Raw genomic sequence first — 57,671 nt, forward strand, 5'->3', positions numbered from 1 at the left:
AGCAGGTTATCGGTTCAAGTCCGATCATCAGCTCCATAAGTGGTGGAATTCCCGAGTGGCCAAAGGGGGCAGACTGTAAATCTGTTGTCGGACGACTTCGAAGGTTCGAATCCTTCTTCCACCACCATTTATAAAAATAAAATATTAAACACTGTGCTGGTGTGGCTCAATTGGCAGAGCAGCTGACTTGTAATCAGCAGGTTATCGGTTCAAGTCCGATCACCAGCTCCATATGTGGTGGAATTCCCGAGTGGCCAAAGGGGGCAGACTGTAAATCTGTTGTCGGACGACTTCGAAGGTTCGAATCCTTCTTCCACCACCAGCAAGAGACACTTGTTTAAAGTGTCTCTTTGTTTAAAATAATATTAAAGTTAAAACAGAATATTTAGTATTTATATACTCTTATCCAGAGAGGTGGAGGGAATAAGGCCCAATGAAACCCGGCAACCAGTGAGAAATCACTACGGTGCCAATTCCGGTAAAGAAAAAAATCTTTACAAGATGAGAGAAGATAAATTTAGTGTATAACTAGAATCTCTTCTTAATTCTAAAAGGATTTAAGAAGAGATTTTTTATTTAGTATAAAATATATTTTGAAAGCGCGCATTAAAATATATGAAATATTAAACATAAGGTTTAGATATTATTTTAAATATTGAATATAGTAATTTAAGAAAATATTTAGGGTTTTTCAACAAATAAAAAAATAATTTGAAAGGGGTGAATTAGCTATCCTAATTAATTTATAGGGTAGTTATATAAACATGAGAAGATTATTTACATCAGAGTCAGTTACAGAAGGACATCCAGATAAAATATGCGACCAAATCTCAGATGCAGTTTTAGATGCTATCTTTGAGAAAGATCCAAATGCAAGAGTTGCTTGTGAAACAGCCGTTACTACTGGATTAGTAATGGTTATGGGAGAAATAACAACAAATTGTTATGTTGATATCCCTAAAATAGCAAGAGAGACTATTAAAAATATAGGATATGATAGAGCTAAATATGGTTTCGACTGTGAAACTTGTTCAGTTATGACTACAATTGATGAACAATCATCAGACATAGCTATGGGAGTTGATGAGGCTTTAGAGTCAAGAGCAGGAGAAAAAATTGATATAGATGCTGTTGGAGCAGGAGATCAAGGGATGATGTTTGGTTTCGCTACTAACGAAACAGAAGAATTTATGCCAGCACCAATAGCTATGGCTCATAGATTATCAAGAAGATTAACAGAAGTAAGAAAGAACGGAACTTTACCTTACTTAAGACCAGATGGAAAAACTCAGGTTACTGTTGAGTATGAAGATAATAAACCTGTTAGAATTGATGCTATAGTAATATCAACTCAACATGGTCCAGACGTTTCCCAAGAACAAATTCAAAAAGATTTAATGGAGCATGTAATAAAGGCTGTTATTCCAGCTGAGTTATTAGATGAAAATACTAAATACTACATCAATCCAACAGGAAGATTCGTTATTGGAGGACCTCAAGGTGATGCTGGATTAACAGGAAGAAAAATAATAGTTGATACTTATGGTGGATATGGAAGACACGGTGGTGGTGCTTTCTCAGGAAAAGACCCAACTAAGGTTGACAGATCAGCAGCTTATGCAGCTAGATGGGTTGCTAAGAACTTAGTTGCTGCAGGTGTTGCAGATAAATTAGAGGTTCAAGTTGCATATGCAATCGGTGTTGCTAAGCCAGTATCAATAATAGTTGATACTTTTGGAACAGGAAAAATATCAGATAGTAAAATTGTTGATATAATAAATAAAGTATTTGATTTAAGACCAGGTGCTATAATAAGAGACTTAGATTTAAGAAGACCTATTTACAAGCAAACAGCTGCTTATGGACATTTTGGAAGAACAGATGTTGAACTTCCATGGGAAAACTTAAATAAAGTTGAAGAAATAAAGAAATATCTTTAATAAAAACAAAAACCAATTGAGATAAACTCAATTGGTTTTTGTTTTTTTTATTAAATTTAAACTAAAATAATTTAAATTTTTTTATATTGATATTATGCTTTATGAACAAGCTTTCCATTTACTATTACATATTTTATATTTATATCTTCATCGAAAAGAATTAAATCAGCATCATAACCTTCTTTAATTAATCCTTTTCTATCATCAACTTTACAGTGTCTAGCTCCATTGAAAGTAGCCATTTTTATAACTTCATAAAGTGGGTAGTTTGTGTTTTTAAATATATTTTTAACAGCTATATCTAAAGTTAATATAGAACCTGCTAATGAACCAGATAATAATCTAGCAGCTCCATTTTTAACTTCAACATCTTGACCACCTAAAGAATACATTCCATCAGGCATACAACAAGCCATCATAGCATCTGTTATTAATAATACTTTATCAGTACTTTTTTGTTTATAGGCAACTCTTAAACTAGGATATGATATATGAATTCCATCTGAAATTGTCTCAGTAGTTATATCTGTATCAAAAACAGCCCCTACAACCCCTGGTTCTCTGTGAGTAAATGGTGTCATAGCATTGAATAAGTGAGTAGCATGTGAGCATCCACACTTTATGCCTTCTATAGCTTCTTCATAAGTAGCTTTAGTATGTCCCATTGAAACTACTATTCCTTTTTCACTTAAGAATTTAATAAGTTCTTTAGCACCATCTATTTCTGGAGCAAGAGTTATTGAAACAACATCATTTTCATTTTCACCAACTAATTTATAGAAGTTTTCCTTTGTTGGAGCTATTAAGAAATCTGGATTTTGAGCTCCGATAGCCTTAGGACTTATAAATGGTCCTTCAAGATGAGCACCTAAAACGTTAGCTCCATCTGTGCCTTCATTTTTAGCTTTGTGTATAGCCTCCATTGACTTACATATATCGTCTGAAGCCACTGTCATTGTTGTTGGTAAGAATGAAGTAGTACCATGTTTAACTATAACCTTTGCAATTTCATTTATAGCTTCATAGGTACCATCCATAGTGTCATGTCCACCAGCACCATGTATATGAACATCTATAAATCCAGGAGCTAGATAAAGACCTTTTCCATCTATAATTTCACAATTAACTTCATTTTCAGGATTTATAGATTTAATCTTTCCATTTTCAACTAGTACATTTCCAGACTCAATTTTGTCTAAATATACTATGTTACAATTTTTTATTAACATACGAATCACCTTCCTCATTATTAATCTTAAGATTTTCATTTCACTAAGTCAATGGAATAAAGTTTATGATTTAAAATTAACAATTGTGATATAATTAATAGTAATAAACAAGTTAAGAGAAACCTTTTAGGAGGTAATATGGAAGAGTTAAATGGAATAGTTGAAAGTATAGTGTTTAAGAGTGTTGATACAGGCTATACTGTAATAAAATTTAGGGAAAATAACAATATTTATACGGCAGTTGGGGTGCTTCCTCAAGTTAGAGAAGGACAAAATTTAAAGATAAAAGGAAATTGGATTAATCACTCTCAATTTGGAAAACAATTTAAGGTTGAAGAGTGTGAGGAAATATTACCTACATCGGAGGCTGGAATAGAAAAATATTTAGCTTCAGGAATAATACACGGAATTGGTCCTGTTACAGCTAAGAAAATAGTAAAGAAGTTTGGAAAAGATACTTTAGATATATTAGATAATAATATTGAAAGATTAAAAGAGATAGAGGGAATTGGTAAGAAAAGGTTAGAAACCATAATTGAGTCCTATAGAGAGCAAAGTGAATTGAAAAATATAAGTATATTCTTACAAACTCATGGATTGAGTATAAATCAATGTTTGAAAATATATAAAAAATATGGGGCAAGTTCTGTAGAAACTGTAAAAAATAATCCTTATATATTATGCGATGAAATTTCAGGTATTGGATTTAAAACATCAGATAAAATAGCTAGAAGTTTAGGAATAGAGGTGGATTCACCTTTTAGAATACAAAGTGGTATAAGATATGTGATTAATGATTTTTGTGCTAATGGACATACTTTTATGCCTAAAGAAGAACTTTTAAATGAGGCTAGCAATGTTTTAACTGTTGATAAAAGTGTAATAGAGGAAAATATAAATAATGCGGCGTTAGATAGAAAGATAAAAGTAGAAAAGGTTCATGATAAGGAAGGAGTTTTTACAATTCCTAATTATTACTGTGAACTTGGAATTACAAATAGAATTTTAACTTTAGCAATTAGTAATTTTCAAGATATAAATGTAGATGTGGATCACTTAATAAGCCAGTTTGAGAGGAAAAATAAAATAACTTTTGCAACTTCACAGAAGGATGCAATAACTAGTGCTTTCCAAAATGGAATAGAAATAATAACAGGAGGGCCAGGAACAGGTAAGACTACTATAATTAAGTGTATAATTGAAATTTTTGAAACTTGTGGATTAAAGGTTTTACTAGGTGCACCTACAGGAAGGGCAGCTAAAAGAATGAGTGAATCCACTGGAAAAGAGGCTACTACAATTCATAGAATGCTTGATATGGGTGTTTTTGAAAAGGATGAGAGCCTATTTATGACTAATACAGAAGAAAATTCTTTAGAGGCTGATGTTATTATAATAGATGAGGCTTCTATGATAGATATAACTCTTATGAATGCTTTGTTAAAATCAATTAAAGTTGGAACTAGACTTATAATTGTTGGAGATGTGGATCAGCTTCCATCAGTTGGGTCAGGAAATGTGTTAAATGACTTTATTGAAAGTGGATTTACAAAGGTAGTTCGTTTAAAAGAGATTTTTAGACAGGGAAAAGAGAGCATGATTGTAATTAACGCTCACAAAATAAATAAGGGTGAAATGCCTAAATTAAATGAAAAAGGAACAGATTTCTTTTTTATTAAAAATGATATTCAAGAAGGAATTTTAAATACAGTAATAGATTTGATAAATACAAGGCTTCCTAAATTTAATTCAAAATGGGATAAATTAAGAAGTATTCAAGTATTAGTGCCTATGAAAAAAGGGGTTTTAGGTGTTACAAACTTAAATGAAAAAATTCAGAGTGTTTTAAATCCAAAGGCTAATTATAAGAAAGAAAAAGAATTTAGAAGCGTCATCTTTAGAGAAGGAGATAAGGTTATGCAGATTAAGAATAACTATTCTCTAAAATGGACTAGAATAGCTGGAAAAGGAGAACATGAAGGCTCTGGAGTATTTAATGGAGATATGGGATTTATTGAAAGTATAGACTTAGAGGGAAAGAAGATGTCTATAATTTTTGATGAGGAAAGAAAAGTAGTTTATGACTTTATGTATTTAGATGAATTAGATTTAGCTTATGCTATAACAATACACAAAAGCCAAGGAAGTGAATTCCCAGTTGTTATTATGCCAGCATATATGGGAGCACCACTTCTTATGAATAGGAATTTACTATATACAGGTATAACTAGGGCTAAGGAAATGGTTGTAGTCGTTGGAATACCTAAAGCATTAAAATATATGGTTGATAATACAAGAAGTATGAAGCGTTATTCTTCTTTAAATTGGAGAATAAAAGAAATAATATCTAATGATATTTTTGAGGAAGAGTAGTTTGGGAGGATTTTAATGTGAGTTTATATGGTAATAATTCTAAGATAATAAGTAGATATAGCAACATGTTAAGAAAATGGTATATAAAAAAAGAAAATAAGTTCATAAATTTAATTTGTGAACCATATCAAAACTTAGAGTTTGTTTATGATTTAGTAAAAGATTGCTTAAAAAATGGGGAAAAAGTTTTATATGTTGGAAAAAGTAAAAAAGTTTGTAGAGCTGATGTTGTAAATTCTATTAATTTTTATTTTTCTTCTTTTGAAAATATATTTAGAATTAGAGAAAAATTTGATTTAATAATATTTGATGATGTTAGTTTATATTCTAATAAGAATATTATGGAGTGCAATGAGGATTTAATATACTTAAAAAATTTGTGTGGAAAAATTATTATATGTTCAGTTGATAAGATATTTAATAATATTGATCACAAAGAAGTTTTAAATGAAAATAGAAAAACTCATTTTTTAGAACCAAGACTAATAACGACTAGGGTGAATCTTGAGAAAGCAATGCCTTATATTCTTTATGAGTATATAGAATGGTTTATTAGAGAGAAAAGGGTATTAGTTATATATGTTCCTAAGGAAATAAAGAAAGAATATGTTTATGATTATTATACTAAGGATTTAAAATTAGAAGATAAGGTAAGAATATTAAAAAGTAATAAAAATACATCTATTTTAAAAGTTATGGAAGAAAGTAATTATAGAAAAGAGGGGATTATTTATATTACTGATTCTTTACAGGATTACTTTGATTATGATCCTAAGTGTGATTTAATAATTTATTTTTTTAATAAAGAAATTGTAGATTATAAAAAAATAATTTTTGCTTGTGGATTATTAGGAAAAAATAAATACAAAAATAGAGAAGTAATATTACTAAGTAATGATGAAAATGAACAGATAGAAATAGCTAGGAGGTTAGCAAGAAGCTTTAATGAAACTTTATGGAGAGATATAGAGGGAGAATAGAAAATATTTTTCAATGCTTTTTAGAAGTAATTTATCCAAGAGAAGAAAAATGTTATGTGTGTAATAAAGAGGGTGGAAAAATAATATGTGACAAGTGTAATAGAAAGATTGATAGAGCTAATGATATTTTAGAGGTTGAAGGATGTAATCTTTATATATGTTCATATTATTCCTTTATTATAAAAGACCTTATATTAAGATTAAAATATAAAGGGGATTTTCATGCTGGGGAAATACTAGTTTTACTATTAGAAGAAAAAATTAAGAAAGAAAACTTAAACATAGATTATATAGCATATGTTCCTATAGCTAAGGATGCCATGAAGAAAAAAGAATTTAATCAGTGCGAATATTTAGCTAAAGAACTTGGGAAAAGATTAGATAAAAAAGTAGCTCAAGTTTTAAAAAAGAAAAATAAAGTTAAAGAACAGAAAACTTTAACTAAAGAAGAAAGAGATAAAAATGTAAGTGAAGCCTTTGAAATTATTGATTTAAAACTTTTAGAGGGAAAGAATATTTTGCTTTTAGATGATGTTATTACAACAGGTTCAACTTTGAAATATTGTACTCTAGAATTAAAAAAAATTAAAGATATTGAGATTTTTTTATTGACTATTGCAAAAAGTAATATATAATATTAATGTAGCTAGGTTTGTGGTTGAAAGTCGATGCCAGTCGCAGGCGAAACGATCCACGTAAGCTAAACAAAGTTTTAGTGAGCATGGTGCGGCTTAGAAGTAAGACCTACCAGTCAATAAAGACTGAGAGGGTTAGTAGTGAGAGGTTGAATCCGGGTAGCAAAAGCTCCAGTAGGCGAGTGTGGGGGCAAAAACCAGGTCAACTAGCTATAAAAAAAGACTATGATTCTCATAGTCTTTTTTTGTTTTTGTCAAATCTTATGTAATATAAATAACTTAAGAAAAAATAAGCTTAAATAAATAAGGAGTATATAATATATTAAAATTTTCAGTAAATTGTGATAATTTAAACTTGTATTTATAAGAGCAAAATAGTATAATTTAAACATAAATTAAAACCTTTACATTAGTTAGGTTATTTGTTTTTTTGAAAGGGGCTGAAAATATATGAAAGTAACAGTTCATGCTAAAAATATAGAATTAACAAATGCTTTAAAGGATTCAGTTGAAAAGAAAATATCCAAGTTAAGCAAGTATTTTGAACCAGGAGTTGAAGCAAAAGCCACTTTAAGCGTAGAAAAAAGTAAACAGATTATAGAGGTTATGATTCCTTTTAATGGCGTATTATTAAGAGGTGAAGAAGCTACTGACGATATGTATAAGTCAATAGACTTGGTTGAAGAAAAAATCGAAAGACAAATAAGAAAGCAAAAAACTAAATTAGCAAAGAAAAATAGATATGATTCATTAAGATTTTCTCATATAGAGTCATTAAATGATATAGATGAAGAAAAAGAATCAACAATAGTTAAAACTAAGAGATTTGATGTTAAACCTATGGGAGCAGAGGAAGCAGTTCTACAAATGGAATTAATCGGGCATGATTTCTTTGTATTCCAAGATGCAGAAACAAATCAGTTAAATGTGGTTTATAAAAGAAAAGACGGAAATTATGGTTTGATTGAACCTGGTTTAGATTAAGAATAAAATAGAATGATTTATAATAAAAAAGATGTGAATTTTATTCACATCTTTTATTTTATATAAAAGTTTTATCTAAATTATTACATTTATTGAAAACTTAATATTATAAATGTTATAATTGAGTAGTTATTATATAATAAAGTGAATTTTATTGTATAATTGAAGATAATACTATAAATTATATTAGTAAATGATTATAGAATAAGGTTAAATATAGAATTGAGGGATAAAATAATGGGATTATTAGAAAAAATATTTGGAAGTTATAGTGATAGAGAAGTTAAAAGAATAAGACCTGTTGTAGAAAAAATAAATTCTCTTGGTCCTGATATGAAGAAGTTGTCTGATGAAGAATTAAAGCAAAAGACTTTTGAATTTAAGGAAAGATATGCTAAGGGTGAAAGTTTAGATGATATGCTTCCAGAGGCTTTTGCTGTTTGTAGAGAGGCCTCAACTAGAGTTTTAGGAATGACACATTTTGATGAGCAATTAATTGGAGGAGTAGTTTTACACCAAGGTAGAATTGCAGAGATGAAAACTGGGGAAGGTAAAACATTGGTTGCTACATTACCAGTTTATTTAAATGCTATTGTTGGAAAGGGTGTTCATGTAATCACAGTGAATGACTACCTTGCAACAAGAGATAAAGAGGAAATGGGAAAATTATATAGTTTCTTAGGATTAAGCACAGGTGTTATAGTTCATGGTTTAACAAATGACCAAAGAAGAGAGGCTTATAATTCTGATATAACATATGGAACAAACAATGAATTTGGATTTGATTATTTAAGAGATAACATGGTTATCTATAAAGAAGAGAGAGTTCAAAGACCTCTAAATTACTGTATAGTGGATGAGGTTGACTCAATACTTATAGATGAAGCTAGAACACCTCTTATAATTTCAGGTGCAGGAAACAAGTCAACAGATCTTTACAAAATAGCTGACTTCTTTGTTAAGAAATTAAGAGAAGAGGAAGATTATACAATAGATGAGAAGGCACATGCTGCTATGCTTACTGATAAAGGGGTAGAAGAGGCAGAAAAAGCTTTCGGAATTGAAAACTATGCTGATGCTAATAATATGGAACTACAACATCACATTACTCAGGCATTAAAGGCTAACTATGTAATGAAAAGAGATAAGGACTACATGGTTAAAGGTGATGAAATCGCAATAGTTGATGAGTTTACAGGAAGACTTATGGAAGGTAGAAGATATTCAGATGGTCTTCACCAAGCTATTGAGGCTAAAGAGGGAGTTAAGGTTCAAAGAGAATCTAAAACTTTAGCAACAATAACATTCCAAAATTACTTTAGAATGTACACTAAATTAGCAGGTATGACAGGTACAGCCCTTACTGAGGAAAATGAGTTTAGAGAAATCTATGGATTAGACGTTGTCGTTGTTCCAACTCATAAACCAATACAAAGAGAAGACCATTCAGACTTAGTATTTAAAACTGCTAAAGGAAAATATAATGCCATATTAGATGAGATAATAGAAACACATAAAACTGGTCAGCCAGTTCTTGTTGGTACAACAAGTATAGAAAAATCAGAATATCTTTCATCTTTACTTAAGAGAAAAGGTGTTCCACACAAAGTATTAAATGCTAGATACCATGAACAAGAGGCTGAGATTGTATCTAAATCTGGTGAATTAGGAAACATAACAATTGCAACTAATATGGCAGGTAGAGGTACTGATATTAAACTTGGAGAAGGTGTTTTAGAAGTTGGTGGTTTAAAAATCATAGGTACTGAAAGACATGAGTCAAGAAGAATAGATAACCAGTTAAGAGGACGTTCTGGTCGTCAAGGAGATAAGGGTAATTCAAGATTCTATATCTCTTTAGAAGATGATTTAATGAGAATATTTGGTTCAGAAAAACTTCAATCAGTAGTTGATAGACTAGGCTTAGAAGAAACAGAAGCTATTGAAAGTAAAATGGTTAGTAAGTCAATAGAGAATGCTCAAAAGAAAGTTGAAGGAAATAACTTTGATATAAGAAAAACATTGTTAGGATATGATGATGTTATGAACAAACAAAGAGAAGTTATTTATAAACAAAGATCACAAGTTTTAGAAGGTGAAAACTTAGAAGATAGCGTTCAATCTATGATTGAGGATGTTATAGGTGGAGCTGTTCAAAATCACTTAAGTAATATTGATGAAGATGATTTTGAAAAAGAACTTGGAGATTTAATAAAATATTTAGAGGATATAGTTTTACCTCACGGAAAATTCACAGTTGAAGATTTAAAAACTTCATCAGATGAAGAAATAACTAGAAAATTCATTGAGTGTGCTAGAGATGTTTACAAAGAGAAAGAAGAGACTGTTGGCTCAGAACAAATGAGAGAAATAGAAAGAGTTATTATATTAAGAGTTGTTGATACTAAGTGGATGGATCATATAGATGATATGGATCATTTAAAACAAGGTATTGGATTAAGAGCTTACAAACAACAAGATCCAACTCAAGCATATCAAATGGAAGGTAGTGCAATGTTTGATGAAATGATACAAAACATTAAATTAGACACTGTAAAATACTTATTCCATGTTCAAGTTGAGGTTGATAAGCCTCAAAGAGAAAGAGTAGTTCAAGAAACTGGAGCTAGCCATGGTGGAGATTCACAAGAGGTTAAGAAAAAGCCAGTTAAAAAAGAACCTAAAGTAGGAAGAAATGACTTATGTCCATGTGGAAGTGGTAAGAAATATAAATCTTGTTGTGGAAGAGAAGTTGTTTAATTTTAATAAACTTTAATCTAAATTAAAATATTAATTAGTTTTTATATAAGGGGTGGTTTTAAAACCACCTTTTATTTTAAAATGCTCAGTGTTTACACTTTATTAAGTTAAGTAAGTTTTATATATTATTTAAAAGCATACTATTTTAAATAAATTTATTGACTTATTCTATTTAAAGATAAAAGAAGATGATATACTCTATAGTATAAATATATAATTAATGATAGGGGTGAAGTTTTTATGATTATGGAACTTGAAAATCAATTAAGCAAGTTACATGAGCTAAAAAATAATTTAAAGGAAATGGGGGCTTCACTTTGACTTACCATCTTTAGAGAAAAAAAGTGCAGAATTTGAATTAAAGATGCAAGAGACTGGATTTTGGGATGATGTTAAAAAAGCACAGGAAGTAACCCAGGAAGCTAAGTTATTAAAAGACAAAATAGATAATTTTAAAAATTTAAATTCTAGAATAGAAGATTTAGAAGTTTTAAAAGAACTTATGGAAGATGATGACATGGAAACAGCAAAGGAAATCATAAGTGAGGTTAAAGCTTTAAGTAAAGAAGTGGAGATTTTAAAGATAGAGACAATTCTTTCAGGTGAGTATGATAGAAATGATGCTATTTTAACATTGCATACAGGTGTTGGTGGAAGTGATGCTAATGACTGGACGGAAATGCTTTTAAGAATGTACACAAGATGGTGTGAGAAAAAAGGATATTCCTTAGAAACACTAGATTATTTACCAGGTGATGAGGCTGGAGTAAAGAGTGTTACTTTGAAAGTTAAAGGTGAATTTGCATATGGATATTTAAAAGCTGAGAAAGGAATTCATAGATTAGTTAGAATTTCTCCTTTCAATGCAAATGGAAAAAGACAGACTTCCTTTGCCTCTGTTGAAGTTTTGCCAGAGCTTACTAAGGAACAGGATATTGATATCAATCCTGTTGATTTAAGAATAGATACCTATAGGGCAGGTGGTGCTGGTGGCCAGCATGTAAATAAAACAGAGTCTGCAGTTAGAATAACTCATATTCCTACAGGAATTGTTGTTCAGTGTCAAAATGAGAGAAGCCAATTTTCTAATAGAGATACTGCTATGGGGATGTTAAAATCTAAGCTTATTGAATTAAAAGAAAGAGCTCATAAGGAAAAAATAGAGGATTTAACTGGAGAATTAAAAGATATGGGATGGGGAAGTCAGATAAGAAGTTATGTATTTCATCCATATTCAATGGTTAAAGATCATAGAACAAATGTTGAAACTTCAAATGTAAGTGGAGTTATGGATGGAGATATAGATAGCTTCATAATAGCCTACTTAAATTCATAAAAATAAGCTATATAAAAACTAAAATAGACTTTTAAAATATACTTTAAGAATTACTAGATTTTCATAAGAATTTATAGTTATTACTTTGAATGGATTATTAAAGCTTTGAAACTATTTTCGTGTTAAACAGTTTAAGCTTTTTAAGGTAATCCATTCTACCTAATAATTTAAACTCTAAAGCTCATCTAGATATTTTCTTAATATTATTTAAATGGCTTATTAAGTTTTTTATATAGCTTATATTTTTTATAGTTTAATTTTTAATACTAGAGTGATTGAAAGTAATATTATAAGCAGTACTAGTACTTTGGTATCTAAAAGGAATAAACCTGATGAGAGGTATGAACTTTGAAAAATTTCACTCCATACAACTGAAAAGCTTCTATCTATTGCTGTTTTGCTAATAAAATCTACGGTATCTTCTGGTGTGTGAATTCTACTTATATCACCATCATTTATTGTTATGGAGTCAAATCCTTCTTTTATAAAACTAGCATGATCTGAGGAATCTTTTTTTTCAATTATATTAGTTATTTTTTTCTTATCACATATTTCACATAATCTATCTAATAATTTACTATGAATACACTGATTTTCACCACTCATAAAGGTAAGAGGAACGTTTTTATCACTACCAATCATATCAAAGTTTATGACAGTTCCATTCTTTAAATCATCTTTATATTTAGATGCAAAATCCTTTGAACCAAGTAATCCAAATTCCTCTGCATTTAGAGAAACTATTAATATATCTCTAGATGGAGGAGGAAGAGAGGCTAAAAATGAGGATAGTTCTAATAAAAATGCAGAGCCAGAAGCATTATCTAAGGCACCTCTATATATTTCTCCTGAAATACCTTTTCCCATATGATCAAAGTGAGCTGTCAATATTAATGGAGGAAGAAAAGGATTTTTACCTTTTATTACGCCAGCTACATTATTAACTTTTTTTTCTTGCACTTCATATGGAAGAAAACAATCTATTTTATAACCTTTATTTAAATATGTTTCAATTTCTTCTATTAAACTAGGAGCTACCAATACATATAAATCGCAGGGAGTATCTGCTGTAAAGGAACTTCTAAAATTAAAGGAATCCATGGGTGTTGAAAGAAAAACTATGTTTTCATTAGATGAAGAGGTTCCTTTTATTATGGAGTCCATTTTTTTAAAGCCAGTTTCTTTAGAAAAACTTATGTTATTAACTCTAAAATTTATGAATGCTTCTTTAAAATCAACTCCATACTTATAAGAATGTACTATGTTATTATTTTCATCAAATACATTTAAAAAAGGTGTTCCGTCTATTGGTATTGGAGCTTTTATATTGAATGAGTGAAGATATTTAGAGTTGAATTTATTTATATGACTCTCCTTAAAAGACTTTTCTATATAATCTTGAGCTAGATAATTTCCAGTATTACCAGAAAGCCTTCCTTCAAGTTCATCTGATGTTAAATATTTTATGTTTTCTAAAACCTGTTCTCTTTCAAAAGGGTCAAATTTACTTCTGAAAATAAGGGAAAAATGTACCATTAAAATCAAGGAGCAAAGCATAACATTTATAATTGCTATGTATATCTTTTTCATAAAAATCCTCCACATATATTACTTTATAATTAAAGGTATGAAATAAAAAATATGTTTATTCAAAAAAATACCAATATTCTTGAATTAAAAATTGGAAGTAATATAATAATAAATATGTAGAGTATAGGAGGAAGTTATGAATAATATAAACGAGATTTTATCAAAAGAACTTGGTATTTCATTAAAGCAAGTAAATAGTGTTATAGAAATGTTAGATGAGGGGAATACAGTTCCTTTTATAGCAAGATATAGAAAAGAGATAACTGGTGGATTAACAGATGAGGTTTTAAGAAAGTTTTTTGAAAGATTAACTTACTTAAGAAACTTACAAACTAGAAAAGAAGACGTTTTAAGAATTATTGAAGAACAGGAAAAATTAACACCAGAATTAAAAGTAAAAATAGAAAAAGCAACTACGCTTACAGAGGTTGAAGATATATATAGACCATTTAAGGCTAAGAAGAGAACAAGGGCTACAATGGCTGTGGAAAGAGGATTAAAACCATTGGCTGAAATCATATTATCAGGAAAATTTTCTGGAGATATTGAAGAGGAAGCTAGTAAATACATAAACGAAGAAAAGGGAGTTAAAATTTCTGAGGAAGCTTTACAAGGTGCTATGGATATAATTAGTGAGATTATATCAGATAATGCTGATTATAGAAAATGGATAAGAGGCTTAGTTCAAAGAGAGGGAATTTTAGTTGTGAAAGGTGGAAGTGATGAACAAACACCTTATGAAATGTACTATGATTACCAAGAGCCAGTTAGAACTATGCCATCACATAGAATTCTAGCAGTAAATAGAGGAGAAAAGGAAAAAGTTCTTTCAGTTAAGATAACATGCAATGAGGATAAAATAATAGATTTCTTAAATAATAGAGTTTTAAAAGGTAATAAAATTACTGATAAATACTTAGAGGAAAGTGTTAGAGATTCATTAAAGAGACTTGTTTATCCTTCTATAGAAAGAGAAATAAGAAGTGAATTAACAAACAAAGGAGAAGAAGGGGCAATTGATATATTCAAAGCTAATTTAAAAGCTTTATTAATGCAATCTCCAATAAAAGGTAAGGTTGTAATGGGATATGACCCTGGATTTAAAACTGGATGCAAGGTTGCAATCTTAGATGAAACAGGAAAATTTGTTTGTAATACAACAGTTTATCCAACAGCTCCTCAAAATAAAATTGATGAAACAATAGAAATATTAAAATCTCTTATTAAAAAATATGGAGTAGAAGTTATTTCTTTAGGAAATGGAACGGCCTCTAGAGAATCAGAAGAAGTGATTGCAAGAATGCTTAAAGAAATAAAGGATGAAACAGGAAAAGAATTATTCTATGTTGTGGTTTCAGAGGCTGGTGCATCAGTTTACTCAGCATCAGAACTTGCAAATAAGGAATATCCTAATTTAGATGTTACAGTAAGAGGGGCTATTTCTATAGGAAGAAGACTTCAAGACCCACTAGCTGAGCTTGTTAAAATTGATCCTAAGGCAATTGGAGTAGGACAATATCAACATGATGTAACTCAAAAGAAATTAGATGAGTCTTTAAAAGGGGTAGTTGAAGATTGTGTTAATAATGTTGGAGTAGATTTAAATATAGCAACACCAGCCTTATTAAATTATATTTCAGGAATAAATGCTTCAATTGCTAAAAATATTGTTGAATATAGAGAGGAAAATGGTAAGTTTAAAAGAAGAAAAGAACTTTTAAAAGTTAAAAGATTAGGACAAAAAGTATATGAACAATGTGCAGGATTTTTAAGAGTAATGGAAAGTGATGAAGCTTTAGATAATACCTCTGTTCACCCAGAATCATATGGTGTTGCTAAAAATCTTATAAAAATATTAGGTTACTCAGAAGAGGATTTGAAAAATGGAAGATTAGAGGATATTGATGAAAGAGTAAAATCTAAAGGAATAAGTAACTTATCAAAAGAATTAGAAGTTGGAGAGCCAACGTTAAATGATATAGTTAAAGAAATTAAGAAGCCAGGAAGAGATCCAAGAGAAGAGTTACCTAAACCAATATTTAAGTCTGGTGTAATTGAAATGAAGGATTTAAAACCTGGAATGATATTAATGGGAACAGTTAGAAATGTATCTGATTTTGGGGCTTTTGTTGATATAGGAGTACACCAAGATGGATTAGTTCATAAGAGCCAAATGGCAGATAGATTTGTAAAACATCCACTGGATGTGGTTAAGGTTGGAGATATTGTTGAAGTTAGAATTTTAGATGTGGATTTAAAAAGAAAAAGAATATCTCTATCAATGAAAAAAGAAGGTTAGTGGGTTTGTTTTAAATGTAAAAAAAAAGAAAGCTTTTATTTAAAGTGTTGAAATTGTTTAAAAAATAAGTTAAAATTATAACAAGCAAGTAAAAAAATAAATAAAGTCTTCAGGGCGGGGTGTAAGTCCCCACCGGCGGTAAAGCCCGCGAGCTAATTTTAGCATGATTCGGTGAAATTCCGAGGCCGACAGTATAGTCTGGATGAAAGAAGAGAAGTTTTTAATGATTTAAATTCTGAATTTATATGCCTTGATATGTTTAAGTTCGTATCAGGGCTTTTATATTTTGAAATAAGTCATTAAAGACTTAAAGCCCCAGAGAAATTAACTTTTGGGAGGGGACAAAATGAAAACCAAAACTTTAAACACAAACAAATTTATCAAACTATCACTTTTATCTGCAATTGCAGTAGTACTTATGTATGTTGATTTTCCAGTGATACCTATTTTTCCTTGGCTTAAAATTGACTTAAGTGATATGCCAGCTTTAATGGGAGCCTTTGCTTTTGGACCTTTATCAGGAATAATAATAGAATTTATGAAAAACTTATTAATATTATTAGTAAAAGGAACTGGTACTGGATTTGTTGGAGAACTTGCAAATTTCTTAGTTGGAATAGCTTTAGTATGGCCAGCAGCAATGATTTATAAGAAAAATAAAACCAAGAAAACTGCAATATTAGGAATGATAGTTGGAACAATTTCTATGGAAGTATTAGGAATATTAGCTAATGTATATATTCTTCTTCCGGCTTTTGGTATGAATATGTCAAAAGCAGAATTAATGAAGTATGTAACAGTTGGATTACTTCCTTTCAATGGAATAAAAGGAATTTTAGTATGTTTAACAACTTACCTTTTATATAAAAAGGTCTCTGTTTCAGTGTTTAAAGTTGAACCTATGTTAGACAGACCAATGAAAGAAAAATTAGGATAATAAACAAAAAATAGGCTAGAAATTCTAGCCTATTTTTTTAACAATTAAATATTATGTCTCCACATTATTATTGCATTTTCTTTTGGATTATCATAAAAGTTTTTTCTTAATCCTTCTTCTTTAAATTCATGTTTTTTATAAAGATTTTGAGCTTTAATATTTGATTCTCTTACTTCTAGAGTAAGGGAATTTATCTTATTTTCTTTGCATAAAGAAATAAGATTATTCATTAGTAAATTCCCAATTCCTTGTTTTCTATAATTAGGATGAACAGCAATATTTGTTATATCACCCTCATCAAAGACAATCCACATTCCAACAAAACCAACAACATTATCTCCATCTAAAGCAACAAGGTATTTTGCTAGCTTATTTGAAAGTTCTTTTTCTATAGATTCCTTATTCCAAGTTTCTTTAAGACTTAATTTACTTACTTCAAAAACACCTTCTACGTAAGAAGAATTCATAAGCTCTATTTTATATGAACTCATTATTTTAATCTCATTCTTTCTTCATATTCTCTTTCTGCCTGAGATTTTCTAAGATAAACAGGAGCATATGTATTTAAATCGTGAGTAACTCCTTTTTCCAATAATCTTAATCCTAATTCTCCAACTGAAGCTGCTCTTGGGAAGGCTGAGTGGCTAGGTGCAAAGAAACATTTTGGAAGTGCTTCTTTTAAAGCTTCACTGTGTTTTGATATTCCATCACCAACAAAGATTACAGGTTCATTTTTTTCTTTAATTTTTTCTATTAATTCAGTCAATGAAATACATTCTTTTTCATTTAAAGAAATAAGTTCTTTTCCTTCTTTTTTATAAAGAGAAGTATAGACATTTCCTCTAAGGGCATCTATTATTGGACAAATTATTCCATTAAAACCTGATATATTATAAGCTAAGGCATCTAAAGATGAAACACATACTGATGGTTTCTGACTTCCAAAGCTTAGTCCTTTTATTGTGGCCATTCCAATTCTAAGGCCAGTGAATGAACCAGGACCTTCACTAACAACAAAGCCATCTAAATCCTTAATTTTTAAGTTGTTATATTTAAGTAAATCATCTATTATATCCATTAATAAAACTGAATGTTGTTTTTTATCATTTAAACATATTTCTCCTAAAAGTCCTTTATCACTTACTAAGGCACAAGTTGCAGTGCTTGAAGAAGAATCAACACTTAATACTAACATAATTTTATCTCCTTTATGTAGTTATATCTATCACCAAATCCATTTATAGTAATTTTTCTAAAGTTTTCACCCATTTTAGGTAATTTTTCTATTTTAATATGTATATATTCTTCTGGGATAAGCTCTTCTATGTAGTTTGCCCACTCAATTAAGCTAACTCCTTCTCCAAATATATACTCATCAAATCCTATGGCTTCTATTTCATCAGGGTCATTTACTCTATACACATCAAAATGATAAAGAGTAAGCCTTCCGCTGTGATATTCATTTACTATATTAAAAGTTGGACTAGTTATATGATCAGTAATATCTAATCCTTCTGCTATTCCTTTACTTATGTGAGTTTTTCCAGTTCCTAGGTCTCCAGTTAAACAAAGAATATCTCCTTTATTTACAAGTGAACCAATTTGTCTTCCTATATTCATAGTTTTTTCTACGCTATCTACTATAAATTCCATATTTATCTCCTTTCTAAATAACACTCTTTAACCATTCTATCCAAATTTAAAGAAAAAGAAAAGGTATTAGGGAATTAAGCTTATATTTAAAATTTTATTTTATGAAATTTAATAAAAAGAGTTGGGATAAAATTAATATAATATCAAGATTTAGAGTTTAAAACATATTCTATTTAATAGGTTGGTAAATTTTAAAAGCTATATAATTAAGAAGAAATAAGAGAATATAATAGTTAGTATGAAGTTTATAAATTGGGAGATTGGGTGATTTTATATGTTAGTTAAGTCAGTTATGACAAAGAGAGAAAATTTAAATTTAGTAAATTCTAAAACTTTACTTAAAGATGCATTAAAGATTATGGAGGATAATAAATTTTTATCAATTCCTGTAGTTGATATTGATGAATTTAAGGGGTCTATTTCAAAAAGTGCAATATATGAGTATTATTTTAAAAATAATATTGGAAAAGATGACTTATTAAATAATATTACTGTTGATGAAATAATAGAAAAAGAAATTCCTATAATATATAAGGAAGAAAACATAGAAACTGCTGTTTCAATGCTTGAAAAAATGAGAATATCATTTGTTGCTGTTGTTGATGAGTTTGGAGATTTTAGAGGAATATTAACTCATAAAGCAGTATTTAAGGAGTTTACAAATGCTTTTGGATTAAATAAAGGAAAAAGGATAGTTATAAGATCTTATGATGTTCCAGGGCAATTATCAAAAATAACTAAAATAATTTCTCAAGAAGAGGGAGATCTTTTAAGTGTGGTAATTGTGGATACTAAAACTTTGACCAATGTTAAAGAAGTCATAGTAAGAGTTGAAAATGGAGATATTGAAACAATAAAAAGAAAATTAAAAGAAGCTGGATTTAAAGTGGCATAATTTTTAGAAGTCAGAGAATTATATAGATTACAATAATTTTAGAGTAAATAAGTAGTTGAGTACTTAAATATTTAATAGTAGTTTTATTAAATAATGTATTGTTATTAGTATTATAATAATTGAGATTTATATAAAAATTTTGTTTTAAAATAAATTTTTATATAAAAAAGTCTTGCGTTAATTTAAATTTTAATATATAATAAGTTCTGTGTTCAGGGGTATGGCTCAATTGGTAGAGTAGTGGTCTCCAAAACCATTGGTTGTGGGTTCGAGTCCTACTGCCCCTGCCAAATTAACACAAAAACATAATACTAACACAATATAGGGGTATGGCTCAATTGGTAGAGTAGTGGTCTCCAAAACCATTGGTTGTGGGTTCAAGTCCTACTGCCCCTGCCAAAATCAGTGAAGAAATTCACTGATTTTTTTTGGTTAAAAATAAGTATAATATTTATAGATTGAGGGCATAAAACCTCGTTGCTTTAAGCCTTAGGATGCAAGTCAATTACTTTAGTTTTTGGTCTTGTATATATTTTTTGATTTTTAGGTTTTTAAAGCGTAATAAAAAATTAATTGTAGTGGTGATTGAGATGAGGAAAATAAATTTAAATATTTTAAATGAAAACGTTAAGAAAAATAAAAATGATTTAAGTGAAACTAAAATAACTATTTTAGGAACTTCAGATATTCATGGTAGATTTCTTCCTTGGGATTATGCTTCAGACACAGAAGACAAGGAAGGTAGTTTATCTCAAATATCAACTATTGTTAAAGAGGAGAAAAGAAAAAACAAAAATATAATACTTATAGATGCAGGAGATTGTATACAAGATAACTTTGTTGAAATATTCAATAAAGGACCAAAGCAACCTATGATTTTAGGTATGAATAATATTGGGTATGATATTTGGGAAATGGGAAATCATGAGTTTAATTTTGGATTAGATATATTAAAACATGTAACTTGCAAATTTAATGGGAAAGTTTTAGGAGGAAACATATATAACTATGATGGAACAAGATATATGGATGGTTATACCATAATAGAAAGAAATGATGTGAAAATAGGGATTATAGGAATGGATACTCCTATAATAAGTAAATTTGAAAAGCATGAAAATATAAAAGGTATTGAATTTAGAAATCCAGTTTTGGAAACACAAAAAATAATAAAAGAACTAAATGGAAAAGTTGATGCAATAATAGGTGTTATGCATATGGGAATTAATAATGAAAATGCTATTTCTAATACTGGAGTTTCTGATATTGCTAATAACTGCAAAGAACTTACTGCAATTATAGCAGGGCATATGCATAAGGTAGAAAATGAAATTATAAATGGAGTTTTAGTAATGGAACCTGGTAAATACGGGAGAGAAGTTTCGAAAATAGAATTAACATTTAAAAAAGAAAATGAAAAAAATATATTAAAAAATAGAAAAGGGGAAAATATTAAGGTAGCTAATAGGGAGTCTGATAAAGAAATTGAAAATCTTTTAAAGCCATTTCATGAAGAATTGAGAAAAAATGCTAATATCATTATTGGAAAGCTTGAAGGAGTTAACATGGTTTGTGAAGACTACATAAAAGGAATACCAACTATACATATAGAAGACACTCCTTTAATTGATTTCTTTCATGAAGTAGCAAAATATTATAGTAAGGCAGATGTCATTGCATTAGCAATAGATAATGATAGGGCTAAATTAGATCTTGGAGATATAAAGAATAAAGATATAGCTTATAACTACAGATATACTGGAGGAGAAATTAGTGTTTATGAGGTAACAGGAAAAGATTTGAAAAAATATATGGAATGGGCAGCAGGATATTTTAACACCTTAAAAGAGGGCGATATAACTCCAAGTTTTAATCCTAATAGAAGATCTTCAAAATACAGCACTAATGATATGTTTGGTGGAGTAACTTATAATATTGATTTAAGAGAAAAAGAAGGAAATAGAATAAAAAATCTTAAGTATAAGTATGGAAGAGAAGTTAAAGATTCAGATGTTTTAAAACTAGGAATGAATTCATATAGATTAAATCAATTAAAAGGAAAAGGCAAAATATTTGAAGGAAAAAATTTTAAAAAGATATGGAATTCTAAAAGTGAGTATGGTGAAGAAGAAGGAACAATAAGAAATCTTGCCATAGATTATATTAAAAATGTTAAGCATGGAATAATAAACTCAAAAAAACAAAATAATTGGTCTTTAATTGGAATTTATCCTAATTCAGAAAAATATAAAAAGGTAAGAGATTTAGTTAACTCAGGCAAATTAAAAATACCTTCATCAGAAGATGGTAAGTACACTAATTTAGTTTCAATAAATGAAAAAAATTTAGGGTAATAATATCAATAGGTTCTGTTTTAAACTAGTGTTGATTTTAGCTATTCCTTCAGACCTACTTAATTTCGCAGAGAGTTTCTAATTGAATATTCTAGAATAATAGCTAAAGCGAAGAAACTCCCAAAGGTCAAACAACTTCGCTTCTTAACGCTATTATTCCTCCATATTCAATGAAACTCTAAACTGCTTATTAAGATGGTCAAAAAGTTCTATCTAAAATCAACACTCTATTAAAACTGAGCCTATGAATAAAAAATCTTTTGGAAAATAAAAGAAAATAAACCATTGGTTTCATAGATTTATAATCTGAATTTTGGTTAATATAATAGTGTAAGCAAGAGATAAACAAATTTCAAAGCTTACTAAATTACCAAGGCCAAAGGAGGAATTTAAAATGTCAAAATCATTAGTACCAGAAGCAAAGAATGGATTAAGTAAATTCAAAACAGAGGTAGCTAGAGAGCTAGGAGTTCCATTTAGTGATTACAATGGAGACTTAAGTTCAAGACAATGTGGTTCCGTTGGTGGTGAAATGGTAAAAAGAATGGTAGAAGCATACGAAAGCCAAATAAAATAAAAACCTTTCGCTAATTATTCAACGGAAAAGATTCATATTAAAGTAGGAGGAAATTAAAATGATAGTTGAAACAGTCATAATTAATAGAATCCTACAGAGTGATTCTAAAGAGATAATAAAGGAAGAAATGTAATGGCGGATAATCCACCAAAGCATTAAGATTATACTTCTACCAAAAAGGGACTACATATAGGATGTTTTACATCTTATATGTGGTCTTTTTTTTTGATTTTACCTATGATAGAATTAGAATTAATTGGAATAAGTAGGGAGAGATTTTTTTGAAAAATGTGAGAATATTACATTTAAGTGATGTGCATTTTGATACTCCTTTTAGAGAATTGCCTAAGGAAATTGCAATTTTAAGAAGGAATGAAATAAGAGAATGTTTTAGTAGAATAATAGATAAAGCTATAGAGAAAAAAGTTGATTTGATACTTTTAGCTGGAGATATTTTTGATAATGATACAGTAGAAAAGAATACTCTCGTTTTTATAAAAAAACAAATGGAAAAAGCAAATTTACATAATATAAAAATATTTATATCTACGGGAAATCATGATCCTTATAATCAAAAGTCTTTTTACAATATGATTAAATGGAGTGAAAATGTGCATATTTTTAAAACTACAATGGAAAGATTGGTTTTAGATGAATTAGGAGTGGTTGTTTATGGACAATCATTTAAAGATAAGTATCAGAGAGAATCTATGTTAAAAGATTTTAAACCTAATTGTGAAGATGATGATTTAGTGAGAATAATGCTTCTTCATGGAGAGATTAAAGATGGTGAAAATAGTGAATATAATAAAATTTCATTAAATGAAATTGAAAAAAGTGGTATGGATTATATTGCTTTAGGGCACATACATAGATTTTCAGGTATAAATAAGATTGGAAACACAACATATGCATATTCAGGATGTCCAGAGGGAAGAGGTTTTGATGAACTGGGTAAAAAAGGAGTAATCATAGGTGAACTTTCTAAAGGTGCTTCTGAACTGAATTTTATGAAGATGAATAAAAGAGAATATATTATTAAAGAAGTTGATATAAGTGACTTTGAAACTAAGGAAGATATAATAGATGAGTTACTAACTATTCCTAGAGAGAAGAGAATGAGAAATCTTTTTAAAATCAAGTTAAAGGGAAGAGTTAAAGAATATTTTAACTTAGATTTATCTCTCTTAGAAAATACACTTAAAGAAGAGTTTTTTTATTTTAAAATAATTGATGAAACTAAACCATTTCTTAATACTGATGAATTAAGAAATGAATATTCAATGAGAGGAATTTTTTGCTCATTAATGAAAGATGCTTTTCATGAAAAAGAATATGAAGATGAAATACTAGAAATGGCTTTTAAAATCGGGATGGAAAGTCTTTTAGATGGAGAAGTGAATTTGGATGAGGATTAAGAAGCTTAATATAAAATCCTTTGGAAAGTTAGAAAATAAAGAGTTAGAACTTGAAGAGGGATTTAATATAATTTATGGAGAGAATGAAAGTGGTAAAAGTACCATTCAATCCTTTATTAAAGCCATGTTATATGGTGTTGATGGTAAAAAAGGAAAGAAGAGATTAAAAGATAGAGTTAAATATACTCCTATTGGAAAAGGAGAGTTTTCAGGTGAATTATTAATAGAGGATGAAGGAAAAGAGATATTAATAGATAGAACCTTTGGAAAAAGTAAAAAACTTGATAGTGGTAAGGTTTTTGATAATTTAACTGGAGAAGAGATTTTAGAATATAACTTAGAAAATATAGGTAAAGATATTTTAGGAATATCTAGTGAAGAGTTTAAAAATACATTATATATTAGTCAATTAGGATGTAAAATAGAGAATTCTAAGGAAGATGAGATATTAAATAGAATAATGAATATTTTAGAAAGCGGAGAAGATGAAGTTTCATATAAGAAGATAAAAACTAATCTTGAGGAAGCTAAAAAGAAAATAAGTAACACTAGAAAAAGTGGACAACTAGATAAACTTAAAAATATAGAAAGTAAACTTTTAGAAGAAAGATTTAAAAGGGAAAAAATTCATGAAGAAAATATAGAGGATGAATTAAAACTTTTAAATTTAAAAGAAGAAAGAGAAAATATTAATGAGCTTATTAAAAATTTAGAAGTTTATAAAGATGTTTTAAAGAAGAGAGAATTAGAAAAGGAAGTTAAAAACTTAAGGGAATATTTAAATAAAAAAGAAGAGCTTATAAAAAAGAAAGAACTTTTAGAAAAAGAAATAGGCTCCTTTGATTCTATTGAAAAGATTAATGAAATAAAAGATGAAATTGGAAAGATTGAAGATTTAAAGCTTTCTTTAAGTGAAAAAGAAGCTGAATATGAAAAACTAAATTTATTATTAGAAGAAAAAAAAGAAGCCTTAAAAAGATATGGTATTTTAAATGAACTTCCATCAAATGTTGAGCCTAAAATAATTGAGTTAATACTTGAAGAAAGTAATCTTAAAGAAAAATATAAAAGTATAGAAGATATTAAAAATGAAGTATTTATGCTAAAAGAAAAGAGAGATGATTTCTTAAGTCACTTAAATACTTTAAATCTTACTAATGAAAAAGTCAAAGAGATAGAAGAAGATTTGAAACTATATGAAATAAAAAGTAAAGAAGATACTGAAATTATTGGTCTTGAAGAAATGTTGGAAGACTTTTCAAAGAAAGAATCTAGAATTTCCTTAAAGATAAGATTATTTAGGGTATTACAAGGATTCTTATTAATAGGTGAGGGGATTACTTTATTTACTTATGTAAAGGATGAAAATATATTTAAACTAGCAACCTTAATATTCATAATGCTTATTTTACTATATACTTTAGCTAAAAATAAGTATTATAAAAAACAATTAATTGAACTTGAAAAAGAAGTTAAAGAAGTAGAAAAAATAAATAATACTGAAGAAGAAGTTAAGCTTTTAAAGGATAAAATTAATGGATACAAAACTTTACTTAAAGCTAAAAATAGAAAAGAAATTTTAGAAACATTAGAAGATTATAAATTTGTTAATAGAGAATTAGACTTAGTTTCTGTAGAAATAAAGGCTAAAGAGGATAATCTACTACTTCTAAAAGAAAATTATGTAAAAGAAAAACTCATTGATAATCAAAAATTTATAGGGAAATTATTAAGAGTTACAAGAAAAGAATCATTAGAAGAGATTCTTGAAAGTTTAAAAGAGAAAAGTGAAGAGGATAAGAGTATAAAGATACTTAATGAAAAGATAGATGAAGTTAAAATTAGAATAGATGAATCTGTAGAAGAAATTATTAGACTTGAAAATAAAATTAAATATTTATCTAGGGAAACAATTTTAGAAAATGTGAAATTAAGTTCTTTAAATAAAAATTTAGATGAAATACTTAATAAAATTAAGGAGAAAAATGAAGTCAAATTAAAACTTGAAAATATAGAAGAGAGTTATAATCTTTTACTAAAAGGAAGAAATATAGAAGATTTAGAAAGAAAAATATCTAATAATTTAAGAAGTCATATAGAAATTGATTTCTCTGACGAAGAAGAAATATTAAGTAAGATAAAACTTAAAAATAAAGAATTATTAGAAAAAGAAAAAGAGATTAAAGATGTTGAATACTTAATAAAAGAGAGGGAAGCCTCAAGTAGAAGTTTATTTATTATAGATGGAGAACTTTACGAAACTAGAGAAAAAATTAAGAGTTTAAGCAAAAAAGAAAAGGCTATAGATATTACTTTGATTTATATGGAAAAAGCATTTAAAAAACTTCAAAAAAGTTTTGGCCCTGTTATAAATAAAAAGGTTTGTGAGGTTTTTGGAAAAGTAACAGGTGAGAGGTATAAGGATTTAAGGGTTTCTGAGGATTATAACTTATCTGTTAGAAATCTTGAAAATAATAGTATAATGGATAGCTCATATCTTAGTACTGGAACTTATGATCAAATTTATCTAGCTCTTAGATTAGGAATAATTGATATAATATTTGAGGATAAAAAGGTTCCAATAATTTTAGACGAAAGTCTTGCAAGTTATGATAATAAAAGATTAGAGAGAATGCTTGAAACATTATATGAAAAATCTAAGAAAGATCAAGTCATACTGTTTACATGCAATAAAAGAGAAATTAATATTTTAAAGGGAAGAGAAGGGGTTAATATATTAACTTTAAATTAGGATGTTAGTATAAAAATAAATATTACTTTAAAGGAAGCTAAATAGGTTAAAGGAAAGGTTTATCTTTAATGTATTTAGCTTTTTATTATGGAAGTTTTTTTATATTTATTGACAATAATAGAAAAGTAATATAAATTATAAAGTATAATAATGCAAATCATTTGCAAACAGGAGGACTTATGGGAAAGAAAATATTGATAGGTTTTTTAGGTGTTTTAATGGCTGCTTTCTTTGTTGGATGCCAAGCTAAAACTGCTGAAAAAACAGAAAATAATGATGGAAAAGTAGATGTAATGGTAAGTATAGAACCTTTAAGGGAGTTTACAAAAATAATAGGTGGAGATAAAGTAAATGTTAAAACTATGGTTCCAAATGGAGCAGAACCACATGATTTTGAACCTAAAACAAGTGATTTAGTTGAACTTAATAAATCAAAAATATTTGTTTATAATGGATTAGGCATGGAGCATTGGATAGACCATGTTTTAAATACAATAGAAAATAAGAAAGTAAAAGTTGTTAATGCATCAGAAGGGGCAGATATTTTAAAAGAGGGAGATAAGGTAGATCCTCATCTTTGGTTAAGTTTAAAGGGGGCAAAACAGGAGGCCTTAAATATAAAAAATACTTTAGTTGAAGTTGATCCTAAAAATAAAGATTACTATGAAGCAAACTATAAAAATTTCTCAGAAGAGGTTGATTCCTTAATAAAAGAATATCAAGGTAAATTTAATGAAGTAAAAAGCAAGGATTTCATAACAGGTCATGCAGCTTTTGGATATTTATGTAGAGAGTTTGGATTAAAACAAGTTAGTGTTGAAAATTTATTTGGTGAAGGAGAAATAACTCCTCAAAAAATGAAAGACATAGTTGAGTTTTGTAAGAAAAATAACATAAAAACAATATTTATGCCAGAGCTTGCTAGTGAAAAAATATCACAAACATTAGCTAATGAAGTTGGTGGAAAAATAGAAAAGATATATACTTTAGAAAGCAATGAAGATGGTATTAGTTATATTGATGCGATGAAATATAATTTGAGTAAAATATATGATGCTTTAAAAAGTCAGTAAATATTAAATCCTAAAATTAAAATTTTAACTAAAAATAGTTATGAGGTGGATGATTATCAAAATAATTTTTATTATTGTATTTTGATAATCACCCATCTTTTTTAGTTTTTCTTAAAATAACACCTTTAATAAAGAGAATAGATTAGTTAATAAGAAAAGATTTAAATTTAGTATTTAAATATCCATTACATTTATAAAATGGATGTTTTATAGGAATAATAAATTTAAGTCTTTATTTTTTTATATAGCCTAAGAAATTATAAAGAAAGAAATCATTTAAAAAGGAGAGATTACAAATGAAGAAAGTTTTTGGTGTTTTACAAAGAATAGGTAAAGCCTTAATGTTACCAGTTGCTTTATTACCAGCAGCAGGTTTATTATTAGGTTTTGGATCAATGTTTCAAGATCCTACTTTCTTAAATTTAGTGCCAGCATTAAATGCTAATTGGTTCCAGTTAGTAGCAACTATAATGACTGACGCTGGGAATGTTATTTTTTCTAACTTAGCATTATTATTTGCAGTTGGTGTGGCAGTAGGTTTATCAGAAGGAGATGGTGTTGCAGGACTTGCGGCTATAGTTGGTTTCTTAATTCTTAACATAACTATGGGAATTGGTGGTGGAATAACTGCTGACATAGTAGCTAATAGTAAAGATGGTATGTATGCAACTGTTTTAGGAATACCAACATTACAAACTGGTGTATTTGGTGGTATTATCATGGGGGTTATTGCAGCTTTATTATTTAAAAAATTCTATAAAATAGAATTACCTTCATACTTAGGATTTTTTGCAGGGAAGAGATTTGTTCCTATAGTAACAGCTGTAGTGGCCTTAATAATTGGAGGATTAATGATAGTTATTTGGCCTCCAATTCAAAGTGGATTATTGTACTTTTCAAAGAGTATGATAGATGCTAATCCAACAATAGCATCATTTTTATTCGGACTTATAGAAAGAGCCTTAATTCCATTTGGATTACATCATATTTGGTATAATCCATTTTGGTTCCAATTTGGAGAATATACTAATAAAGCTGGTCAATTAATAATGGGTGACCAACAAATATTCTTTGCTCAATTAAAAGACCAAGTACCATTGACAGCAGGTACATTTATGACAGGGAAATTCCCATTTATGATGTTTGGTTTACCAGCAGCAGCCTTAGCTATGTATCATGAAGCTAAACCTGGTAAAAAGAAAATTGCATCTGGTATTTTATTCTCAGCTGCCTTAACTTCATTTTTAACTGGTATTACTGAGCCATTAGAATTCTCATTCTTATTCGTTGCTCCAGTATTATTTGGAATTCACTGTATATTAGCAGGTCTTTCATTTATGATTATGCAAATATTAAATGTTAAAATTGGTATGTCATTTTCAGGTGGTCTTATTGACTTTTTAATGTTTGGTGTATTCCAAAATAGAACTAGATGGTGGTTAGTAATAGCTGTAGGTCTTGGATTTTCAGTTGTTTACTATTTCTTATTTAGATTCTTTATTAGAAAGTTTGACCTTAAGACTCCAGGTAGAGAAGAGGATGACATATTCGATGATATGGATAATGAACATACTACAGCTAATGAGGATTTGGCAGCAGAAATATTAATAGCATTAGGTGGATCTAGTAATATTGATAAGTTAGATGTTTGTATAACAAGATTAAGAGTAACTGTTAAAGATGTAAGTAAGGTTGATAAGGATAGATTAAAAGAACTTGGAGCAGCTGGTGTGATGCAAGTTGGTGAAAATATTCAAGCAATATTTGGTGGAAAATCAGACGTACTTAAAACTCAAATCAGAGAAATTATGAGTGGTATGGGAGGACAAAAAGACCTTTAAAAAGGTAGGATCTTTTTTAATAGGGGATTGATTTTAGCTAGTCCTTAAGACTTACTTAATTTTAAGTTAAAATAAAAATTTTTAATTTTGTATTTTGAACTTATATCTTCGAAATGAATATGAGAAGGTGCTTCCTAAACTAAAAATATAAAGTGATTTAGAAAAAGTAATATAAATTCAAAATTATTATGTATTTATTATTAACAAGTGAAAGTTCAGCTTTAAATTGAATTTTCACTTGTTTTTTTATTTAATTAGAGAATATTATTTAAATTTAGTTAATTGTATAAATTTATTTCCAAATGAAATTTTGTCAACCTATGAAAGTTATTATTTAACTTTAATTAATTATATAAATATTAAGTGAAGTTAGTATTCTATGTTCTAGCCAAGTTGTTATTTAGCTTCTATTAATTATGTAATAGAAAAATAGTAATTGTGGTATAATATAGAAAAATAATTGAGGGGGCAAATATGGAGAATAGAAAAGTTATTTATGAGAAAAGGATAAATGAATATAGTAAAAAACTAAGAATTTTAAAAAGAGATTATAACATAATAAGTGGATTAAGATTTATTGTTTCTTTGAGCATACTATTTTGTATTTATTATGCTTACAGTATTAATTCAGTTGGTTTTGGAATAGCTTTATTTTTAATTAATGCTATATTATTTTTATATTTAGCTAAGTTACATGATGGCATAGTAAGTAAAACTAATAAATTAGAAGCTTTAATTGAAGTAAATAAAAAGGAAGTATATAGATTAGAGGGAAAATGGAGAGAGTTTAAGGATTTAGGGGAAGAGTATTTAAATTCTGAGCATCCATTTATAAATGATTTAGATATATTCGGCAAAAATTCGCTGTTTCAGTGGATAAATGAAACAGGAACTATTTATGGAAGGGAAAAATTAAGTAGCTTATTAAGGTTAGATAAACTACCTAAAAAAGAAGAAATAGTATTTAGGCAAGAAGCTTTAAAGGAGTTAGCTAGTAAAGTTGATTTTAGACATGAATTTATTGCTTCTTTAAAAGATAAAAATATAAAAGAAGAAAATTACTTAAGCAAATGGTTAAAGGAAGAAAAGTTAAAACTAGGTTCTTTTTTTTATGGGGCTAGAATTATTATGCCTTTAATTAATATTAGCTTTACAGTTTTAGTTGCATCAAATATATTATCTTGGCATGTTTTAATACTTTCCCTTTTAATAAGTTATTTAATACTTAAAAAAGCTAGTAAAGAGGTTATTAAAGGATTAAATATATTTGAAGACTTAAAATATAGGATTAAAACCTATGGTGATGCTTTAAAGTTAGTTGAGGAAGAAAGCTTTAAATCAACTTTATTAAAGGATTTGCAAAGTGGATTAATAAAGAAAGAAAAAGCAAGTTTTAGGCTTAAGAAATTAGAAAGTACAACAACTTGGCTTTATGATAGAGGAAATGCTTTCTACATAATATTAAATTGTTATTTATTATGGGATTATCAAATTTTACTTAGACTTGATAAATGGAAAGAGGAAAATAAAGAAGATTTTCCTCTTTGGATGGATTCATTAGGAGAGTTTGAAGTTTTAATTTCTTTAGCTGGATTTACCTATAATAATGAGGGCTGGACAATGCCTAAAATAAATGAAGATTATAAAATAAAGGGAGTAAACCTTGTTCATCCTATGATTTTAGGAAATGCAGTAGGCAATAGCTTTGAAATAAGTAAAGATAAGAGAGTGCTTTTAATAACAGGATCTAATATGTCAGGTAAGAGTACATTTTTAAGAACTGTTGGATTTAACTGTATTTTAGCTTATCTTGGGTTACCTGTTAAAGGAGAAAGTTTTGAAACTCCAATTTTAAACATATATACTTGTATGAGAACAGGAGATAACTTAGAGGAGAGAATATCATCTTTTTATGCTGAGATTAAGAGAATTAAGATTATTGTTGAAGGAACTAAAAGAAAAGAGAGAATATTATTCCTTTTAGATGAAATATTTAAGGGAACTAACTCTTTAGATAGACATGAAGGTGCTGAAATACTTATAAATCAGCTTTTAAAAGGAAATACTTTAGGATTAGTTTCTACTCATGATTTTGAATTATGTGATATGGAAAAAGATAATTCTAAAGTTCAAAATTATAATTTTAGAGAGTATTATGAAAATAATGAACTTAAGTTTGATTATATTCTTAGAAAAGGGGTTTCTCAAACACGAAATGCTAGATACTTAATGAAGATGGCAGGTATTGATATAGAGTAGAAAACTTATTGAAAGGCTCTGTTTTAAACTAGAGTTGATTTTAAATATAAGTATAAACTGCTTTATTAAGTATATCCTATGGGATAGGTAAAATCAATACTCTCTTAAAATAGAATCTATTGGTTAATAAAGGGAATTTATTTTCTATATTATGTATAAATAAATAGCAATATAACTTAATTTTAGACAAATTAAATTAATTTTGATATAATAAAATAATGAAATATTTTATGAAAAAAGCCTTAAATGGCTTTTTTTCGTGATTAGAGTTATTAAGTAAAAGAGACTTTAAATAAATAGCAGAAATTTTAGGAGGCATGTATATCTTGTTTACAGAAAAGGTAAAAGCAAAAGAGTATTACATAAAGGATTTATTAAGCAATAAGTTCTTATTTGAGATTCCAGATTATCAAAGAGCATATTCATGGACTAAAGAAAATTTAAAACAATTAGTTGATGATATATGGGAATCAGTAGAATTAAATAAAAATGGTAAGAGTAGAGAGTTTGATCAATATGAACCATACTTCATAGGAAGCGTAGTTTTATGTTCAAAAGAATATAAAGATGATGGATGTGGAATATATGATGTAATAGATGGTCAACAAAGACTTACATCAATAATAATGTTAATTGCTACTATAAGAGATTTAATAAACAATGAAGAATATAAGAAAGTTTTATCAGACTTAATATACCAAAAGCCAAATGTTCTTATGGGTATAAAAGAAAGCATAAGAGTTAAGTCTAGAGGAAAAGAAGAGGAATTCTTCAAAAAGTACATATTAACTGAGGGTGGAACTGATTTAGTTAAAGATTTAGATATGACTGAACTTTCAGAAGCAAAACAAAACATGGTTAATGCAATAGAAATATTCAGAGCTAGTTTCTTAAATGAAGAAGGAGAAGTTTTAGAAGAAAAGTTAAATGAGTTTATAGTTTACTTACTTCAAAAAGTTGTTTTAGTTGTTATAACAACTGAATCATTCACTTCTGCATTTAGATTATTCAACGTAATAAATGCTAGAGGATTACCTTTAACTGATTCTGATTTATTAAAGAGTGAAAACTTAAGAGTAATAGATGCTGAAATAAGAAAAGAATATACTGATATATGGGAAAATCATGAGCAAGATTTAGGAAAAGAAAAACTTGACCAAATTATAGGTTTCATGAGAACAATGAAACTTAAGAAAAAGGCTGATGAAAGTGTATATGAAGAATTTAGTAAAATAATCTTCAGAGATGAACCAGAATATTTAGGTGTTAACTTTGTAAATCACTTAACAGAAGTTAAAGCTATATATGATAAATATATAGTTGATTGTGAACTTGAAGGAGTATCAGAAGAAGAGAAAACTTACTATAAAAACTTAGTATCAATAATGAGAGAATTATTACCATACGATGATTGGATGGCTGCTGTAATTAAGTTTGTTGAGAAATTTAATGATGATAAACTAGTTTTAGAGTTTGTTAAAGTATTAGAGAAAAGACTTGTTATTGACTGGGTAAATGGAAATTCATTTGCTGATAGATTAAACAGAGTTTATTCTATAATAGAAACTATAGAAGAAAAATCTTCTTTAGAGGAAATTAAAGAATCTGAAGTATTCTTATATGATTTAGAGAGAACTACTGCATACTTTGATAATGCATTAAATGACATAGATTTCTATAGTAAAGGTAGAATGATGATACCTAAGTATATATTTGTAAGACTTGATATGGAAAAGAGACCAAATGAAGTTTTAGATTATAGTGACAAAATAATGATAGAACATGTACTTCCTAGAAATGCAAAAGAAGCTTATTGGAAAGATAACTTCTCAGTTGATGAAAGAAGAAATTGGGCTAACAAGTTTGGTAACTTAGTAATCATAAGTGGAGCTAAGAATACAAGAGCTAATAATAAACCATTTGCTGAAAAAGTAGATCAATATTTAAGTAAGAAAAGTGATTTTGCTATAACTAAAGAAGTTTTAGAGTTATCTGATTGGAATATGGATTTATTAAAAGAAAGACATGAAGATTTAGTTAATAGAGCCTTAGAACTTTGGACTAGATTCTAAATAATTAAAAAAACACCAAGCTTTTAAAAGTTTGGTGTTTTTATTTGGTTAGGAATTGTTTAATAAAATCTTGGGATAAGTAATAAAAATTTTTATATGGTTCTGTTTTAAATTATTGTTAATTTTAAAAGAACTCTCTACAAAATTAAGTAGGGCTTATGGAATAGCTAAAATAAACACTTTATTAAAACAGAATCTGTCATATAAATAGTATATTTAAGAATGTATATTTTGTTAAAAGAAAAGTTTATTTTTATCTATTGAAAAGTAATTTATAAGTTAATAAAATATAGATTATATTGGTTAAATAAAGCTTATAAAAAAAGAGTGGCTTAATAAATTGATTTTAATGAAAAATAAAGAGTTTCGTGGCATAATTATATATGGATATAGATAGTGAGAGGATGTAAAAGATGGGGTATGTAATAATAGACCTAGAATTTAATAATATGCAAAGTATTACAAAATTTTATCCTAATATTTATAATGAGCATAAAGAATTGAAAGATTTAGATTCTTATAATGAGATAATAGAAATTGGGGCTATAAAATTAAATAAATTTATGCAGAAAGTAGATGAGTTTAAAGCATATATAAAACCATCTGTTTTTAAAGTATTAAATCCTAAAATAATAGATATAACAGGAATAACAGAGGACAATTTAAAAGATGGAATTGAATTTGAGGAAGCTATGGACAACCTTAAAAATTTTATGGGAGAAGAGGATATTCTATGTTCTTGGGCTACTGATGACATAGTTCATATAGTTAATAATGCTAAGTATCATCAGTATAAAGATATAACTTGGATAAAAAAATATATTGATATACAAAAATATTGCACTAAAATATTAGCTCACAAAAAATCTTTAAGTTTAAAGCATGCACTTGAAGAACTTAAGATAAAAATTGATACTAGTAAATTACATGACGCATTAAATGATGCGGTTTATACAGCTGAAGTTTTTAAAAGATTATATAATGGTAAAAAGGTAAAAGAGTATATTGTTGAAGATGTTTATAATATGCCATCTATAAGGGTAAAGGATTTAAAAAATTATGATTTAGGATATGAGGATATAGATTTTAAATGTCCAAAATGCAATGTTAAAGTAGAAATGGAATATCCATTTAAACTTTTTAGTTGGAGATTTTTATCTATAGGTAAATGTCCAAAATGCAATAGAAATGTAAGGCAAGAGGTTATTCTTAAAAAGACCTTGTCTGGTAGACTTGTCTATGAATCTACAAATGCATTAATAAATGATACTGAGTATATTGACTTAGATTATAAATTAAAAAAATTAGTAAAATGATAATATATTGTTACTTTAATAATATTATGTATGATAAAATAAAAGGGTAAATAATTACTATAAACAAAATAGGGGAATTGATAAATTATGAATATTGCATTTTTTCTAACACCAAAAAGTGAAGTGGCTTATGAATATATAGATGCTACTATGAGACAAGCAATGGAGAGAATGGAGCATCATGGATATACTGCTATTCCACTTATAGATAAGAATGGTAAGTATGTAGGTACTTTAACAGAGGGGGATTTACTTTGGACTTTAAAGAGAAATCCAGAGTTGAATTTTAAAAATACCAATACTGTTAGTGTGAGAGAAATAAAAAGAAAAGTAAAACATAAGAGCGTTTGTATAAATGAAAACATGGAAAGTTTAATTTCTTTGGCAGTTTCTCAAAACTTTGTGCCAGTAGTAGATGACAATGGAATATTTATAGGGATAATAAAGAGAAGTGATATAATAGAACACTGTTATAACAATCTTTATAGCAAACAAGAAGTTTAGGGATTAGTGCCCTAAACTTCTATTTTTTTTCACATATATTAAATTTTTTATGTGGAATTTAAAAAAATAGGTATTATAAAATTTGGTATTGCATAGAACATAATAAAGTATTATTATTAAGTATATTTTAATAATTTTATAATATCATGTTCAGGATATTTTAAAGAAAAATATTTTATTATATAATATTTAAAATAAATTAGAAAAAAGAGGTGATTGAATATGTTAGCTGTATTATCGCCTGCTAAAACTTTAGATTTAAGCAATATAGAAGACCTAAAGATAGAAACAAGTAAACCTAAATTTCTTTGTGAGGCAGAAATAATAATGAAAGAATTAAAGAATTTAGAGGTTCAAGATTTATGTTCATTAATGAAAATAAGTGAAGATTTAGGGGTACATACATTCACAAAAACACAAGATTGGAATACAATTTACTATGGTGATGAAAAACCTTTTATTTTATCTTTTAAGGGAGAAGCATACAGAGGGTTAAATGCAGATGATTTTACTAAAGAAGATTTGGAGTTTTGTAATGGCTCATTAAGAATATTATCAGGTCTTTATGGAATAATAAAACCTTTAGATGGTACTAAGGCCTATAGATTAGAAATGGGTACTAAAATATCAGTAGACGGTTCTAAAAATCTTTATGACTTTTGGGGAAGTAAGATTGAAGAAGCTATTTTAGAAGAATTAAAATTTCATGATAAAAAAGTTATTATAAATTTAGCTTCAAATGAATATTATAAGTCTATAAAAAAGATTGAGAAAAAGGTTAAGGTTATAACTCCTGTATTTAAAGAAAGAAAAGGTTTTGAATACAAGGTAGTTACTGTTTATGCAAAAAAAGCAAGGGGAGAAATGGTTAGATATATAACTAAAAATAGATTAACTGATCCTGAGAGTTTAAAGAATTTTGATTTAGATGGATATGAATTTAATAGAGAACTTTCAGATGAAAATACATGGATATTTACCAGAGGATAGTTTAAAATATAGATATTTAAACATAATGAATAATATCTGTGATTTAAAAATATAAAATTAAAAATATAAAATATAAAATAGAAATTTTTTATTAAGGAGAGATTTTTTATGAGTAAACTTATTTTAGAAATAGACGGTATGTCATGTTCAAATTGCGTTAGACATGTTGAAGCTGCTTTATTAGATGTTGATGGTGTAGATGTTTTAGAAGTTGAGGTTGGAAGAGCTACTATTGATACAGAAGTAGATGAAGATACATTAAGAGATGCTTTAGAAGAAGTAGGTTATGATTTAGTTTCAATTGAAGATTAGTGCCTGTGAGAGTGTGTTAGAAGCTAATAAAATGGTTTCTATGCACTCTTTTTTAGATTAAAATTTACTACTATTGATATAATCTTTGGTATATAATATTCATAAGGTATTTGATAAAAAGTAATATTAACTGAGGTTAAAAATTTTCATATACATAAAGGAGATGTTAAGAATGAATGAAAATCTTACAATGTCAGATTTAATGGATAGCTTTGAATTAAAGCATTTTCATAAAGGAGAAATAGTAAAGGGAAAAGTAATTAGTGTAAAAAATGATGAAATCATAGTTAATATAGGTCACTTTGCTGATGGAATAGTTCCAAGAAATGAAATGTCTAATGATAAAGATTTTGATATAAACTCAATAAATATTGATGATGAAATATTTGTTATGGTATTAAGTGGAGATGATGGAGAGGGAAACGTACTTCTATCAAAAAGAAGAGCTGATGCTATAAAAGTATGGGATGATTTAAAAAATGCCTTTGAAAAAGAAACTTTAATAAGTGTTAAATTAAAAGAAGTTGTTAAAGGTGGATTAGTTGGAGATTTCAATGGAATAAGAATATTCATGCCAGCTTCTCAATGTGCAGGAAGAAGAATAGAAAACTTAGAAGAATTAGTAGGTAAAGTATTAGAAGTTAAAGTTATAGAGTTTAATAAAGAGGCTAAGAAAGTAGTTGTTTCAAGAAGAATTGTTGAAGAAGAAATAAGAAATAATGAAAAAAAAGCTCTTTGGAGTTCAATTAAAGAGGGAGAAAAGAGAAAAGGAAAAGTAACTAGATTAGCTAAATTTGGTGCTTTCGTTGATATTGGTGGAGTAGAAGGATTAGTTCATATAAGTGATATGTCATGGTCAAGAGTTCATAACCCAGAAGAAGTTGTGGTTGTTGATGATGAAGTGGAGGTATTTGTTTCAGAAGTAAATATGGAAAAGGAAAGAGTAGCCCTTTCATTAAAAGATGTTATTAAAAATCCTTGGGAAACATTAGAAGGATTAAAGGTTGGAGATGTTGTAAATGGAAAGGTTACAAACTTTATAAAAGTAGGTGCCTTCGTAGAAGTAATGCCTGGAATAGAAGGCTTAGTTCATATATCAGAAATTACTGATGAAAATATAGCTAAACCATCAGATGTGTTATCACTAGGTCAAGAAGTTAAGGTTAAAATCTTAAGCATAGATGATGAAAATAAAAAAATGAGCCTAAGCATTAAAGATGCTACAGAAACTTCAAATGAATATAAACAATACAACGATGAAGAGGAAGGTTACTCACTAGCTGATTTATTCAAGGATCTAAACTTATAAGCTTTTGCAAAATAAAACTTTATAGAATTAATAAAAGGCATGTATCAAAATAACTTTTTATAAAACTTACAAATAATATGAAGAGAATATCTAGATGAGCTTTAGAATTTAAATTATTACGTAGAAAATATCACGTTAGAAAGCTTAGATTGTTCGAAGCGTAGCAAGTTTCTAAGCTTTAGTGATATTTTCGTAGTAATGATTATAAATTCTTAGCGAAATCTAGTAATTCTAGGAATATATTTGTAAGTTTTATTATTATATTTTGATACATCCCCTTTTATGTTTATATATTAATATTAGATTTTTTCGATTTTTAGCATGTTTGTTCCACCAGTAATTGATGTTGGAAAACCAGCAGCAACCATTATATTATCGCCTTTTTTAGCTATTTCATATTCTTCAGCCACTTTTCTTGCTTCGTTAACAATTTCATCTGTATTATTAAAGTAAGCACATTTTTTAGAAATTATTCCAAAGTTAAGAGCTAAGCTTCTTCTTACTTTTTCATATGGAGTAATTGCTATTATTGGGCAGCTAGGTTTATATTTTGATAATATTTTAGCTGTTGATCCAGTTTGAGTGGCAGCAACAATTGCCTTGGTTGGGAATTTGTTGGCTGTTTTTGCAGCTGAATAGCTTATTGCATCAGCAAAGGCATCTGGATTTGGATTTGGATCTTTTAATCTTCTTAAAAGATAGTGATAATCTAAATTAGCTTCAGCTTTTTTTGCAATCTTAGCCATTGTACTTGCAGCCTCTATTGGGAAACTACCTGATGCACTCTCACCACTAAGCATAATTGCATCTGTTCCATCAAATATAGCATTACATACGTCAGATGCCTCAGCCCTAGTTGGTCTAGGGTTTCTTATCATAGAATCAAGCATCTGAGTAGCTGTTATAACAATTTTTCCTGCTTGATTACATTTTTTTATAATTTCCTTTTGAATTATTGGAACATTTTCAAGAGGAATTTCAACACCCATATCACCTCTAGCAACCATAACACCATCAGTAACTTCAATTATTGAATCTATGTTATCAACACCCTCTTGGCTTTCTATTTTTGAAATTATTTTAATGTCTTTTCCATCATGAGAATCTAATATTTCTCTAACTTCAAGAACATCCTCTGCTTTTCTTATAAATGAAGCTGCTACAAAATCAACCCCCATTTCACATCCAAAGATTAAATCACTTCTATCTTTTTCAGTTACTGCAGGTAATTTAATTTTTACATTTGGTACATTAACACCTTTATGGTCTTTTATAATACCACCTTCAACAACTTCACATATTATATCTTTTCCTTTTACTTCTTTAACTTTAAATTCTAAAAGTCCATCATCAACAAGGATGGAACCACCAGGTTTTATGTCTTCATATAGTTCTGAATAAGAGATAGAACATTTAGTATTATCACCTAAAATTTCTTCTCCACAAGAAAAAATAAATTCATCTCCATCTTTTAACTCAGCTTCTCCATTACTAAATTTATGAGTTCTTATTTTAGGACCTTTTATATCTAGTAATATAGCAGTAGCTGATTGTTCTTCTTTCCTAAGTCTCTTAATAAGTTCTATTTTTTCTTTATGACTTTCATGGTCTCCATGAGAAAAGTTTAATCTTGCAGCATTCATACCTATTCTTATGAATTTTCTTAAAACTTCTTCAGAGTCACTTGCAGGACCAATTGTAAATATCATTTTTGTTTTTTGCATAAAAACCACCTCTTTTTGTTTAAACTAAAATAGTTTAGTGATTGGTTAAAAAGTTTGATATAATAAAATAAATTAATAATTTATTTATATTTTACCACAATAGTAGGAAAGGATGGGTAAAAAATGAAAGTATTAAAAGATTTAAATCCACAAAGTGTTTTTAAATATTTCGAAGAAATCTCACAAATTCCAAGAGGTTCAGGCAATGAAAAAGGAATAAGTGACTATTTAGTTAAATTTGCAAAGGAATTAAATCTTGAGGTAATCCAAGATGAAGCCTTAAATGTAATAATTAGAAAACCTGCAACACCAGGATATGAAAAGGCACCAGGTGTTATAATACAAGGTCATATGGATATGGTATGTGAAAAAAATAAAGATACTATACATGATTTTGAAAAAGATCCTATAAAATTAAGAGTTGATGGAGATTATATCTATGCAACAGGAACTACATTAGGAGCTGATAATGGAATAGCAGTTGCATATGGTATGGCTATATTAGCAGCAAATGATATAAAACATCCTGCTATAGAATTATTAGTAACAACTGATGAAGAAGTTGGAATGGGTGGAACTATTGCTTTAGATGGAAGCTTATTAAAGGGTAAATACCTTTTAAACATAGATTCAGAAGAAGAAGGAAAACTTTTAGTAAGTTGTGCAGGTGGTGCGAGAAATGAATTAATAATACCTGTAAAGTTTGAAGAAATGGGAAGTGACTACGAAGCTTATGAAATAGTTTTAAGAGGACTAAAAGGTGGTCACTCAGGAATGGAAATAGATAAGCAAAGAGGAAACTCAAATAAATTAATGGGAAGAATCTTAGATGAAGTTAATGCCAATTGTGATATAAGATTAATTTCAATTAATGGTGGATCAAAAGTAAATGCTATTCCAAGAGAATGTGATGCTTTACTAGCTATTAGAAAAAATGATGTTAAAAAATTAGAAGAGTTAGTTGAAAAGTGGGATGGAATATTAAAAGATGAATACCATGCTAATGATAATGGAGTTAATGTTAAAGTAGTTAAGAACGAAGAAGTTCATAAGGTTTGTTCAAAGGAAGAAACTTTCAAAACTATAAAAGCTATAAACTTAATGCCAAATGGTGTTGATAGTTATAGCGTAGAAATGAAAGGATTAGTCCAAAGTTCAACAAACTTAGGTGTTATACACACTGAAGATGATAAGATAGTATTAGCTGGCTCAACAAGAAGTTCAGTTGAAACATTAAAAACTAAAATTCTTACTCAAATAGCTGACATAGCTGAAGTTTTAGGTTTAGAATTTGAAATACATGCACCATACCCAGCTTGGCAATATAATCCAGAATCAAAAATAAGAGAACTTTGTAGTGAAGTTTATGAAAATATGACAGGTAAGAAACCTGAAATAATAGCAATTCATGCAGGATTAGAGTGTGGATTATTAGGAGAAAAAGTAGAAGGCTTAGATATGATTTCATTTGGACCAAATATGTATGATGTTCATACTCCAAATGAGCATGTAAGCATTTCTTCAGTTAAACATATTTGGGATTTCTTAATTGAAATATTAAAAGAAATTAAATAGTTAAAATAGTATATTTTAATTTATATATTAATTAAAACAAATAATAAGTTATAAACTAGGTTAAGTATGATGAATATTTTATACTTAACCTAGTCTTTTATTAAGGCTATATTTTAACTAGGTTTTGATTTTTGTTTAATAAGTAGTTTAGATTTTCATTGAATATGGGAAAAGAATAGAGTTAAGAAGCAAAGTGGGTTGACTAGAGAAAGTTTATTCGCTTTAGCTATTATACTAGAATATTAAAACTTAAATAGGAATTGATTTCTAACATTCACTAGAGGACATAAGTTCAAAATTTTGATTTTTGTTTAAAGTTAATTAGGACTTATAGAATAGCTAAAATCAATACTATATTAAAATAGAATCTTTATTTAAAATAATATATAGAAATAAATTGGATATACTAATTTGGAGGAAGAATATATGGATTTAATAAGAGCTGATTTACATATGCATACTAAAGCATCTGATGGAACCTTAAGTCCTAAGGAGTTATTAAAAGAAATAGTTGAAAAAGATATAAAATTATTTTCTGTAACAGATCATGATTCAATGGGAAGTTTAGATGAAATTCAAGAGATGACTAAGGAAATGGATTTAAAGTTTATTCCTGGAATTGAGGTTTCAAGCATAATTAATGGAGAACAATTTCATATTTTAGCTTATAATTTTGATAAAGATAATAAAGGACTTCTTGATTTAATAAGTAGAAATCATGAATTACTTAAAAAGAAAGATGATGATTCCATAAGACTTTTAATTGAGGCTGGATATGATATAGATTTTAATGATTACTTAGCTTACGAGCATAATCCTTCAAGAGGTGGTTGGAAAACTCTTAACTTTTTAATAGATAGAGGAATTTGCAAAAATATAGATGAGTTTTTTAATAAAGTATTCATAGGGGAAAGAGCATTAAGATATCCAGAGTTTCCACATCCTAAGGATGTAATAAAAACAATAAAAGAAGCTGGTGGAATAGTTGTTTTAGCTCACCCTAAGTATGGAAAATCACAATTTAAACTAGATGAAATGGTGAATTTATTTAGAGAATGGGGAGTTGATGGAATAGAGTGCTATCACCCTCATCATGATGAAGAAACAATAAAATATCTAGTAGATTATTGTAAAAAAAATCATCTAATAATAACAGGTGGTTCAGACTATCATGGGGGCTTAATTTCAAAAAGAAGTTTAGGAATGCCAGAATTTTATACAAGAAAAGATTTATTAGATAATTAATAAAATAATTAGGTTTATAAAAGTTGTATTAGAACCTTGAAATTTATGGGAAAAAATCCATTGTAAATTTTAAGGGGAGATACAACTTTTTTTATTAAGTCTATGTTTAAAATCTTTATTTGTTTTAGCTATCTCTTTAAAGCTACTTATAAAAAGATTTGTAACTCTATTATTATTTCATATTCAATGAAACTCTAAACTTCTAATTAAAAAGGTCTTTTAGTTTTTTTAAATTAACACTCACTTAAAACAGATATTTTATTAGAAACAAACAATATTATGATGATATTACATAAGATAATAAATGTTATGAAAATGTTAAATTTCATAATATTTATTTTTATGGGAGGTTTTTTACATAATTTGTAAAATATATATAATAAGTAAAGCTAAAATATAAGAAAGGTTGGGGGAAAAGGGTGAAGTACACTAGAATTGATGTAAAAAATAAGAAAAGAAGTGGAGGAAATAATAACAATAATGATGGTAAAAATTTTATTTTCCTTTTTGTTGGAGTTGTTGTTATAGCGCTTCTTATATCTACAATAATGTCTAAGTTTATATGGCCAGAGGGAAAGCTTACAGGTGAAAAAGAAGCAATTAGTAAAGATGTTAGTAATGGTGATAATAAAGATAAGGAAAGCAAAAAAAGTGAAGCAGAAAAGCCTAAAGAAGAAGAAAAATCCACAGAGTTAGAAAAGAAAAAACCAATAGCACCAACTTCAAATAAAGAAGGACAAGAATATGTAATGGTTCAATGTGGTTTTTATTCAAATAAAGATAATGCAAACAAAATAAAGTCTGAATTAGAGAAGGATCATATAGCAGTTTCATTGAGTGAGGGTGAAAATTATAGGGTTATAGTTCATATAGGGAATGAAGAAGAGGCTAAAAAGCTTGTAGGAGATTTAGAAGCTAAGGGGGTAAGTAGCACTAAAGGAAGATTTGTTATTCCTAGAACTGATCTATGTAGTAATCAAATAATAGAGATGGTTAATGGTTATGTTAATATAATAGACAAGTTAAAAGAAGATTCAGTTAAAGGGGTTAAAACTTCAGAATTTAAAGCTTGGGTAAATAAATTGGAAGATGATAAAGATTCAAAAAATTATGAGGTATTTAAAGAATTAAAAGAAGGAATTAATAATATTCCTGAGGAGATAACTAAGGAAAATATAGAAGAAAGTTATCAAATAGTATTTAATACTTTAAATAAATTTAGAGTAAATAAATAATTGTAATTTATTTTTAATTTATATTCACATATTTTTAAATTATAATAGAAATGAAAGAGCGTAATTCTCTTTCATTTTTTCTGTTATAATTTGCATTATGCGTATATTTATACTTGTTTATAAAAATAATAAATGATAAACTATATAGGATAAGAATATAATACCTTATTTTAGGTAAAATAAGATTATTTAGAAGCTTTTTATAAGTAATGTAAGGTGGAAAAATGAAAGTTATTTTAGCATCAAAATCTCCAAGAAGAGTAGAGATTTTATCAAAATTAGTTGAAAAATTTGAAGTATTAGAATCAAACTTTGATGAAGATACCATAAGCTTCAGTGGAGATGTTGAAAAATATGTTCAAAATTTGTCAAAAAATAAAGCTATAGATGTTTCGGAAAGACTTAAAGAACCAGCTATAGTTATTGCTGCGGATACGGTTGTTTTTTATAATGGAAAAGTTATGGAAAAACCTAAAAATGAAGAAGATGCTTTTAGTATGTTATCTTCATTAAGTGGCAATACTCATAAGGTATATTCAGGTATTTGTATCATAAATACTGAAGATGATACTGTAATAACTGACTATGACTTTACAGAGGTTATTTTTTCAGAATTATCAGAGAGACAAATTAGAAATTACATAAATTCTGGTGAACCTATGGATAAAGCAGGAGCTTATGGTATTCAAGGTTTAGGAGGAACTTTTGTAGAGGGTATAAATGGTTGTTATTACAATGTCATGGGATTGCCCTTGAACAAGTTGTATAAAATACTAGCAAAGTATAACATAACGATATTATAGTAAAGAACTTTCAAGGGACATGTTAATTTCTTAAAGGAGTAAAATATGTCTAACAACCTAAAAATTAATGAGATTCCATCAAGTGAAAGACCAAGAGAAAAACTTTTATGTTATGGAGCAAATTATTTATCTAATGAAGAGCTTTTAGCTATAATACTTAGAACTGGGAATAAGGATTCAAATGTAGTTGAATTGTCTTATAGAATAATACATAGTGTTGGTGGATTAAGAGGACTTTTTAAAGCCTCTGCTAAGGAACTTATGGAAGTTAAAGGTGTTAAAGAGGCGAAAGCAACTCAAATATTAGCCATGTGTGAACTTTATAGAAGATTCAAAGCTTCTGAAATATCACAGGTTAAAATAACAAAACCTTCTGATGTTGCAGACTTAGTTTTAGATGAACTTAGAATGTTACAGCAGGAAGTATTGATTGTTGTTACTCTTGATACAAAAAACAAGGTGATATCAAAAAAAGAAGTGTTTAAAGGCGGTTTGAATTCATCCTTAATACATCCAAGAGAGATATTTAAAGAAGCTGTTAAGGAAAGTGCAGCATCTATAATAATATGTCATAATCATCCTTCAGGTGATCCAACACCCAGTAATGATGATATAAACATAACAATAAGACTCAAAGAATGTGGGAAAATGATGGGTATTGAGCTTTTAGATCATTTAATAATAGGAGATAACAGATTCATAAGTCTTAAAGAAAAGGACGTTTTATGATTAGGAAAGGGGATTAAAAATGGGTTTATTTAATTTTGGAATGACAAAAGACATGGGTATAGATTTAGGTACTGCAAATACTTTAGTATTTGTTAAAGGAAAAGGTATCGTATTAAGAGAACCCTCAGTTGTTGCTATAAACAACTTAACAAAGAAATCTTTAGCAGTTGGTACTGAGGCTAAGCAAATGATAGGTAGAACACCTGGAAACATAGTAGCTATAAGACCACTTAAAGATGGTGTAATTGCAGACTTTGATGTTACTCAAACAATGCTTAAAAGATTTATCGAAAAAATAACAAATAAAAGTGCATTCACAAGTCCAAGAATAATAGTTTGTTTCCCTTCAGGAGTAACTGAGGTTGAAAGAAGAGCTATAGAAGAAGCAACTAAGCAAGCTGGAGCAAGAGATGTAATATTAATGGAAGAACCAATGGCTGCTGCAATTGGAGCAGGACTTCCAGTTGATGAGCCAACAGGAAGTATGATTGTTGATATTGGTGGTGGTACAACAGAGGTTGCTATAATATCACTAGGTGGTATAGTTACTAGTAAATCATTAAGAGTTGCTGGTGATGAGTTAGACCAATCAATAATCAACTATATTAAGAGAGAATTTAACTTAATGATAGGTGAAAGAACTGCTGAACAAATAAAAATGGAAATTGGTTCAGCTTACAAAACAGATGAAGAAGAAGAAGCAACAATGGACATAAAAGGAAGAGACTTAATAACAGGTCTTCCAAAAGTTGTTGTTGTTGATGCAGGACAAATAAGAAGTGCTTTAAAAGAGCCAGTTTCATCAATAATAGAATCAATCAAAACTACTTTAGAAAAAACACCACCAGAATTAGCAGCTGATATCATGGATAAAGGAATAATGCTTGCTGGAGGAGGAGCATTCCTAAAAGGATTAGATGAATTAATATACAAAGAAACTGGAATGCCTGTTCATATAGCAGAATCACCTCTTGATTGTGTTGCTTTAGGTACTGGAAAAGCTTTAGAAAAGTTTGATTTAATAGTAAAACAACAAAGAGGATAGGAAGATAATGAAATTCTTCAAAAATAAACTGGCAGTAACTGTTATAGTACTGTCAGTTGCCTTTTTAGGAATAATTATTTATACAGTTAAGAGTGATTCTAAAAATCCTGTTTCAAGTGGTGTTGGTAAGGTTTTAAATCCTGTTCAAAAAGTAGTTTATATAACAACTGATAAGGTTCATGGTGTTTTTGATTTCTTTTATAACTTTTCTGATGTTAAGACTCAAAATAATGAATTAAAGAAGAAAAATTTAGAATTAGAAAATAAGTTAGTTGAGTACAATGAATTAAAGCGTCAAAATGAAGTTTTAAAAGAAATGGTTGATTTTTCAAAAAAGAATGATAAATATAAATATATTGGAACGAACATAATAGGAAAAAGTGGAGATAGTTTTGTAGAAGGATATACAATTGATAAAGGTTCAGAAGATGGTATAAAAAAAGATTATATAGTTATATCTCCAGAAGGATTAGTTGGAGTGGTTACAGAAGTACATTCAAACTGGTCTAAAATTCAAACATTATTAAATGAAAATGTGGCAGTTGCTGGTATTGTTGAAGGTGAAACAAATTCAGGGGATGGAATAGTTAAAGGATATAGAAGTAGTAATGAGATGCAAGTTGAAATAACTAATTTACCTATGAATTCAACTATTAAAAAAGGAGATGTAGTTGTTACATCAGGTCTTGGAGGATATTATCCTAAAGGAATAAGAATAGGTGAAGTAACATCAGTTAAATCTGATAATGTTAAAGTTATGAAAACTGCAAACTTAAAAACATATGTTGATTTTAATAATTTACAAGAATTATTTGTGGTAGTACCACCAGCAGAAAGAGATGGCGTAGTTAAGTATTAGAAATGAGGGAATAGTTTGAAGAGAGTAATATTGATATTAATATGTATTTTATTATTTATTATAGATAATAGTTTAATGCCTTTTTTCTCAATTAAAGGAGTTTATCCAAGCTTACTATTCACATTTGCTATACTATATGCATTAATGAGTGGATACTGGGAAGCTTTATTTATAGGTGTGTTCTCAGGGTTCCTTCAAGATGTTTATTTTGTAAATGTCTTTGGAGTAAACATGTTAATAAATATGTTAATATGTTTAGTCGCTGCATACATAGGAGAAAGTGTATTTAAACATAAAAAATTTGTTCCAGTTATTTCGGTTGGAATACTAACTATAATAAAGTTTTTTGCTGTAGCTATTGTACTATGGTTTTTACACATAAGAACAAATTTATTGAATTTCTGGATTATGGTACTTTATAACATATTCATAGCATTTTTTATGTATAATTTTGTCTACAGATTATGTAATAGAGAGCTTATGAAGAGAGATTGGAAAATAAGTAAAAAATAGGTGGTTTGATGAGAAGTACGAATAATGGAAAGGCGCCGATAGATAGGTACAAAGTTCTCATTGGAATAATGATTGTGGTCTTTGTTTCTATTGTTGCTAGATTAGTTTATCTTCAAGTATTTAATTATGCAGAATATAAACAAAGAGCTGATACTAGATCAATGAGATTTCTATCTGAACAGGCACCAAGAGGAAAGATTTATGACAGTAATGGGGACGTTTTAGCTACCAATAGACAGACTTACACACTAATATTTACAGAAACTGATGAATCAAAGAAAAATTTCTATACTACTATGGATAAGGTTTATGCAATACTTAAATCTCATAATCAAGATGTTATAGATAATTTTAAGTTAAGAATAAATGATCAAGGAAAGCTTTATTTTGATTTTACATCTGGTACAAAGGCTGAAGAACTAAGATTTAAAAAGGATAGAGGATTAGGTGATAAAATTAAAAATGAGCTTTATAAGAATAAAGAAGGGGATTTAACTGTTGAGGAAGAGGATAGAATTGATAATGAGTTAATGAAAATTACTCCAGAGCAAGTATTTGATTATTTAGTTCAACAATATAAATTATATGATCTTTTAAATCCATCAAAAGAACAAGCAAAAGAATATGCTAAGATGGATCCAAAAAAATTAACAGATATTCTTTTGAAAAAATATTCTCTACAACAATTAAGAAGTTACATGGTAATTAAAGATGCTATAAAAATGCAGAGTTTCTCAGGATATAAACCTGTTACTATAGCAAAGGATATTGATAAAAATACAGCTTTTGATTTTTATCAAAAGCTTAATGATTTGCCAGGTATAGATGTAAGTATAGAGCCTATGAGATATTATCCATATGGTGAATTAGGGTCATCTGTACTAGGATATGTTTCTTCAATTAATGGAGATCAAAAGGCAAAATATGAAGCTAAAGGATATGATGTTTCAACTGACCTTATAGGAAAAGCGGGTATAGAGGCTGCTTTTGAAAATGAATTAAAAGGAGTTAAGGGTGGAACAACAGTAAAAGTAAACTCATCTGGAAGAAAGACAGAGGAACTTTATGATTTAGAATCTTATCCTGGAAATAACGTTAAGTTAACTATAGATAAAGATATTCAATACTCAGCTGAGACTATGTTAAAACATGTGTTAAAAAAATTAAGTTCTAATGGTATAACAGATGGTGTAAAAACTAAAAATGCTACAAGAGGGGCAGCTGTTGCCATAGAAGTGGATACAGGAAGAGTATTAGCCTTAGTAAGTGAACCAGGATTTAATCCAAATGAATTTGCCAAGGGAGAACTTGATCCAAAAGTATCTAAGGAATATTTCCAACCAGATTATGAAGCTTTTGCTAAAAAAATTATAGCAGAAGATCATTTAAATAAAACAGTGGATGATTTATTTCCTAAGGATGAAAAAACTGGTCTTAGAGAAGATATATATGATTTATATCCAAAAAGATTTTTTAACTACGCTACTTTAGGATTAATTCCACCAGGATCTACTTTTAAACCTGTCACAGCCACTGCGGCACTACAAGATGGAGTTATAAACTTTGGTACAACCGTATATTCAAATGGTGTTAATTTTGGTAAAGAATACCCGGAAATATTTGGTAAGAATCCTGCTAACTGGCCAAGAGCTAAAAATACTGGTAGTGGAATAGTAGATTTAAATAAAGCATTCGCTAGATCATCAAATGCCTTTTTCTATAATGCAGGTGCAAAACTTTACTATGGAAATGGTGGAGATGCTGTTGGAAATGGAAGATATAATAAAAAGAGCACAGAGGCTTTAGATTCCATAGCTAAATATGCTTGGCAGTATGGACTTGGAGTAAAACCAGGTTCAAATGAAAAGGCATCAACTGGTATTGAAATATCAGAAAACTTTGGTCAAGTTTATAATTTTGAATCATATAAAAAGCAAACAATTGCACTTATGAGATTCACATTAGTTTCCTCTTTAGAAAAGGGAACTTATGTTAATGCATCAAGTGCGGAATTCCCAAAAGTAAATATAGGAATTAATGATAGAGATTCAAAGGAACTTGCCTCTGCTAAAGAAGCAATAAAGAAAAATATAGAAGACTCTTTAAATGAAATTGGAAATGGAAGCCCTATAGATGAAAAAAAATTATCTGAGAATCTTAAAAAGAGTTTTAGAGATTTATATAATATAGATCCAGATTACCAAGAAAGTGTAAAGAGTTTTAATGGAATAAAAGCAAAAGATGAAGAAGAAAAAGTTACTAAGGCAATAAATTTAACAGTTCAAAAAACAGTAACTTGGGTTGTAGGAGATATAGCATATCAAATAGTTGCACCAAGAAACTTAACTGACGCAGCCATAGGACAGAGTACAAGTAACTTTACTCCAGTACAGCTTGCAAGTTATATAGCAACATTAGTTAATGGAGGAACAAGATATAAGGTTCATTTAGTTGATGAAATAACAAACCCAGAGGGAAAAGTTGTTGAAAAATTTGAACCAGAAGTACTTGGAAAGGTTGATATTTCACAAAAAAATGTTGAGGCAATAAAACATGGAATGTGGGAAGTTAATAATTATAGAGGGGCTTATAATGGTACTGCAACTTCTATAATGGGAGGATTTCCTATACCAACTGGTGGTAAAACAGGTACAGCAACCTTTAGAAATGATCAATCTGAATATGGAAGAAATGACTATGGAGTTTATATTTCATTTGCACCAGTAGATCATCCTAAAATAGCTGTTGCTACAGTCATTTATGACGGTGGTCATGGATATTTTGGAGCAGAAGTTGCAAAGGCAATATATGAAACTTATTTTAGAGAAGAGTTAAAGAAAATTGGATATAAGCCTCATTATTATGAAGGTTCATCATATGACTTTACTTTAAATCCACCTTTAGAAAATCTTAAAGATGGAGATATTACAAATAAGCTTGAAGCAGAAGGAAAAGGCAATGCACAAAGTTTAGAGGGAATAACTAAATCTTCTGAAAGTAAAGATGATTCAAAAAAAACAACTGATGAAAAATCAAAAGAAAAGGTAAGTGGAGATACTGGAAAGAAAAACACTACTGATGAATCAAAAAATACTGATAAAAATAAAAAAGAAAATGTTGAAATGGCAGATTAAAAATAGGCTTACAGAATATTATTTCTGTAGGCCTATTTTTCATAATCTTGATGAAAAAAACTTTAAAATTAAATATTGTGACTTATTAATTTGAAAATATAGTTTCTTTTTTCAAATTTTTGTTACTTTATTGCATAAAGTTCTTTTATAAATTAAAAATAATTTATATAATAGAATATGTAAATTAATTAAATAAAATGACTTGCGTTTATAATAAAAGGGTTATAAGCTTGGAGGATAGTAGTTTACTATGCGTGATGATAAAATTTTTATAAAAGGAAATAAACAAGGAATAAATGCCATTATTAATATGGATAAATTTGGGAATTTTGATGAAATGCTTGATTCTCTAGTTGAAAAATTAAGTAGGGGAAAACAGTTCTATAAAGGAGCTACTCTTATAATAACAACAGATTTAACCCATATAAATGAAAGGCAAATGTCTAAATTAAAGGATGTACTCTTTGATGAAATTCTTATAAAAGATTGTATTTTTGAAGAAAGAGAAGAGAAACAGAGTAATGTATTTTCTGGAGTTTATGAAGGTAGAACAAAATTTATAAGAAAAACTGTTAGAAGTGGTCAATGCTTGAATTATTCAGGCAATTTAATAATAATTGGGGATGTAAATAATGGTGGAGAAGTACGAGCTCATGGTAATGTGATTGTATTAGGTGATTTAAAGGGAAAAGTTTTTGCAGGGGATAATGGAAATGGAAGTGCAGTGATTGCAGCTTATTCTTTAGAACCTGAACTTATTTCAATAGCTGGTAGAATTACAATATCACCAGATGATTTTGAAAAGACTGGTTATCCAGAACTTGCAAGATTAAATGATGATAATAGTGTGATTGTAGAACCATATTTACCAGATAAATATTCTTATTAAGGTTATAGTACATATTTAAATTGGAGGGAAAGTAATGGGAGTATCGATAGTAATAACATCAGGAAAAGGTGGAGTTGGAAAGACAACTACAACTGCCAACGTAGGAACAGCATTAGCATCACAAGGAAAGAAAGTTGTTGTTGTTGATGGTGATACAGGATTAAGAAATTTAGACGTTTTAATGGGACTAGAAAATAGAATAGTTTATACAATAATAGATGTAATAGAAAATAGATGTAGAACTAAACAAGCGTTAATAAGAGATAAGAGATTTAATAACTTATACTTATTACCAACAGCTCAAACTAAGGATAAGAATGATATAAGTCCTGAGCAAATGTTAAGATTGGTTAATGAGTTAAAAGAAGAATTTGATTATGTAATTTTAGACTGTCCAGCAGGTATTGAGCAAGGCTTTGAAAATGCTATAGTTGGGGCAGATAGAGCCATAGTAGTAGTAAATCCAGAAATAACTTCTGTTAGAGACGCGGATAGAGTTATTGGAAAACTAGATGCTAAAGGACTTGAGAATCATGAAGTTATAGTCAATAGATTAAATTATGAAATGGCTAAAAATGGTGATATGTTAGATATATCAGATATCATAGAAACTCTTTCAGTCAAGCTTTTAGGTGTTGTTCCTGATGATAGAAATATAACAGTTTCAACTAATAAAGGTGAACCAATAGCTTTAGATGAAAAGGCATCTGCTGGCCAAGCTTTTAGAAATATAGCTAGAAGAATAATTGGTGAAGATGTTCCTATAATGGATTTAAGCAATGAACATCAAGGTATCTTTAGTTCAATATTAAAGTTCTTTAGAAAAGGTTAGGAGGAAAAGAAAATGAGTTTTTTAAATGTTTTTTCTAGTAGACAGACTCCTAAGCAAATTGCTAAAGATAGATTAAAAGTTATATTAATACATGATAGAGGAGAATTATCTGATGAAGTTTTAGACAAAATAAGACTTGAGATATTAGAGGTTCTTTCTAAGTATGTTGAAATTGAAAATGAGGATGTTGACATAACAGTTACAAAGTCAAACCCAGTTGAAGGAGAATCTCCATCACTTGTAGCTAACATTCCTATAAAAAATATTAGAGGAAAAGCTAGATAATTTTGAAAATATAAGCTATTTCAAGTTTTTGAGATAGCTTTTTGTACATATTTCTTAAAATGTTCAGAATTTTGTAATTTAAAAATGATGAAAATAAAGTATTATATAAATGTTGTAAATAAAGAGATGTTTTTTGGAGGTACTATATGCTTAGTAAACTAAAATTAGATAGTAAACTAAGAAGAGAGATTGATTATAAGCTTTTAGTATCCATGATATTAATAATACTATTTGGAATATTTAATATATATATAGGAACAAGAGCACAGAGGGGAATTTTTTTCGCTAATAAACAATTTCTATGGTTTATAATATCATTGGTTGTTCTTTATTTAATACTTCTTTGGGATTATAACATAATTTATAATTATGTTGATATATTTTATTGGGGTTCAATAGTATTGCTTATAATAACTAGGTTTGCAGGTAGTGTAATTAATGGTGCAAGAGGATGGATTGTCTTAGGTCCAGTCAGTATTCAGCCCTCGGAAATAGCTAAGGTAGCAATGATCCTAATGCTAGCTAAGAGGATGGATGAAGTAGATTTAAGAATTAATGATTTAAGAAACTTTTTAAAGGTTGCAATGTATGCTGCTATACCAATGGTATTTATAGTTGTGCAACCAGATATGGGAATGACTATGGTTTCATTCTTCATAGCACTTGGAATATTCTTTGCCGCTGGATTGGATATGAAAGTTATAGGAGCTGGATTATTATCCTTAGTAGTTGCAATAGCTTTAGTATGGAATTCAGGGTTAATTAAAGAATATCAAAAGATGAGACTTATTGGATTTTTAAATCCAGATGGAGATGAGCTTGGTATAAATCTTCAGTTAACTCAATCAAAAATAGGAATAGGATCTGGAGGATTCTTTGGAACAGGCCTTGATTTTAAAAGTGAAAGTGGTGGATATTCCTCTGAATTCGTTCCAGAAAGACAAACAGACTTTATATTCGCAGTTATAGGAGAACATTGGGGTACATTAGGAGGAATAATCCTTTTAACTTTATACGCCTTAATGATATATAGAATAATATCCACAGCAAGGCAAGCAAAGGATATATTTGGATCTATAATATGTGTAGGTTTTGCATCCTATTTCATATTTGCAATATTACAAAATATAGGTATGACAATAGGCATAATGCCTATTACAGGTATAACATTGCCCCTTGTTAGTTATGGAGGAAGTTCTCTTCTTACCACAGTAATGAGTATAGCTCTTGTTTTAAATATATCTATGAGAAAGAAAAAATTAAAATTTTAATATTTAAAAGCATAAAAATACTTTTTGTATTTTTATGCTTTTAATTTTTATTTGTAAGTTCTATAAAATACCTCTTAAAAATATAATTAAATATCATTATGGTGTTAAGAGAGGAGAAGAGTTTGGGAAATTATAATAAGCAATATGAAAATTATTATAGAAAAATAAATAATAAAAGTTATGGTGCTTCTCCTAAGTTTGAAAGAAATTTAGGTTGTTATGATTTAGATGAATTTAATGGTAGAGGTTATTTAAAAGAGGAAAAGATAAGTAAATATTTCTATAAAGAACTAATAACATCATCATTTTTAAGTGGGTGTATTTTTTTAAGTTTTTTTGGAATGAAATATGTAAACAATGATTTTATTAATAGTTTAAGTGCAAAATTTAAAAATGTAATATCAACAGATGGATATTATAAGGAAATGGTATTAGAAGATAGTCTTATAGTTTCAGCATTAAGCAGAGGTGTTCATAAGATTGGAGAGAATAAAGGTATAGATTATTTAGGAAATGGTAATATTTCTTTAGAAGATGAAAAAATAAGTGATAATAAAGAATACTTAAAAAAAGATGATGAAGCTACTTTACATAAAGAGAATATGGAGGATGGATATAAAAAAGAGAAAGAGGGAGAAAATAGTTTAGATAGAAAAAATGAAATGCATAATAAATTAAACCTTGAGAATTCAAAAAATGAAGTTAAAAGTTTTTCAGAATTTAGTGTGATTAAAAAAACAGCATTAGATTTTTTGAAAGAAAGTTCAGTAATAGTATTTGATGGACAAGTTAAAGAGTTAGATAAACTCAGTATAAAGGAAGATTATGTTTATTTAAAGGGTAAAAAAGGAAAGGTTAATTCTTTGATTAAGGGGAAAATTAAAAGTATAAAAAAAGAAAAAGATGTTTTTAAGGTTATTACAGAGCATACAGATGGACTAAGTATTATATATTATAATTTGGGTAAGGTTAATAAAAATGAAGGGGAAGAGATAAAAGAAAATGAGGTTTTAGGAGAGTCAGCAGAGGGAGAAATTAATGGAGTATTGTTGCAAATTTTATTGAATGAGGAGTATCTAAACCCTAAAGAACATTTGAATTTTTTAAAGGATAAAATAAGTGAAAACAAATAAAGTAATATTAGTTCAGCTAATAGTATTTTTTGTTTTAGGGTTTTTTATAGATATTTCTCTAGCTTTCTTTTGGATAATATTACATGAGCTTGCCCATTATTTTATAGTTTTAAAATTAGGTGTTGAATCAGAAAAGTTAAAAGTTCATTTGTTAGGAGCGAGATTAGAAATAAATTATTTTGATGAGTTAGAACTTAGAGAAAAATTATTTATATGCTTTGCAGGGCCTTTATTTAATTTAATTATAGCTCTTTTATTTTTTATATTTTATAGATTTTTTCCTTTAAATGAGTATATTTATTCAACTATTGAAATAAATTTAGTTTTATGCATATTTAATCTTTTACCAATATATCCTTTAGATGGTGGAAAAATAGTAGAAGCTTTATTAGAAAGAAGATTTTTATTTGCTAAGGTAAATAAGATTTTATCAATGCTTAGTTATATATTTGGAGTAGGATTTATTTTACTTTCTATAAGTGCAATGATTATTTTAAATAGAATAAATTTAACTAGCTTACTCGCAGGAATATTTATTCTATATTTGAGCTATAATGAGAGAAGAAAGGTAATGTATATAATTATGGGAGATATAACTAAAAAGAGGGAAAGACTTATAAATAAGAAGTACATAGATAGTAGAATAACATCTGTCTACTGTGAGCAGGATATGATTAATTTACTAAGACTTATTGATAAAAATAAATTTAATATTTTTTATATTTTAGATGATGAGATGAATTTATTATATATATTAAAAGAAAATGAAGTAATAGACATTTTAAAGAACATTGGAAATATTAATTTGAGAGAATATTATAATAAGTATGGAAAAGAATAAAGTTATTGGTTATAATTATTCTTTGTGATAAAATAGAATTTGTTAATATGAGAGGGGTATAGTTTATATACTTCTCTTTTTATTATCAATATTTTAATTAATGTTTTTATAAAGAAATGTAGGAGGAAACTAAATGGTAAGAATAACTGATGATATTTTATATAAAGTTGAAAAGCCATCTAGATATGTAGGTGGAGAGCTTAACGAAGTTGTAAAAGACCTTAAAGAAGTTGACATAAGATTTGGATTCTGTTTCCCAGATGTTTATGAGGTAGGAATGTCTCATCTAGGTTCAAGAATTTTATATCATGTTTTAAATGAAAGAGAAGATACATATTGTGAGAGAGTATATGCTCCTTGGCCAGATATGGAAAAGCTTATGAGAGAGAATGATATAGCACTTTATGCTTTAGAAACAAAGGATCCTATAAGTGAATTTCAATTCCTAGGATTTACTCTTCAATACGAAATGAGTTATACAAACATATTAAACATGTTAAATATGGGTGGAGTAAAATTAAGAGCTTCAGAAAGAAAAGGAAATGATCCAATAGTAATAGTTGGAGGTCCTTGTGCTTATAATCCAGAACCTATCTATGATATAGTTGATATAGTTCAATTAGGTGAAGGGGAAGAGGCTATAAATGATTTATTAGATCTTTATAAGAAGCATAAAGATAACTTTGATAGAGAAGCTTATTTAAGAGAAGCAAGTCATATTCAAGGGGTTTATGTTCCTTCATTATACGATGTTATTTACAATGAAGATGGAACAATAAAAGAATTTAAACCTAAATATGATGATGTACCTAAAACTGTTAAGAAGAGAATAGTTAATAACTTTGATAACGTTGAATTCCCAGATAGCTTCATAGTTCCTTATAGTGAAATAGTTCATGATAGAGTTGTTTTAGAATTATTTAGAGGATGTACTAATGGATGTAGATTCTGTCAAGCTGGTATGATTTATAGACCAGTAAGAGAAAAGAGTAGAAAAACTTTAGTAAAACAGGCTAGAAAAATGCTTAAATCTACTGGATATGATGAGGTTTCACTTGTTTCATTAAGTACATGTGACTACTCAGATATTCAAGGATTAGTAAGTGATTTAATAGAAGAACATGGAAAGAACAACGTAAGTGTTGCTCTGCCTTCAATCAGAGTTGACGC

The 57,671-nt window shown here is 28.2% G+C and carries 45 protein-coding genes, 5 tRNA genes and 2 riboswitches (1 of these 52 running past the window's edge); of the genes, 44 read left to right on the forward strand and 6 right to left on the reverse strand.

Annotated elements, in window-relative coordinates:
* Positions 1 to 41 precede the first annotated feature (41 nt).
* From Q1K13_RS06370 to metK, 4 genes are all read left to right on the forward strand, one after another.
* Positions 42 to 127 (forward strand) — tRNA-Tyr (locus tag Q1K13_RS06370).
* A gap of 28 nt (positions 128 to 155) precedes the next feature.
* Positions 156 to 231 (forward strand) — tRNA-Thr (locus Q1K13_RS06375).
* 5 nt (positions 232 to 236) lie between these two features.
* A tRNA-Tyr gene (locus Q1K13_RS06380) sits at positions 237 to 322 on the forward strand.
* Between the two features lie 77 nt (positions 323 to 399).
* Positions 400 to 508: riboswitch (SAM riboswitch) on the forward strand.
* A 256-nt stretch (positions 509 to 764) separates the two neighbouring features.
* Entirely contained in the window at positions 765 to 1,940 is a 1,176-nt protein-coding gene (gene metK / locus Q1K13_RS06385) for a methionine adenosyltransferase (protein ID WP_300348595.1), read from the forward strand.
* A gap of 92 nt (positions 1,941 to 2,032) precedes the next feature.
* On the opposite strand, the gene nagA is transcribed toward metK, so the two are convergent.
* Complete coding sequence (gene nagA, locus Q1K13_RS06390; RefSeq protein WP_300348597.1) at positions 2,033 to 3,169, reverse strand: N-acetylglucosamine-6-phosphate deacetylase; 1,137 nt, start codon at positions 3,167 to 3,169, stop codon at positions 2,033 to 2,035.
* Positions 3,170 to 3,307: 138 nt separating this feature from the next.
* Between nagA and recD2 the strand changes: the two genes are divergently transcribed.
* The 6 genes from recD2 (at position 3,308) to prfB (ending at position 12,237) form a co-directional block, all read left to right on the forward strand.
* The gene (gene recD2, locus Q1K13_RS06395) at positions 3,308 to 5,542 is read left to right on the forward strand and encodes an SF1B family DNA helicase RecD2 (protein ID WP_300348598.1); all 2,235 of its coding nucleotides are present in this window, start codon (positions 3,308 to 3,310) and stop codon (positions 5,540 to 5,542) included.
* Between the two features lie 17 nt (positions 5,543 to 5,559).
* Positions 5,560 to 6,522 carry a hypothetical protein gene (locus Q1K13_RS06400; RefSeq protein ID WP_300348600.1) on the forward strand — a complete coding sequence of 321 codons (963 nt, stop codon included), beginning with the start codon at positions 5,560 to 5,562 and terminating at the stop codon, positions 6,520 to 6,522.
* A complete protein-coding gene (locus Q1K13_RS06405) occupies positions 6,498 to 7,157 on the forward strand; it encodes a ComF family protein (RefSeq protein WP_300348602.1) in 660 nt (219 codons plus the stop codon). The genes Q1K13_RS06400 and Q1K13_RS06405 overlap by 25 nt, the downstream gene beginning before the upstream one ends.
* Before the next feature lie 450 nt (positions 7,158 to 7,607).
* Positions 7,608 to 8,141, forward strand: coding sequence for a ribosome hibernation-promoting factor, HPF/YfiA family (hpf, locus tag Q1K13_RS06410; protein ID WP_300348604.1), 534 nt, complete (start codon positions 7,608 to 7,610; stop codon positions 8,139 to 8,141).
* A 237-nt stretch (positions 8,142 to 8,378) separates the two neighbouring features.
* The gene (gene secA / locus Q1K13_RS06415) at positions 8,379 to 10,901 is read left to right on the forward strand and encodes a preprotein translocase subunit SecA (protein ID WP_300348607.1); all 2,523 of its coding nucleotides are present in this window, start codon (positions 8,379 to 8,381) and stop codon (positions 10,899 to 10,901) included.
* Between the two features lie 240 nt (positions 10,902 to 11,141).
* A protein-coding gene (gene prfB, locus Q1K13_RS06420) for a peptide chain release factor 2 (RefSeq protein ID WP_300348609.1) occupies positions 11,142 to 12,237 on the forward strand; the annotation gives its coding sequence in 2 pieces (ribosomal slippage) (positions 11,142 to 11,219 and positions 11,221 to 12,237; 1,095 coding nt in all).
* 246 nt (positions 12,238 to 12,483) lie between these two features.
* On the opposite strand, the gene Q1K13_RS06425 is transcribed toward prfB, so the two are convergent.
* Complete coding sequence (locus tag Q1K13_RS06425; RefSeq protein ID WP_300348611.1) at positions 12,484 to 13,827, reverse strand: M28 family metallopeptidase; 1,344 nt, start codon at positions 13,825 to 13,827, stop codon at positions 12,484 to 12,486.
* Between the two features lie 136 nt (positions 13,828 to 13,963).
* Here Q1K13_RS06425 and tex point away from each other — a divergent pair, with 136 nt between their 5' ends.
* On the forward strand, positions 13,964 to 16,126 hold the full coding sequence (tex, locus tag Q1K13_RS06430) for an RNA-binding transcriptional accessory protein Tex (protein ID WP_300348612.1): 2,163 nt from the start codon (positions 13,964 to 13,966) through the stop codon (positions 16,124 to 16,126).
* 101 nt (positions 16,127 to 16,227) lie between these two features.
* A riboswitch (FMN riboswitch) is annotated at positions 16,228 to 16,344 on the forward strand.
* 128 nt (positions 16,345 to 16,472) lie between these two features.
* Positions 16,473 to 17,063, forward strand: coding sequence for an ECF transporter S component (locus tag Q1K13_RS06435; protein WP_300348614.1), 591 nt, complete (start codon positions 16,473 to 16,475; stop codon positions 17,061 to 17,063).
* 44 nt (positions 17,064 to 17,107) lie between these two features.
* Here the strand turns inward: Q1K13_RS06435 and rimI are convergent, their stop codons facing one another.
* Genes rimI through tsaE form a run of 3 tightly spaced genes read right to left on the reverse strand, consistent with a single transcriptional unit; the run spans position 17,108 to position 18,716 of the window.
* Positions 17,108 to 17,554, reverse strand: a complete 447-nt coding sequence (gene rimI / locus Q1K13_RS06440; protein ID WP_300348617.1) for a ribosomal protein S18-alanine N-acetyltransferase — start codon at positions 17,552 to 17,554, stop codon at positions 17,108 to 17,110.
* Positions 17,554 to 18,258: a tRNA (adenosine(37)-N6)-threonylcarbamoyltransferase complex dimerization subunit type 1 TsaB gene (gene tsaB / locus Q1K13_RS06445; RefSeq protein WP_300348619.1), complete on the reverse strand. Its 705-nt coding sequence runs from the start codon at positions 18,256 to 18,258 to the stop codon at positions 17,554 to 17,556. Before tsaB ends, rimI begins: the two co-directional genes overlap by 1 nt.
* On the reverse strand, positions 18,252 to 18,716 hold the full coding sequence (tsaE, locus tag Q1K13_RS06450) for a tRNA (adenosine(37)-N6)-threonylcarbamoyltransferase complex ATPase subunit type 1 TsaE (RefSeq protein ID WP_300348621.1): 465 nt from the start codon (positions 18,714 to 18,716) through the stop codon (positions 18,252 to 18,254). Before tsaE ends, tsaB begins: the two co-directional genes overlap by 7 nt.
* A 274-nt stretch (positions 18,717 to 18,990) precedes the next feature.
* On the opposite strand from tsaE, the gene Q1K13_RS06455 reads away from it, so the two are divergent.
* From Q1K13_RS06455 to rpsA, 16 genes are all read left to right on the forward strand, one after another.
* Complete coding sequence (locus tag Q1K13_RS06455) at positions 18,991 to 19,611, forward strand: CBS domain-containing protein (protein WP_300348623.1); 621 nt, start codon at positions 18,991 to 18,993, stop codon at positions 19,609 to 19,611.
* Between the two features lie 214 nt (positions 19,612 to 19,825).
* Positions 19,826 to 19,901, forward strand: a tRNA-Trp gene (locus Q1K13_RS06460).
* A gap of 33 nt (positions 19,902 to 19,934) precedes the next feature.
* Positions 19,935 to 20,010: transfer RNA gene (locus Q1K13_RS06465), tRNA-Trp, on the forward strand.
* A gap of 191 nt (positions 20,011 to 20,201) precedes the next feature.
* Complete coding sequence (locus Q1K13_RS06470; RefSeq protein ID WP_300348625.1) at positions 20,202 to 21,965, forward strand: bifunctional metallophosphatase/5'-nucleotidase; 1,764 nt, start codon at positions 20,202 to 20,204, stop codon at positions 21,963 to 21,965.
* A gap of 394 nt (positions 21,966 to 22,359) precedes the next feature.
* Entirely contained in the window at positions 22,360 to 22,542 is a 183-nt protein-coding gene (locus Q1K13_RS06475) for an alpha/beta-type small acid-soluble spore protein (protein ID WP_300348627.1), read from the forward strand.
* 290 nt (positions 22,543 to 22,832) lie between these two features.
* Positions 22,833 to 23,960, forward strand: coding sequence for a metallophosphoesterase family protein (locus Q1K13_RS06480; protein WP_300348681.1), 1,128 nt, complete (start codon positions 22,833 to 22,835; stop codon positions 23,958 to 23,960).
* Positions 23,950 to 26,712: an AAA family ATPase gene (locus Q1K13_RS06485; RefSeq protein ID WP_300348630.1), complete on the forward strand. Its 2,763-nt coding sequence runs from the start codon at positions 23,950 to 23,952 to the stop codon at positions 26,710 to 26,712. The genes Q1K13_RS06480 and Q1K13_RS06485 overlap by 11 nt, the downstream gene beginning before the upstream one ends.
* Positions 26,713 to 26,891: 179 nt before the next feature.
* Positions 26,892 to 27,785, forward strand: a complete 894-nt coding sequence (locus Q1K13_RS06490; RefSeq protein WP_300348632.1) for a metal ABC transporter substrate-binding protein — start codon at positions 26,892 to 26,894, stop codon at positions 27,783 to 27,785.
* A 296-nt stretch (positions 27,786 to 28,081) separates the two neighbouring features.
* Entirely contained in the window at positions 28,082 to 29,626 is a 1,545-nt protein-coding gene (gene ptsG, locus Q1K13_RS06495) for a glucose-specific PTS transporter subunit IIBC (protein WP_300348634.1), read from the forward strand.
* A gap of 474 nt (positions 29,627 to 30,100) precedes the next feature.
* Complete coding sequence (locus tag Q1K13_RS06500) at positions 30,101 to 31,885, forward strand: MutS family DNA mismatch repair protein (RefSeq protein WP_300348635.1); 1,785 nt, start codon at positions 30,101 to 30,103, stop codon at positions 31,883 to 31,885.
* A 326-nt stretch (positions 31,886 to 32,211) separates the two neighbouring features.
* Positions 32,212 to 33,957 carry a DUF262 domain-containing protein gene (locus tag Q1K13_RS06505; protein WP_366522619.1) on the forward strand — a complete coding sequence of 582 codons (1,746 nt, stop codon included), beginning with the start codon at positions 32,212 to 32,214 and terminating at the stop codon, positions 33,955 to 33,957.
* A 413-nt stretch (positions 33,958 to 34,370) separates the two neighbouring features.
* On the forward strand, positions 34,371 to 35,273 hold the full coding sequence (locus Q1K13_RS06510) for a 3'-5' exonuclease (protein WP_300348639.1): 903 nt from the start codon (positions 34,371 to 34,373) through the stop codon (positions 35,271 to 35,273).
* A gap of 87 nt (positions 35,274 to 35,360) precedes the next feature.
* Positions 35,361 to 35,777 (forward strand): CBS domain-containing protein, encoded by a 417-nt coding sequence (locus tag Q1K13_RS06515; RefSeq protein WP_300348642.1) that lies wholly within the window; start codon positions 35,361 to 35,363, stop codon positions 35,775 to 35,777.
* Between the two features lie 222 nt (positions 35,778 to 35,999).
* Positions 36,000 to 36,767: a peroxide stress protein YaaA gene (gene yaaA / locus Q1K13_RS06520; protein ID WP_300348644.1), complete on the forward strand. Its 768-nt coding sequence runs from the start codon at positions 36,000 to 36,002 to the stop codon at positions 36,765 to 36,767.
* 108 nt (positions 36,768 to 36,875) lie between these two features.
* Positions 36,876 to 37,079 (forward strand): heavy-metal-associated domain-containing protein, encoded by a 204-nt coding sequence (locus Q1K13_RS06525; RefSeq protein WP_300348646.1) that lies wholly within the window; start codon positions 36,876 to 36,878, stop codon positions 37,077 to 37,079.
* 172 nt (positions 37,080 to 37,251) lie between these two features.
* Positions 37,252 to 38,388, forward strand: a complete 1,137-nt coding sequence (gene rpsA / locus Q1K13_RS06530; RefSeq protein ID WP_300348648.1) for a 30S ribosomal protein S1 — start codon at positions 37,252 to 37,254, stop codon at positions 38,386 to 38,388.
* A gap of 299 nt (positions 38,389 to 38,687) precedes the next feature.
* On the opposite strand, the gene pyk is transcribed toward rpsA, so the two are convergent.
* Positions 38,688 to 40,112, reverse strand: coding sequence for a pyruvate kinase (gene pyk / locus Q1K13_RS06535; protein WP_300348650.1), 1,425 nt, complete (start codon positions 40,110 to 40,112; stop codon positions 38,688 to 38,690).
* Positions 40,113 to 40,235: 123 nt separating this feature from the next.
* Between pyk and Q1K13_RS06540 the strand changes: the two genes are divergently transcribed.
* From Q1K13_RS06540 to Q1K13_RS06615, 16 genes are all read left to right on the forward strand, one after another.
* Positions 40,236 to 41,687 carry an aminoacyl-histidine dipeptidase gene (locus tag Q1K13_RS06540; protein WP_300348652.1) on the forward strand — a complete coding sequence of 484 codons (1,452 nt, stop codon included), beginning with the start codon at positions 40,236 to 40,238 and terminating at the stop codon, positions 41,685 to 41,687.
* A gap of 426 nt (positions 41,688 to 42,113) precedes the next feature.
* Positions 42,114 to 42,932 (forward strand): PHP domain-containing protein, encoded by an 819-nt coding sequence (locus Q1K13_RS06545; protein ID WP_300348653.1) that lies wholly within the window; start codon positions 42,114 to 42,116, stop codon positions 42,930 to 42,932.
* Between the two features lie 419 nt (positions 42,933 to 43,351).
* Positions 43,352 to 44,167 carry an SPOR domain-containing protein gene (locus Q1K13_RS06550; RefSeq protein ID WP_300348654.1) on the forward strand — a complete coding sequence of 272 codons (816 nt, stop codon included), beginning with the start codon at positions 43,352 to 43,354 and terminating at the stop codon, positions 44,165 to 44,167.
* A 224-nt stretch (positions 44,168 to 44,391) separates the two neighbouring features.
* Entirely contained in the window at positions 44,392 to 44,970 is a 579-nt protein-coding gene (locus Q1K13_RS06555) for a Maf-like protein (protein ID WP_300348655.1), read from the forward strand.
* Positions 44,971 to 45,015: 45 nt separating this feature from the next.
* Positions 45,016 to 45,699 carry a RadC family protein gene (radC, locus tag Q1K13_RS06560; protein WP_300348656.1) on the forward strand — a complete coding sequence of 228 codons (684 nt, stop codon included), beginning with the start codon at positions 45,016 to 45,018 and terminating at the stop codon, positions 45,697 to 45,699.
* Between the two features lie 19 nt (positions 45,700 to 45,718).
* Entirely contained in the window at positions 45,719 to 46,744 is a 1,026-nt protein-coding gene (locus Q1K13_RS06565) for a rod shape-determining protein (protein ID WP_300348657.1), read from the forward strand.
* Positions 46,745 to 46,751: 7 nt separating this feature from the next.
* On the forward strand, positions 46,752 to 47,603 hold the full coding sequence (gene mreC / locus Q1K13_RS06570; RefSeq protein ID WP_300348659.1) for a rod shape-determining protein MreC: 852 nt from the start codon (positions 46,752 to 46,754) through the stop codon (positions 47,601 to 47,603).
* Between the two features lie 15 nt (positions 47,604 to 47,618).
* Positions 47,619 to 48,116, forward strand: coding sequence for a rod shape-determining protein MreD (gene mreD / locus Q1K13_RS06575; protein WP_300348661.1), 498 nt, complete (start codon positions 47,619 to 47,621; stop codon positions 48,114 to 48,116).
* Between the two features lie 8 nt (positions 48,117 to 48,124).
* Entirely contained in the window at positions 48,125 to 51,250 is a 3,126-nt protein-coding gene (locus Q1K13_RS06580; RefSeq protein WP_300348663.1) for a penicillin-binding transpeptidase domain-containing protein, read from the forward strand.
* A gap of 250 nt (positions 51,251 to 51,500) precedes the next feature.
* A complete protein-coding gene (gene minC, locus Q1K13_RS06585; protein WP_300348665.1) occupies positions 51,501 to 52,139 on the forward strand; it encodes a septum site-determining protein MinC in 639 nt (212 codons plus the stop codon).
* Between the two features lie 34 nt (positions 52,140 to 52,173).
* Entirely contained in the window at positions 52,174 to 52,971 is a 798-nt protein-coding gene (gene minD, locus Q1K13_RS06590; RefSeq protein ID WP_300348667.1) for a septum site-determining protein MinD, read from the forward strand.
* 12 nt (positions 52,972 to 52,983) lie between these two features.
* Positions 52,984 to 53,256 (forward strand): cell division topological specificity factor MinE, encoded by a 273-nt coding sequence (gene minE, locus Q1K13_RS06595; protein ID WP_300348669.1) that lies wholly within the window; start codon positions 52,984 to 52,986, stop codon positions 53,254 to 53,256.
* A gap of 146 nt (positions 53,257 to 53,402) precedes the next feature.
* On the forward strand, positions 53,403 to 54,527 hold the full coding sequence (gene rodA, locus Q1K13_RS06600) for a rod shape-determining protein RodA (RefSeq protein WP_300348671.1): 1,125 nt from the start codon (positions 53,403 to 53,405) through the stop codon (positions 54,525 to 54,527).
* Positions 54,528 to 54,649: 122 nt separating this feature from the next.
* Positions 54,650 to 55,660 carry a peptidase M23 gene (locus Q1K13_RS06605; protein WP_300348674.1) on the forward strand — a complete coding sequence of 337 codons (1,011 nt, stop codon included), beginning with the start codon at positions 54,650 to 54,652 and terminating at the stop codon, positions 55,658 to 55,660.
* Positions 55,647 to 56,501, forward strand: coding sequence for a site-2 protease family protein (locus Q1K13_RS06610; RefSeq protein ID WP_300348675.1), 855 nt, complete (start codon positions 55,647 to 55,649; stop codon positions 56,499 to 56,501). Before Q1K13_RS06605 ends, Q1K13_RS06610 begins: the two co-directional genes overlap by 14 nt.
* 133 nt (positions 56,502 to 56,634) lie before the next feature.
* A protein-coding gene (locus tag Q1K13_RS06615; RefSeq protein WP_300348677.1) for a TIGR03960 family B12-binding radical SAM protein crosses the window boundary here: on the forward strand, positions 56,635 to 57,671 show its 5' portion. The gene runs 817 nt beyond the window's last position; the window shows 1,037 of its 1,854 coding nt (coding positions 1–1,037); it begins with the start codon at positions 56,635 to 56,637; its stop codon lies off the right edge, out of view.

The organism is Clostridium sp. (assembly GCF_029267215.1).
Classification (GTDB): Bacteria; Bacillota; Clostridia; order Clostridiales; family Clostridiaceae; genus Sarcina.

What these genes read in the sequence shown, in the direction of transcription:
- Q1K13_RS06405 (WP_300348602.1), top strand. Translation starts at nt 6,498, where the DNA reads ATGGAGAGATATAGAGGGAGAATAGAAAATATTTTTCAATGCTTTTTA.
- nagA (WP_300348597.1), bottom strand. Translation starts at nt 3,169, where the DNA reads ATGTTAATAAAAAATTGTAACATAGTATATTTAGACAAAATTGAGTCT.
- Q1K13_RS06510 (WP_300348639.1), top strand. Translation starts at nt 34,371, where the DNA reads ATGGGGTATGTAATAATAGACCTAGAATTTAATAATATGCAAAGTATT.
- Q1K13_RS06565 (WP_300348657.1), top strand. Translation starts at nt 45,719, where the DNA reads ATGGGTTTATTTAATTTTGGAATGACAAAAGACATGGGTATAGATTTA.
- Q1K13_RS06525 (WP_300348646.1), top strand. Translation starts at nt 36,876, where the DNA reads ATGAGTAAACTTATTTTAGAAATAGACGGTATGTCATGTTCAAATTGC.
- recD2 (WP_300348598.1), top strand. Translation starts at nt 3,308, where the DNA reads ATGGAAGAGTTAAATGGAATAGTTGAAAGTATAGTGTTTAAGAGTGTT.
- tsaB (WP_300348619.1), bottom strand. Translation starts at nt 18,258, where the DNA reads ATGTTAGTATTAAGTGTTGATTCTTCTTCAAGCACTGCAACTTGTGCC.
- Q1K13_RS06545 (WP_300348653.1), top strand. Translation starts at nt 42,114, where the DNA reads ATGGATTTAATAAGAGCTGATTTACATATGCATACTAAAGCATCTGAT.
- Q1K13_RS06425 (WP_300348611.1), bottom strand. Translation starts at nt 13,827, where the DNA reads ATGAAAAAGATATACATAGCAATTATAAATGTTATGCTTTGCTCCTTG.
- Q1K13_RS06540 (WP_300348652.1), top strand. Translation starts at nt 40,236, where the DNA reads ATGAAAGTATTAAAAGATTTAAATCCACAAAGTGTTTTTAAATATTTC.
- Q1K13_RS06500 (WP_300348635.1), top strand. Translation starts at nt 30,101, where the DNA reads ATGGAGAATAGAAAAGTTATTTATGAGAAAAGGATAAATGAATATAGT.
- Q1K13_RS06475 (WP_300348627.1), top strand. Translation starts at nt 22,360, where the DNA reads ATGTCAAAATCATTAGTACCAGAAGCAAAGAATGGATTAAGTAAATTC.
- Q1K13_RS06470 (WP_300348625.1), top strand. Translation starts at nt 20,202, where the DNA reads ATGAGGAAAATAAATTTAAATATTTTAAATGAAAACGTTAAGAAAAAT.
- ptsG (WP_300348634.1), top strand. Translation starts at nt 28,082, where the DNA reads ATGAAGAAAGTTTTTGGTGTTTTACAAAGAATAGGTAAAGCCTTAATG.
- secA (WP_300348607.1), top strand. Translation starts at nt 8,379, where the DNA reads ATGGGATTATTAGAAAAAATATTTGGAAGTTATAGTGATAGAGAAGTT.
- metK (WP_300348595.1), top strand. Translation starts at nt 765, where the DNA reads ATGAGAAGATTATTTACATCAGAGTCAGTTACAGAAGGACATCCAGAT.
- Q1K13_RS06490 (WP_300348632.1), top strand. Translation starts at nt 26,892, where the DNA reads ATGGGAAAGAAAATATTGATAGGTTTTTTAGGTGTTTTAATGGCTGCT.
- pyk (WP_300348650.1), bottom strand. Translation starts at nt 40,112, where the DNA reads ATGCAAAAAACAAAAATGATATTTACAATTGGTCCTGCAAGTGACTCT.
- Q1K13_RS06435 (WP_300348614.1), top strand. Translation starts at nt 16,473, where the DNA reads ATGAAAACCAAAACTTTAAACACAAACAAATTTATCAAACTATCACTT.
- rpsA (WP_300348648.1), top strand. Translation starts at nt 37,252, where the DNA reads ATGAATGAAAATCTTACAATGTCAGATTTAATGGATAGCTTTGAATTA.
- yaaA (WP_300348644.1), top strand. Translation starts at nt 36,000, where the DNA reads ATGTTAGCTGTATTATCGCCTGCTAAAACTTTAGATTTAAGCAATATA.
- Q1K13_RS06515 (WP_300348642.1), top strand. Translation starts at nt 35,361, where the DNA reads ATGAATATTGCATTTTTTCTAACACCAAAAAGTGAAGTGGCTTATGAA.
- rodA (WP_300348671.1), top strand. Translation starts at nt 53,403, where the DNA reads ATGCTTAGTAAACTAAAATTAGATAGTAAACTAAGAAGAGAGATTGAT.
- minC (WP_300348665.1), top strand. Translation starts at nt 51,501, where the DNA reads ATGCGTGATGATAAAATTTTTATAAAAGGAAATAAACAAGGAATAAAT.
- minE (WP_300348669.1), top strand. Translation starts at nt 52,984, where the DNA reads ATGAGTTTTTTAAATGTTTTTTCTAGTAGACAGACTCCTAAGCAAATT.
- tex (WP_300348612.1), top strand. Translation starts at nt 13,964, where the DNA reads ATGAATAATATAAACGAGATTTTATCAAAAGAACTTGGTATTTCATTA.
- radC (WP_300348656.1), top strand. Translation starts at nt 45,016, where the DNA reads ATGTCTAACAACCTAAAAATTAATGAGATTCCATCAAGTGAAAGACCA.
- Q1K13_RS06455 (WP_300348623.1), top strand. Translation starts at nt 18,991, where the DNA reads ATGTTAGTTAAGTCAGTTATGACAAAGAGAGAAAATTTAAATTTAGTA.
- mreC (WP_300348659.1), top strand. Translation starts at nt 46,752, where the DNA reads ATGAAATTCTTCAAAAATAAACTGGCAGTAACTGTTATAGTACTGTCA.
- Q1K13_RS06580 (WP_300348663.1), top strand. Translation starts at nt 48,125, where the DNA reads ATGAGAAGTACGAATAATGGAAAGGCGCCGATAGATAGGTACAAAGTT.
- rimI (WP_300348617.1), bottom strand. Translation starts at nt 17,554, where the DNA reads ATGAGTTCATATAAAATAGAGCTTATGAATTCTTCTTACGTAGAAGGT.
- hpf (WP_300348604.1), top strand. Translation starts at nt 7,608, where the DNA reads ATGAAAGTAACAGTTCATGCTAAAAATATAGAATTAACAAATGCTTTA.
- tsaE (WP_300348621.1), bottom strand. Translation starts at nt 18,716, where the DNA reads ATGGAATTTATAGTAGATAGCGTAGAAAAAACTATGAATATAGGAAGA.
- Q1K13_RS06485 (WP_300348630.1), top strand. Translation starts at nt 23,950, where the DNA reads ATGAGGATTAAGAAGCTTAATATAAAATCCTTTGGAAAGTTAGAAAAT.
- minD (WP_300348667.1), top strand. Translation starts at nt 52,174, where the DNA reads ATGGGAGTATCGATAGTAATAACATCAGGAAAAGGTGGAGTTGGAAAG.
- Q1K13_RS06555 (WP_300348655.1), top strand. Translation starts at nt 44,392, where the DNA reads ATGAAAGTTATTTTAGCATCAAAATCTCCAAGAAGAGTAGAGATTTTA.